At 61.9% G+C, this 45,463-nt stretch carries 51 protein-coding genes and 4 pseudogenes; 38 read left to right on the top strand and 17 right to left on the bottom strand.

The genetic code is table 11. From position 1 onward, the window contains the following. Window positions 1-197: double zinc ribbon domain-containing protein (locus CR103_RS17725; protein ID WP_370659461.1), on the bottom strand; the 197-nt coding region annotated here is incomplete at its 3' end. Window positions 198-322: 125 nt separating this feature from the next. On the opposite strand from CR103_RS17725, the gene CR103_RS17720 reads away from it, so the two are divergent. The 7 genes from CR103_RS17720 to CR103_RS17695 all read left to right on the top strand — a co-directional run bounded on the left by CR103_RS17720 (window position 323) and on the right by CR103_RS17695 (window position 6,379). Beyond that, window positions 323-1,207, top strand: a complete 885-nt coding sequence (locus CR103_RS17720) for a methyltransferase domain-containing protein (protein WP_099917262.1) — start codon at window positions 323-325, stop codon at window positions 1,205-1,207. Between the two features lie 427 nt (window positions 1,208-1,634). Beyond that, entirely contained in the window at window positions 1,635-2,819 is a 1,185-nt protein-coding gene (gene coxB, locus CR103_RS17715; protein ID WP_099917261.1) for a cytochrome c oxidase subunit II, read from the top strand. 14 nt (window positions 2,820-2,833) lie between these two features. Continuing rightward, complete coding sequence (gene ctaD / locus CR103_RS17710) at window positions 2,834-4,441, top strand: cytochrome c oxidase subunit I (RefSeq protein WP_099917260.1); 1,608 nt, start codon at window positions 2,834-2,836, stop codon at window positions 4,439-4,441. Between the two features lie 55 nt (window positions 4,442-4,496). After that, window positions 4,497-4,604, top strand: coding sequence for a cytochrome oxidase small assembly protein (locus CR103_RS23040; protein ID WP_218968495.1), 108 nt, complete (start codon window positions 4,497-4,499; stop codon window positions 4,602-4,604). A gap of 1 nt (window position 4,605) precedes the next feature. Then, complete coding sequence (locus tag CR103_RS17705; RefSeq protein ID WP_267874012.1) at window positions 4,606-5,160, top strand: cytochrome c oxidase assembly protein; 555 nt, start codon at window positions 4,606-4,608, stop codon at window positions 5,158-5,160. A gap of 19 nt (window positions 5,161-5,179) precedes the next feature. Continuing rightward, the gene (locus CR103_RS17700; protein WP_099917259.1) at window positions 5,180-5,398 is read left to right on the top strand and encodes a DUF2970 domain-containing protein; all 219 of its coding nucleotides are present in this window, start codon (window positions 5,180-5,182) and stop codon (window positions 5,396-5,398) included. Window positions 5,399-5,497: 99 nt separating this feature from the next. Next, window positions 5,498-6,379 carry a cytochrome c oxidase subunit 3 gene (locus tag CR103_RS17695; RefSeq protein WP_099917266.1) on the top strand — a complete coding sequence of 294 codons (882 nt, stop codon included), beginning with the start codon at window positions 5,498-5,500 and terminating at the stop codon, window positions 6,377-6,379. Window positions 6,380-6,475: 96 nt separating this feature from the next. Here the strand turns inward: CR103_RS17695 and CR103_RS17690 are convergent, their stop codons facing one another. Then, on the bottom strand, window positions 6,476-6,676 hold the full coding sequence (locus tag CR103_RS17690; RefSeq protein ID WP_099917258.1) for a twin transmembrane helix small protein: 201 nt from the start codon (window positions 6,674-6,676) through the stop codon (window positions 6,476-6,478). A gap of 36 nt (window positions 6,677-6,712) precedes the next feature. Between CR103_RS17690 and CR103_RS17685 the strand changes: the two genes are divergently transcribed. The 6 genes from CR103_RS17685 (at window position 6,713) to CR103_RS17660 (ending at window position 11,213) form a co-directional block, all read left to right on the top strand. After that, window positions 6,713-7,444 carry an SURF1 family protein gene (locus CR103_RS17685; RefSeq protein WP_099917257.1) on the top strand — a complete coding sequence of 244 codons (732 nt, stop codon included), beginning with the start codon at window positions 6,713-6,715 and terminating at the stop codon, window positions 7,442-7,444. Continuing rightward, entirely contained in the window at window positions 7,422-8,057 is a 636-nt protein-coding gene (locus CR103_RS17680) for an SCO family protein (protein WP_307719723.1), read from the top strand. Before CR103_RS17685 ends, CR103_RS17680 begins: the two co-directional genes overlap by 23 nt. A gap of 3 nt (window positions 8,058-8,060) precedes the next feature. Further along, window positions 8,061-9,230 (top strand): COX15/CtaA family protein, encoded by a 1,170-nt coding sequence (locus tag CR103_RS17675; protein ID WP_099917256.1) that lies wholly within the window; start codon window positions 8,061-8,063, stop codon window positions 9,228-9,230. Beyond that, window positions 9,227-10,129, top strand: coding sequence for a heme o synthase (gene cyoE / locus CR103_RS17670; protein WP_099917255.1), 903 nt, complete (start codon window positions 9,227-9,229; stop codon window positions 10,127-10,129). The genes CR103_RS17675 and cyoE overlap by 4 nt, the downstream gene beginning before the upstream one ends. A 5-nt stretch (window positions 10,130-10,134) precedes the next feature. Continuing rightward, window positions 10,135-10,740, top strand: a complete 606-nt coding sequence (locus tag CR103_RS17665) for an SCO family protein (protein ID WP_099917254.1) — start codon at window positions 10,135-10,137, stop codon at window positions 10,738-10,740. 206 nt (window positions 10,741-10,946) lie between these two features. Continuing rightward, on the top strand, window positions 10,947-11,213 hold the full coding sequence (locus CR103_RS17660) for a hypothetical protein (RefSeq protein ID WP_099917253.1): 267 nt from the start codon (window positions 10,947-10,949) through the stop codon (window positions 11,211-11,213). Here CR103_RS17660 and CR103_RS17655 read toward each other — a convergent pair. From CR103_RS17655 to CR103_RS17645, 3 genes are all read right to left on the bottom strand, one after another. After that, window positions 11,210-12,022, bottom strand: a complete 813-nt coding sequence (locus CR103_RS17655; protein ID WP_099917252.1) for a class I SAM-dependent methyltransferase — start codon at window positions 12,020-12,022, stop codon at window positions 11,210-11,212. The genes CR103_RS17660 and CR103_RS17655 overlap by 4 nt on opposite strands. Before the next feature lie 140 nt (window positions 12,023-12,162). After that, window positions 12,163-13,503, bottom strand: coding sequence for a hemolysin family protein (locus tag CR103_RS17650; protein WP_099917251.1), 1,341 nt, complete (start codon window positions 13,501-13,503; stop codon window positions 12,163-12,165). A 67-nt stretch (window positions 13,504-13,570) separates the two neighbouring features. After that, a complete protein-coding gene (locus CR103_RS17645; RefSeq protein WP_099917250.1) occupies window positions 13,571-14,479 on the bottom strand; it encodes a LysR family transcriptional regulator in 909 nt (302 codons plus the stop codon). Window positions 14,480-14,583: 104 nt separating this feature from the next. Between CR103_RS17645 and CR103_RS17640 the strand changes: the two genes are divergently transcribed. The 4 genes from CR103_RS17640 to CR103_RS17625 all read left to right on the top strand — a co-directional run bounded on the left by CR103_RS17640 (window position 14,584) and on the right by CR103_RS17625 (window position 17,787). Continuing rightward, window positions 14,584-15,633: a DUF475 domain-containing protein gene (locus CR103_RS17640; RefSeq protein ID WP_099917249.1), complete on the top strand. Its 1,050-nt coding sequence runs from the start codon at window positions 14,584-14,586 to the stop codon at window positions 15,631-15,633. Window positions 15,634-15,780: 147 nt separating this feature from the next. Further along, window positions 15,781-16,356, top strand: coding sequence for a TerD family protein (locus tag CR103_RS17635; RefSeq protein WP_099917248.1), 576 nt, complete (start codon window positions 15,781-15,783; stop codon window positions 16,354-16,356). 104 nt (window positions 16,357-16,460) lie between these two features. Then, window positions 16,461-17,156: a TIGR00266 family protein gene (locus CR103_RS17630; protein ID WP_099917247.1), complete on the top strand. Its 696-nt coding sequence runs from the start codon at window positions 16,461-16,463 to the stop codon at window positions 17,154-17,156. Window positions 17,157-17,205: 49 nt separating this feature from the next. Further along, window positions 17,206-17,787 (top strand): TerD family protein, encoded by a 582-nt coding sequence (locus CR103_RS17625; RefSeq protein WP_099917246.1) that lies wholly within the window; start codon window positions 17,206-17,208, stop codon window positions 17,785-17,787. A 214-nt stretch (window positions 17,788-18,001) separates the two neighbouring features. Here CR103_RS17625 and CR103_RS17620 read toward each other — a convergent pair whose 3' ends face one another. The 3 genes from CR103_RS17620 to CR103_RS17610 form a co-directional block, all read right to left on the bottom strand. Beyond that, on the bottom strand, window positions 18,002-19,504 hold the full coding sequence (locus CR103_RS17620) for a tripartite tricarboxylate transporter permease (RefSeq protein WP_099917245.1): 1,503 nt from the start codon (window positions 19,502-19,504) through the stop codon (window positions 18,002-18,004). An 11-nt stretch (window positions 19,505-19,515) separates the two neighbouring features. Then, window positions 19,516-20,079, bottom strand: a complete 564-nt coding sequence (locus tag CR103_RS17615) for a tripartite tricarboxylate transporter TctB family protein (protein WP_307719721.1) — start codon at window positions 20,077-20,079, stop codon at window positions 19,516-19,518. A gap of 109 nt (window positions 20,080-20,188) precedes the next feature. Continuing rightward, a complete protein-coding gene (locus CR103_RS17610; protein ID WP_099917244.1) occupies window positions 20,189-21,163 on the bottom strand; it encodes a tripartite tricarboxylate transporter substrate binding protein BugD in 975 nt (324 codons plus the stop codon). 308 nt (window positions 21,164-21,471) lie between these two features. On the opposite strand from CR103_RS17610, the pseudogene CR103_RS17605 reads away from it, so the two are divergent. The 4 genes and pseudogenes from CR103_RS17605 to CR103_RS17590 form a co-directional block, all read left to right on the top strand. Next, a pseudogene (locus tag CR103_RS17605) lies at window positions 21,472-21,777 on the top strand (transposase); the annotation flags it as partial. After that, a pseudogene (locus CR103_RS24200) lies at window positions 21,777-22,040 on the top strand (ISAs1 family transposase); the annotation flags it as partial. The pseudogenes CR103_RS17605 and CR103_RS24200, both read left to right, overlap by 1 nt. Further along, window positions 22,030-22,446: an ISAs1 family transposase gene (locus CR103_RS23570; RefSeq protein ID WP_370659460.1), complete on the top strand. Its 417-nt coding sequence runs from the start codon at window positions 22,030-22,032 to the stop codon at window positions 22,444-22,446. The pseudogene CR103_RS24200 and the gene CR103_RS23570, both read left to right, overlap by 11 nt. A 472-nt stretch (window positions 22,447-22,918) precedes the next feature. Beyond that, window positions 22,919-23,128: a hypothetical protein gene (locus tag CR103_RS17590; protein ID WP_099917242.1), complete on the top strand. Its 210-nt coding sequence runs from the start codon at window positions 22,919-22,921 to the stop codon at window positions 23,126-23,128. 161 nt (window positions 23,129-23,289) lie between these two features. On the opposite strand, the gene CR103_RS22845 is transcribed toward CR103_RS17590, so the two are convergent. Then, entirely contained in the window at window positions 23,290-23,445 is a 156-nt protein-coding gene (locus tag CR103_RS22845; RefSeq protein ID WP_180279447.1) for a DUF8583 domain-containing protein, read from the bottom strand. A 291-nt stretch (window positions 23,446-23,736) separates the two neighbouring features. Here CR103_RS22845 and CR103_RS17585 point away from each other — a divergent pair, with 291 nt between their 5' ends. The 4 genes from CR103_RS17585 to CR103_RS17570 all read left to right on the top strand — a co-directional run bounded on the left by CR103_RS17585 (window position 23,737) and on the right by CR103_RS17570 (window position 27,280). Next, complete coding sequence (locus tag CR103_RS17585) at window positions 23,737-25,218, top strand: SulP family inorganic anion transporter (RefSeq protein ID WP_099917241.1); 1,482 nt, start codon at window positions 23,737-23,739, stop codon at window positions 25,216-25,218. Between the two features lie 342 nt (window positions 25,219-25,560). Next, complete coding sequence (gene nhaA, locus CR103_RS17580; RefSeq protein WP_099917263.1) at window positions 25,561-26,796, top strand: Na+/H+ antiporter NhaA; 1,236 nt, start codon at window positions 25,561-25,563, stop codon at window positions 26,794-26,796. Between the two features lie 9 nt (window positions 26,797-26,805). Beyond that, the gene (locus CR103_RS17575; RefSeq protein ID WP_143752663.1) at window positions 26,806-27,003 is read left to right on the top strand and encodes a hypothetical protein; all 198 of its coding nucleotides are present in this window, start codon (window positions 26,806-26,808) and stop codon (window positions 27,001-27,003) included. A gap of 37 nt (window positions 27,004-27,040) precedes the next feature. Continuing rightward, window positions 27,041-27,280, top strand: coding sequence for a hypothetical protein (locus tag CR103_RS17570; protein ID WP_099917239.1), 240 nt, complete (start codon window positions 27,041-27,043; stop codon window positions 27,278-27,280). Here CR103_RS17570 and CR103_RS17565 read toward each other — a convergent pair. The 6 genes from CR103_RS17565 to CR103_RS17540 all read right to left on the bottom strand — a co-directional run bounded on the left by CR103_RS17565 (window position 27,277) and on the right by CR103_RS17540 (window position 32,823). Beyond that, the gene (locus CR103_RS17565) at window positions 27,277-27,684 is read right to left on the bottom strand and encodes a hypothetical protein (RefSeq protein ID WP_099917238.1); all 408 of its coding nucleotides are present in this window, start codon (window positions 27,682-27,684) and stop codon (window positions 27,277-27,279) included. The genes CR103_RS17570 and CR103_RS17565 overlap by 4 nt on opposite strands. A gap of 103 nt (window positions 27,685-27,787) precedes the next feature. Next, window positions 27,788-28,687, bottom strand: coding sequence for an RNA polymerase sigma factor RpoH (gene rpoH, locus CR103_RS17560; RefSeq protein WP_099917237.1), 900 nt, complete (start codon window positions 28,685-28,687; stop codon window positions 27,788-27,790). Between the two features lie 351 nt (window positions 28,688-29,038). After that, complete coding sequence (ftsX, locus tag CR103_RS17555) at window positions 29,039-29,959, bottom strand: permease-like cell division protein FtsX (protein WP_099917236.1); 921 nt, start codon at window positions 29,957-29,959, stop codon at window positions 29,039-29,041. Beyond that, the gene (locus tag CR103_RS17550) at window positions 29,956-30,630 is read right to left on the bottom strand and encodes a cell division ATP-binding protein FtsE (RefSeq protein WP_099917235.1); all 675 of its coding nucleotides are present in this window, start codon (window positions 30,628-30,630) and stop codon (window positions 29,956-29,958) included. Before CR103_RS17550 ends, ftsX begins: the two co-directional genes overlap by 4 nt. Before the next feature lie 5 nt (window positions 30,631-30,635). Then, a complete protein-coding gene (gene ftsY, locus CR103_RS17545; RefSeq protein WP_099917234.1) occupies window positions 30,636-31,772 on the bottom strand; it encodes a signal recognition particle-docking protein FtsY in 1,137 nt (378 codons plus the stop codon). A gap of 109 nt (window positions 31,773-31,881) precedes the next feature. Further along, entirely contained in the window at window positions 31,882-32,823 is a 942-nt protein-coding gene (locus CR103_RS17540) for a MerR family transcriptional regulator (RefSeq protein ID WP_099917233.1), read from the bottom strand. Between the two features lie 309 nt (window positions 32,824-33,132). Here CR103_RS17540 and CR103_RS17535 point away from each other — a divergent pair, with 309 nt between their 5' ends. The 9 genes from CR103_RS17535 (at window position 33,133) to CR103_RS22215 (ending at window position 40,390) form a co-directional block, all read left to right on the top strand. Then, window positions 33,133-34,437 carry an NAD(P)/FAD-dependent oxidoreductase gene (locus CR103_RS17535; protein ID WP_099917232.1) on the top strand — a complete coding sequence of 435 codons (1,305 nt, stop codon included), beginning with the start codon at window positions 33,133-33,135 and terminating at the stop codon, window positions 34,435-34,437. 25 nt (window positions 34,438-34,462) lie between these two features. Further along, window positions 34,463-35,221, top strand: a complete 759-nt coding sequence (locus tag CR103_RS17530; protein WP_229443556.1) for a DUF1365 domain-containing protein — start codon at window positions 34,463-34,465, stop codon at window positions 35,219-35,221. Next, window positions 35,218-36,504 (top strand): SAM-dependent methyltransferase, encoded by a 1,287-nt coding sequence (locus CR103_RS17525; protein WP_099917230.1) that lies wholly within the window; start codon window positions 35,218-35,220, stop codon window positions 36,502-36,504. Before CR103_RS17530 ends, CR103_RS17525 begins: the two co-directional genes overlap by 4 nt. Beyond that, window positions 36,501-37,085, top strand: coding sequence for a chalcone isomerase family protein (locus CR103_RS17520; protein ID WP_099917229.1), 585 nt, complete (start codon window positions 36,501-36,503; stop codon window positions 37,083-37,085). The genes CR103_RS17525 and CR103_RS17520 overlap by 4 nt, the downstream gene beginning before the upstream one ends. Beyond that, window positions 37,082-38,338, top strand: a complete 1,257-nt coding sequence (locus CR103_RS17515; RefSeq protein WP_099917228.1) for an MFS transporter — start codon at window positions 37,082-37,084, stop codon at window positions 38,336-38,338. Before CR103_RS17520 ends, CR103_RS17515 begins: the two co-directional genes overlap by 4 nt. A gap of 28 nt (window positions 38,339-38,366) precedes the next feature. Further along, the gene (locus tag CR103_RS17510) at window positions 38,367-38,906 is read left to right on the top strand and encodes a DUF3833 domain-containing protein (protein ID WP_099917227.1); all 540 of its coding nucleotides are present in this window, start codon (window positions 38,367-38,369) and stop codon (window positions 38,904-38,906) included. Continuing rightward, entirely contained in the window at window positions 38,903-39,670 is a 768-nt protein-coding gene (locus tag CR103_RS17505; protein WP_099917226.1) for an SDR family NAD(P)-dependent oxidoreductase, read from the top strand. Before CR103_RS17510 ends, CR103_RS17505 begins: the two co-directional genes overlap by 4 nt. Further along, window positions 39,667-40,113, top strand: coding sequence for a nuclear transport factor 2 family protein (locus CR103_RS17500; RefSeq protein WP_099917225.1), 447 nt, complete (start codon window positions 39,667-39,669; stop codon window positions 40,111-40,113). Before CR103_RS17505 ends, CR103_RS17500 begins: the two co-directional genes overlap by 4 nt. An 85-nt stretch (window positions 40,114-40,198) precedes the next feature. Then, complete coding sequence (locus CR103_RS22215) at window positions 40,199-40,390, top strand: hypothetical protein (RefSeq protein ID WP_143752662.1); 192 nt, start codon at window positions 40,199-40,201, stop codon at window positions 40,388-40,390. Between the two features lie 20 nt (window positions 40,391-40,410). Here the strand turns inward: CR103_RS22215 and CR103_RS17495 are convergent, their stop codons facing one another. Further along, window positions 40,411-42,111: a thiamine pyrophosphate-binding protein gene (locus CR103_RS17495; protein WP_099917224.1), complete on the bottom strand. Its 1,701-nt coding sequence runs from the start codon at window positions 42,109-42,111 to the stop codon at window positions 40,411-40,413. A gap of 269 nt (window positions 42,112-42,380) precedes the next feature. Here CR103_RS17495 and CR103_RS17490 point away from each other — a divergent pair, with 269 nt between their 5' ends. Genes CR103_RS17490 through CR103_RS17480 form a run of 3 tightly spaced genes read left to right on the top strand, consistent with a single transcriptional unit; the run spans window position 42,381 to window position 43,959 of the window. Continuing rightward, window positions 42,381-43,064 carry a CsgG/HfaB family protein gene (locus CR103_RS17490; RefSeq protein WP_099917223.1) on the top strand — a complete coding sequence of 228 codons (684 nt, stop codon included), beginning with the start codon at window positions 42,381-42,383 and terminating at the stop codon, window positions 43,062-43,064. Window positions 43,065-43,099: 35 nt separating this feature from the next. Then, window positions 43,100-43,408: a DUF4810 domain-containing protein gene (locus tag CR103_RS17485; RefSeq protein ID WP_229443554.1), complete on the top strand. Its 309-nt coding sequence runs from the start codon at window positions 43,100-43,102 to the stop codon at window positions 43,406-43,408. A gap of 17 nt (window positions 43,409-43,425) precedes the next feature. After that, a complete protein-coding gene (locus CR103_RS17480; protein WP_099917221.1) occupies window positions 43,426-43,959 on the top strand; it encodes a DUF799 domain-containing protein in 534 nt (177 codons plus the stop codon). On the opposite strand, the pseudogene CR103_RS17475 reads toward CR103_RS17480, so the two are convergent. Then, window positions 43,943-45,085: pseudogene (locus CR103_RS17475) on the bottom strand (IS4 family transposase); the annotation flags it as partial. The gene CR103_RS17480 and the pseudogene CR103_RS17475 sit on opposite strands and share 17 nt — an antisense overlap. Before the next feature lie 53 nt (window positions 45,086-45,138). Here CR103_RS17475 and CR103_RS17470 point away from each other — a divergent pair. Then, window positions 45,139-45,444: pseudogene (locus CR103_RS17470) on the top strand (IS6 family transposase); the annotation flags it as partial. Window positions 45,445-45,463 lie beyond the last annotated feature (19 nt).

The raw sequence follows: 45,463 nt of genomic DNA, 5'->3' as shown, positions 1-45,463 counted from the left end.
CAGGCGGCGCACTCGCGCCGCGCGTCAAGCGCGCCGACCGGGTTGGCGCAGCGCGGGCAGCGCGGCGTTGGCGTGACGAACTGGGCGTGGCAGGGCGCGCAGACGGCGCCGCCGCAGCGCGCGCCACAGAGCGCGCACAGGGATGGCAGCAGAAACTGCGGCCAGCGCTGCAGCATGCGGCGCAAACGGTGGGCCATCGGCTCGGCTCCAGACAAAGGTGGGACAACAAGGTATACTTCGCCATGTACACTTCTGCCATTATCTCATTTCATCGCGGCGCGCCATGGTTTCCCCTCAATCGACTGCCACCCCCAACGCCAGCATGAGCGCGCCGATCGGCCTGGCGCGGGTACGTCGGCTGTTCGCCCGGCCGCAGCTGGTTGCGCCATCGGACTTTTTGCGCCGCGAGATCGCCGGCCGCATGCGTGAGCGCCTCGGCCTGGTGCGGATGGCGCCGCAACGGGTGCTCGACGCTGGTTGTGGCGCCGGCGCCGACCTGCCGCTGCTGCAGAAAGCTTATCCGGCGGCCCAGGTGCTCGGGCTCGACGCCGCACAGGCAATGGCGGCCGCGGCCAGGCCGGCTTCGTCCGCCGGCAAATCGCTGTTGAATCGCTTGCTGCCGGCAAAAGCCGGCATCGACCTGCTGGCGGGCGACTTCGGCAGCCTGCCGTTCGGCCCGAACTCAATCGACCTGGTGTGGTCGAACCTGGCATTGCACTGGCACCCGCAGCCCGACCGCGTGTTTGCCGAATGGCGCCGGGTGCTGAGAGTCGACGGCTTGCTGATGTTCTCGAGCTTCGGGCCGGACTCGTTGCGCGAGCTGCGCACGGCATTTGCCGAAGTGGATGATCTGGCGCACGTGCTGCCGTTCGTCGACATGCACGATTTCGGCGACCAGCTGGTCGAGGCCGGGTTTTCGACCCCGGTGATGGATATGGAAGTCATTACCGTGACGTACGACACGGCGCAGGCGCTGCTGGCCGACGTGCGCGCGCTGGGTGGCAATCCGCTGGCCACGCGCGGCCGCGGCCTGATGGGGCGCGCCGCGTTCGACCGCCTGCAAGCCGCGCTCGAGCGCGGCCGCCGCGCCGACGGCAAGCTGGCGCTGACGTTCGAAGTGATTTACGGCCACGCGTTCCGGCCGGCGCCGCGTGTCACCGCGGCAGGCGAGGCGATCGTGCGGTTCCAGCCGCGCCGACCGGAATAAAAGCAGGGCATGCGGCGCGGGCGCTCTTGCGGACCGCCTGAGTTGATGAAAAAGAAACAAAATCTGTGGCGCGCGAGGGGGCAAACAGGGGCGAAATGGCGTGACGGGGAATACCCTTGATGCCCAGGCTACTCCTTGAGTATAATCAACAACGAATTTTGTCGACTGGATCATGCGCGCAATAGATACATGCAGCCAGGTATCTGACTATACATGGGGTCGACAGCAGTAAAAACAAGTCAGCGTTCATTTGTGTGCGCAGTTCACCTTTTGGCCGATGCCGCGGTTCAGCCGATGTCGACCGCATCTGGTGCGGCGAGGCTGCCTGGGCCCTTTTTGCGCAGGTGTTGGGAAGTGCGGCGGCGGTCGGAATCCGGCTCGCTGGCGATAAAAAAAGATCTTTATTTTTGGGTGGGTTGGGACAAACATGACATATGCAAAGCGACTTCAAGCCTTGATGCTCGGTCTGGCGATCACGGCCAGCATCCCGGCCATGGCTGCCCCCGAGGTGACGGGGCGTCCGGTTGAATACCAGTTGAATCTGCAACCGCCAGTGACGCGCATTGCGTCCGAAATCTACGATCTGCATACCTGGATGATGGTCGTCTGCGTGGTCATTTTCGTCGGCGTCTTCGGCGTGATGTTCTATTCGGTGTTCAAGCACCGCCGCTCGCTCGGCCACAAGCCGGCAACCTTCCACGAATCGACTGCGGTCGAGATCGCCTGGACCATCATTCCGTTCCTGATCGTCATCGCCATGGCGCTGCCGGCCACGAAGACCGTGGTGGCGATGAAAGACACCTCCAACGCCGACCTGACCATCAAGGCCACCGGCATGCAGTGGCGCTGGGGCTACGACTACCTGAAGGGCGAAGGCGAGGGCATCTCTTTCCTGTCGAGCCTGTCGACGCCGCGTTCCCAGATCGGTTCGCCCGGCGTGGCGCCGACCCAGCCGCGCGGCGAGAACTACCTGATCGAAGTCGACAATGAAGTCGTGGTGCCGGTCAACAAGAAGATCCGCATGGTCCTGACCGCCAACGATGTCATCCACGCCTGGATGATTCCCGCTTTCGGCGTCAAGCAAGATGCCATCCCCGGTTTCGTGCGCGACACCTGGTTCAAGTCGGAAAAAATCGGCACCTTCCGCGGCCAGTGCGCCGAGCTGTGCGGTAAAGAGCACGCGTTCATGCCGATCGTCGTCAAGGTCGTCTCCGACGCCGACTACACGGCCTGGGTCGCAGGCAAGAAAAAAGACATGGCGGCACTGGCCGACGATCCGGCCAAAGTGTGGACCATCGACGAACTGAAAACCAAGGGCGAAAAAGTCTACGCCACCAACTGCGCGGTCTGCCACCAGGCCAACGGCAAGGGCATCCCTAACGCGTTCGCCGCGCTGGACGGCTCGGCCGTGGTGAACGGCCCGAAAGCGGGCCAGATCAACGTCCTTCTGAACGGCCAAAATAGCGGCAAGTATCCTTCCCAAATGCCAATTTTTAAGCAATTGTCGGATTCAGATATTGCTGCGGTGATCACCTATACCCGCAACAACTGGTCGAACAAGGCCGCGGAAAACATCGTTCAACCAGCCGAAGTCCTGGCTGCACGTAAGTAATCGGGAGTAGAAGAATGAGCACAAACACTGTAGATCACGGCCACGATCACGCACACGATCACGCCCACGATCATGGCCACGGCCAACCGACCGGCATCGGCCGCTGGCTGTACGCCACCAACCACAAGGACATCGGTACCTTGTACCTGTGGTTCTCGATGATCATGCTGATGTCGGGCGGCGTGCTGGCGCTGATGATCCGCAGCGAGCTGTTCCAGCCTGGCCTGCAGTTCTTCCAGCCCGAGTTCTTCAACCAGCTCACCACCATGCACGGTTTGGTGATGGTGTTCGGCGCCATCATGCCGGCGTTCGTCGGCTTCGCCAACTGGATGATCCCGCTGCAGATCGGCTGCGCCGACATGGCGTTTGCCCGCATGAACAACTTCTCGTTCTGGCTGCTGCCACCGGCGGCGCTGCTGCTGGCGACGTCGTTCCTGGTGCCTGGCGGCGCGACCGCCGCCGGCTGGACGCTGTATGCGCCGCTGTCGACCCAGATGGGGCCGGGCATGGACATGGCGATTTTCGCCATGCACCTGATGGGCGCCTCGTCGATCATGGGCTCGATCAATATCGTCGTCACTATCCTCAACATGCGCGCTCCCGGCATGACGCTGATGAAAATGCCGATGTTCTGCTGGACCTGGCTGATCACCGCCTACCTGTTGATCGCCGTGATGCCGGTCCTCGCGGGCGCCATCACCATGACCCTGACTGACCGTCACTTCGGCACCTCGTTTTTCAACGCCGCCGGCGGCGGCGATCCGGTCATGTACCAGCACATCTTCTGGTTCTTCGGTCACCCCGAGGTCTACATCATGATCCTGCCGGCGTTCGGCATCGTTTCGCAGATTCTGCCGGCCTTCGCCCGCAAGCCGCTGTTCGGCTACGCGTCGATGGTCTACGCCACTGCCTCGATCGCGATCCTGTCGTTCATCGTCTGGGCCCACCACATGTTCACCACCGGCATGCCGGTGACGTCGCAGCTGTTCTTCATGTATGCCACCATGCTCATCGCGGTGCCGACCGGCGTCAAGGTGTTCAACTGGGTCGCCACGATGTGGAAGGGTTCGATGACGTTCGAAACCCCGATGCTGTTCGCCGTCGGCTTCATCTTCGTGTTCACCATGGGCGGCTTCACCGGCCTGATCCTGGCGGTAACGCCGATCGACATCCAGCTGCAGGATACCTATTACGTCGTGGCGCACTTCCACTACGTGCTGGTGGCAGGTTCCCTGTTCGCCCTGTTCGCCGGCTTCTACTACTGGTCGCCGAAGTGGACCGGTCACATGTACAACGAAGGCCGCGGCAAGTTTCACTTCTGGGCCTCGCTCATCACGTTCAACATTACGTTTTTCCCGATGCACTTCCTGGGCCTGGCCGGCATGCCGCGCCGCTACGCCGATTATCCGGCGCAGTTCACCGATTTCAACGCGCTGGCCACCATCGGCGCCTTCGGTTTCGGCCTGTCGCAGGCATACTTCTTGTTCTTCGTGATCTTGCCGACCATCCGCGGCGGTGCCAAAGCGGCGGCCAAGCCATGGGATGGCGCCGAAGGCCTGGAGTGGACCGTGCCGAGCCCGGCGCCGTTCCATACCTTCGAAGTCCCGCCGATCGTCAAGTAAGCGTATTTCACGAGGGCGGCGCGAGTCGCCTTCGAAACCAAGTTAAGTGGTAACCATGACTGAGCCAAAAAAGCCGAACAACCTGAAGACTGGGCTGGTGCTTGCCGGTATCGCGGTATTTTTCTTTGCGATGGTGTTTATCAAACGCATCTGGTTGAGCTGACGTGTCCAAAGATCCTACACGGCGCTTGCGCCTGAACCGGGCAATGCTCGGCAAGCTGGTGGTCGTAGCGGTGGTGATGTTTGGCTTCGGCTACGCACTGGTGCCGGTCTACAGGCAGATGTGCGAATTGCTCGGCATCAACGTACTGACGCAGCAAGATGGCACGGTGGAGCGGCCAGCCAACACGCAGGTCGACACCAGTCGCACCATTACGGTCGAGCTGGACGGCAATGCGCAGGGACCATGGCGGTTTCGCCCGACCACCCGCAGCATCGACGTCCATCCGGGCGAGCTGGCTACCGTGATGTACGAGGTGGTCAACACGCAAGACCGCACGGTGCAAGCGCAGGCCATACCGAGTTACGCGCCGCAGTCGGCGACGCCGCATTTCAAGAAGGTCGAGTGCTTCTGCTTCAAGCAGCAGACCTTGAGACCGCATGAGGCGCGGCAAATGCCGGTGGTGTTTTTCATCGACCCGGCCTTGCCGCGCGACGTCAAGACGGTCACGCTGTCGTACACGTTTTTTGAAATTGCCGGCACCCAGGCAATGAAGTAGCGGCTGGAAAAAAGGCGGCATGGATAAGGAAAGCAAAAAAGCGGGCTCACGCAATGCGTCGTTCTGGGCGACCATGAAAGCGGTATTCTGGTCGTTCTTCGGCATTCGCAAGCGCAGCGATTACGAGCATGATTCGGCCAACCTGAATCCGCTGCACCTGATCGTGGCCGCGCTGATCGGCGTGCTGTTGTTCATCGGCGTGCTGGTGATGCTGGTAAAAATCGCGATCGCGCAATAAAGTAAGAATCAGAACAAGAAGTAAAGCACCGCTGGCATAAAAGCCAAACCGCCGCACCACGAAACTGACCGAATACCAAGTTTGAATGAGGAGATGAAGATGAGTTCACCGCAAGCCACAGGCCACGCCGCATCGCACGCCGCACCGCATTATTTCGTGCCGGGTCCTTCCAAGTGGCCGTTGTTTGCCGGCATTTCCTTGCTGGTGACGATGATCGGCGCTTCAGGCTGGGTCAACGGTCAAAGCTGGGGCCCGATCATCAATATCGCCGGCATCCTGGCGACGATCCTGGTGCTGTATTTCTGGTTCGGCGACGCCATCGGCGAATCCGAAGCCGGCCAGTACAGCAAGAACATCGACCTGTCCTACCGCTGGTCGATGAGCTGGTTCATCTTTTCCGAAGTAATGTTTTTCGGCGCTTTTTTCGGCGCGCTGTTTTATGCCCGCGCAATCAGCTTGCCGTGGCTTGGCGACATCGACCACAAAATGATCTGGCCCGACTTTGCCGGTCAATGGGGCAACGCCGGCCCGGCCGGCACGGTCGATGCTTTTACCACCATGGGCCCGTTCCCGATCCCGACCATCAACACCGCCTTGCTGTTGTCTTCGGGCGTGACGCTGACCATCTCGCACCATGCGCTGCGTGCCGGCCACCGCGCCAAGACCGCCTTCTGGCTGGCCGCCACGATCGTGCTGGGCGCTGTCTTCATGGGCTTTCAGGCTTACGAGTACATGCATGCGTACAGCGAACTGAACTTGAAAATGACGTCCGGCATCTACGGCTCGACCTTCTTCATGCTGACCGGTTTTCACGGTTTTCACGTGACGCTTGGCACGATCATGCTGTCGGTGATCCTGTACCGTGTGCTGAAAGGCCACTTTACGGCCGACAACCATTTCGGTTTCGAAGGCGCCGCCTGGTACTGGCACTTCGTCGACGTCGTCTGGCTCGGCCTGTACGTTGTCATTTATTGGCTATAATTTGCGGATGTAACGGCGGCAGCGCATGCGCTGCAAGAAAAAGCCGCACGCGGGATAATCCCTCGTGCGGCTTTTTTCCTGAACGGTGTGGCCGAATCAACGCAGGCCGGTCGGCGCGATCCAGCCCATCTCGTAGGCTGCCAGCAGCAGCAGGAACAGGGTGATCGACAGGCCAACCCGCATCGCCAGCGCGTTGACGGTGCGGTTGCTCTTGCCCTTGTCGCGCATGAGGAAGAACAGGGCCGAGCCGAGGCTGCCTAGGATCAGGATAAAAGCGATGGCAACGAGGATTTTCATGGCGGGTTGGGCAGGTTTGACAAAGGATCCATTGTAATGCGTATCAGCTTCCGGTTTCGCGCGATCCCCTTTGTTGCCACCGTGCTGCTGGTGGCGGCCGGGGTGTCGCTCGGGCAATGGCAGGAACGCCGCGCGGCGCAGAAAACCGGCTTGCAAACCAAGCTGGCCGAACGCGCGGCCGAGGCGCCGTTGGTGCTGGCGCCGGCGCTGGTCACCGCCGGCGCCGCCCTCGAATATCGCCAGGTCCGGGCAACCGGGCAGTTTGTCGCCGGCTGGCCTTTGTTCTTGAACAACCGCCCGCAAAATGGCCGCGCCGGCTTTTATTTGCTGATGCCATTGAAAATCGCGGGATCCGACACCCATGTGCTGGTGTCGCGCGGCTGGCTGCCACGGCACACCGGCGACGCCACCCGCTTGCCTCACTTTGCGACGCCAGAAGGATTGGTGACGGTCGATGGCATTGTCAAGGCCAGCGCCGGCCACGTGATGCAGCTGGGAACACCCGAGCCGGTGCAGCCCGGCGCGATCGTGCAAAATATCGATCCGGCCCAGTTTGCGCAAGCGAGCGGGCTGAAACTGCAACCGTTTTTCATCGAACAAGGCGGCCCGGCGCCGGCCTTCGAAGGCCTGGTGCGCAACTGGCCGGCCCCCTCGCTCGGTGTCGAGAAACACCAGGGCTATGCGTTCCAATGGTATGCGCTGGCAGTCATGGCGTTCCTATTTTTTGTCATTACAGGATTTTCACGTGGAACAGACCAAACCGATTGAAGCCGCGCCGCAGCGACGCGGCCGCTGGAAACTGTTGATGGTGCTCGCGGTATGCGCGTCGCCGCTGATTTTTTCGTATCTCACCTACTATGTCATCAAGCCCCAGGGGCGCACCAATTTCGGCGCGATCATCGACGCGCGCGCCTACCCGATCCCGGCCTTGCAAGCGAGCACGCCAGACGGCAGGCCAGCCAGCCTCGACACCTTCAAGGGCAAGTGGGTCATGCTCAAGACCGGCCCGGCGGCCTGCGACAAGACCTGCATGGAGCAGATGTTCGCGATCCGCCAGGTGCGCTCGATGACGGGCAAGGAGATGGAGCGCATCGAGCGCGTCTGGCTCATCACCGATAGCGCTCCGCTCGAGACCACGCTGATGCGCGAGCTCGACGGCATGCGCATGCTGCGCGCGCCAAACGCGCTTGTCGCCAACTGGCTGCCCGTCGAGCCGGGGGCGAATCTGGACGACTCGATTTTCTTGATCGACCCGCTCGGCAACCTGATGATGCGGTTTCCTCCGGTGCCGGCAGGCGCCACCGAAGCGGAAAAAGTGCAGCACTACGCCAAGGTCAAGAAAGACCTCGGCAAGCTGCTCAAAGCATCGGCGATCGGCTAAGCGATGCAGCCGGCTACCCTTGCCCAACTGGGCGTCATCGGCCTGCTGGCGGCGAGCCTGCCGCTGGCAATGGTCTGGATCTCGGCCGACGCCAACAAATACCGCAAGCTGGTGTGGGCGGTGACGTTTTTGACGTTCGACCTGATCGTGTTCGGCGCCTTCACGCGCCTGACCGATTCGGGCCTGGGCTGCCCCGACTGGCCGGGCTGCTACGGCCTGGCCAATCCTTTCCTCGCGCACGAGCAAATCAGCGCGGCGCAAGCGGCCATGCCGGACGGCCCGGTCAGCGTCGTCAAGGCGTGGATCGAGATGATCCACCGTTACCTGGCGATGGGTATCGGCGTGCTGATCATGGCGTTGACAGCGCAGGCCTGGTTGCAATGGCGGCGCAACCGCGGCGCCGCCTTCGCGCCGGCATTGCCGACCGCGCTGCTGCTGTTCGTCTGCGTGCAGGGCGCGTTCGGCGCCTGGACTGTGACGCAGAAGCTGCAGCCGGTGATCGTCACCATTCACCTGCTGCTCGGCATGGGCCTACTCGCCTTGTTGACGTGGATGGGCGGGCGCGAAAATTTTTTAATCAAACCATACCAGGCCGGTGGCGATGTAGCCACGCTGCGGCGGGTGAGGGCGCTGGCCTTGGCGTCGGCCGTGCTGCTGATGGTGCAGATCGCGCTGGGCGGCTGGGTCAGCACCAATTACGCCACCCTGGCGTGCAGCGATTTTCCACTGTGTAACGGCCAGTTGGTGCCGGCGATGGACTTCGAGCACGGCTTCACTTTGTGGCGCGAACTCGGCAAGACCGCCGCCGGCCACTACCTGCCGTTCAGCGCGCTGACGGCGATCCATTGGGTGCACCGCAACTTCGCGCTGGTCGTCGCAGCCGGCCTCGGCTGGACAGCGTGGGCGGCGTGGCGCCAGCCGGCCTTGCGGCGCACCGCGCGCCTGGTCGCCATCGTGCTGGTGGCGCAGGCGGCCAGCGGCATCGCCACGGTGTTTTTCAGTTTTCCGCTCGCAATTGCCGTAATGCATAACGCCGGTGCCGCCCTGCTCGTGCTGTTGGTGACCATGTTAAACTACAAAACGAAGTATCAGCTCGAGACCAACCGCAGCCTCGCGCAAGCCCGGGCAAAGGTCGCTCCCTTGCAAGACCCACGCCCGATAAGCCCCTCATGACTAGTCAAACCGCACTACAAAAGCCGCGCAAGCAGGTCAACCGGATCGCCCAGTACTGGGCGCTGACCAAGCCGCGCGTCACCCAGCTGGCGGTGTTTTGCGCCGTGATCGGCATGTTCCTCGCAACCGACGACCTGCCGCCATGGCGCCTGGTGGTGGCCGCCACCATCGGTATCTGGCTGCTGGCCGGCGCCGCCTTCGCCGTCAATTGCCTGGTCGAGGCGGAGATCGATGCCCGCATGGCCCGCACCGCGCGCCGCGCCACCGCGATGGGCGAACTGAGCCGCCGTCAAACCCTGGTTTTCTCGGCCATCATCGGCGGCGCCGGCATGTGGGTGCTGTACGCGCTGGTCAATCCCTTGACCATGTGGCTCACCTTCGTGACGTTTGTCGGCTACGCCGTCGTCTACACGATGATCCTCAAACCCGCCACGCCGCAAAACATCGTCATCGGCGGCCTGTCCGGGGCGATGCCGCCGGCGCTGGGCTGGGCGGCGATCGCCAACGACGTGCCGATGCAGGCCTGGCTGCTGGTGCTGATCATTTTTGTCTGGACGCCGCCGCACTTCTGGGCGCTGGCGATGTACCGCCGCGACGACTACGCCAAGTCCGGCCTGCCGATGCTGCCGATCACGCACGGCATGCAGTTCACCGGCTTCCACGTCTGGCTGTATTCGATCGCGCTGGCCGCCACCACCATGCTGCCGTTCGCGGTGCACATGAGCGGCCTGATTTACCTCGTTTGCGCGGTGGCGCTCAACGTCGTCTTCCTGCGCCACGCCTGGCGCGTGCACCGCCACTACAGCGACCTGGTCGCGCGCAAGGCGTTCACCTGGTCGATTATCTACCTGTCGCTGCTGTTCGCCGCGTTGCTGGTTGACCATTACCTCCGATTCTAAAATAGATGAAAAAATTGTTTGGTGTTTCCGCCCTCGTTTTCGGCATGGCGCTGGGGTTGGCCGGGTGCGACAAGTTCGACAAGCTTACCGCCAGCACCCCCACCTTCCAGAACACCGACGTCACGGGCCTGCAGTACGCGCGGGATTTTGCCCTGTTCGACCATACCGGCAAGGAGCGTACCCTGGCCGACTTCAAGGGCAAGGTCGTGCTGGTCTTCTTCGGTTTTACCCAATGTCCGGACGTGTGCCCGAGCACGATGGCGGAACTGTCCGGCGTGCTCAAGGAGCTCGGACCGCTGGCCGACCAGGTGCAGGTGCTGTTCATCACGCTCGACCCGGAACGCGACACCCGAGAGTTGCTGGCGCAATACGTGCCAGCCTTCGACAAGCGCTTCCTCGGTTTGTACGGCGACGCCGCCGCCACCGCCAGGGTGGCCAAGGAATTCAAGGTGTTCTATGCCAAGGTGCCGGGCAAGGAAGCGGGCAGCTACTCGGTGGACCACACCGCCGGCAGCTATGTGTTCGACAAGAACGGTATGGTGCGCCTGTTCGTGCGCCACGGCCAGGGAGCGGCGCCGATCGTGCATGACCTCAGGGCGCTGCTGAACTGAGACTGATGGAATCGCGCTTCGGCGAGACCTGGGCGCGACTTGGCGCTGTGCAGATGCGCCTGGCCGCCTTTGTCGGTTTCTTGCTGTACCGCGACGAGGACGATTAGTTCCGACGGCTTGACGCGCCGACTACTGATCGAGATCAAACAAACCGACCTCGACAGGCCTATTCTTCCTTAACGAACACAACCGTTTTGGGGGCAACCGTGAACATCGAGCATTTCCAAATCATCGTCAATGCCATGCTGTCCTGGCAAGGCGAATCCCATGCGCCGAAAAAATCGCCGAGCCGGCCTGCGGCAGTGGCGGCGGCGCCCCGCGACGAGTTCGACGACGACGAGGATTACATCGACGAAGAACAGTTCGAGCCGGAGGAGTCGCTCAACCTTCAGCCCGAAGCGGAGCGCACCGCCATGGCCGACGCCGCGCTGTTTGACCCGGAACAGCCGGACCAGCTGGTCAGCACTGCCTAGTTGCGGCGCGCCGTCACCTCCAGGTACTCGGCTTCGACAAACGTCGAACCGTCCTTTGCCCTGTTGTTGGCGCTCCATAGCTGCGTCAATTCCTTGCGCAGCTTGTCCTGGTGCCACGCATCGAGGCCCTCAAACGCGCGCACGGCGGGGCCGTAGAACGCGAAGAAGAAATCCACCACCTCATCGGGTGCAAACGGGTAGTGCAGCCGATACATCCGGCGCGTCATGGCCAGCTTCGAGGTGCGCTTGCCGAGCCGCTCGCGCACGCATGCCTCGTCACCCCATTTCATTGGCGACGGCATCAGGGCCGGGGGTGGAAAATGCTTGGCGATAATCTTGAACATCTGGCCGACATGACCCTCCGGCGTCCAGTTCGCCATTGCGATGCGGGCGCCCGGGTGGCACACCCTCACCATCTCGGCGACGACCTGATCCGGCCGCGGCGCGAACATGGCGCCGATCAAGCTCACCACCAGGTCGAACGAAGCATCGGCGAACGGCAATTCTTCGGCATCGGCCTCTTCGAAGCAGACCGTCACGCCAGCGGCGAGGGCGCGGGCTCTAGCCTGTTCGATCAGGTTGGCGGCGATGTCGATGCCGGTCACGTCAGCGCCGGCCTTGGCCGCGGGAATAGCGATCTGGCCGGCGCCGCAGCCAAGGTCGAGCACGCGGGTGCCGGGCGCGATCGCCAGCCGTTCCAGGTAGTCCAGCGCGCCAGGTTCGAGATACTGGGCGAAGTGTCCATAGTCGCCCGACATCCAGGTTGCCTTCAGACGGCTCTTGAGCGCTACCATTTCCGGTGTGAGCATGACGGTTCTCCACGTTCACGGCCGCCGGCCGGAATGGCGGGCGTGGCCGCGCCAGACAGTATCGCAGGAATCGGCGCCGGTTCAAGCGGACCGGCCTGTGAGCTATCAGCGGCGCGCTAGTGGGGCTTGCAGCCGCGCCGTCAGTCGAATTCGTCGGTATCGGTTTCGCGCTGCAGTTGCGGAATCACCTTGAGCAGCACGATGCGCGGGCCGTTCATCTTCTTGACGACGATGTCGAAGCGTGGAAATTCGATGCGCTGACCCTGTTTCGGGATGTCGCCCAGCTTCACCATCAACAGGCCGCCGACCGACTCGACGTCGTCGAGGCCAAGTTCCTCGTTGTCGATGTCGATGCCGAGGATGCGTTCGAGCGAAAAGATCGGCAGGCTGGCCTTGCCGATCAACGTGCCGTCATTTTGCCGCAGCCAGTCGTTTTCGTTGAGGCGGAATTCGTCGCGGATTTCGCCGACCATTGCGCCGAGCAGGTTGTCGAGCGTGATGAAGCCAACCGCGCGCTTGCCTTTTTCGCCGATCAACGCGAAGTGGGGCGCGCCGTCGCGAAAGCGCCGGAACATTTCCTGCGCCGGAGTGCGGGCCGACATCGTCTCGACCGGGCGAAGGTACTGGGTCAGGTTGCTGATCGGGCGCCCGGCCTGTTGCGCTAAGAACAAGTCCTTCAGGTGGATGATGCCGAGCACGTCCTCGCCGTTAGCGTCGAAATACGGATAGCGGCTGAAGCGGTTGCGGCGCACCGTATCGAGATTTTCCTCGAGCGATTTGGTGGCGTGCAGCGCGATCACTTCGTTGATCGGGCGCATCAGGTCGGTCACTTGCATGTGGCTGAAGTCGAGCGACTGGGCCAGGATATGGCGCTCGTCGCGGGTGTGTTTTTCGCCCGGCTGGCTGGTGCGCAAAATGAGCTTGAGTTCTTCAGTCGAGTAATGGCTCTCGTGGCCGCCGTGCCCGTCGAGCCCGGCGATGCGCAGCACCATGTTGGCGCTTTTGTTGAGTACCCAGATGGCCGGGAACATCGCCCAATAAAAGCCGTAGAGCGGAATCGAACACCACAGGCCGACGATTTCAGGGTTGCGGATCGCCAGCGTCTTCGGCGCCAGTTCGCCGACGACGATGTGCAGGAACGAAATCACGCTGAAGGCGAAGACGAACGACACGCCACGCACCACCGACGGCGAATCGATGCCCACCAGGCCGAACAGCGGCTCGAGCAGGCTGGCAAACGCCGGCTCGCCGACCCAGCCGAGGCCGAGCGAGGCGAGCGTGATGCCGAGCTGGCAGGCCGACAGGTAAGCGTCGAGCTGGTTGTGCACCTTGGAAAGAATTCGTCCGCGCAAACCTTGCGTCCTGGCAATGGCGCGGATGCGCGTCTTGCGCAAAGTGACGATGCCGAATTCGGCCGCGACGAAAAAGCCGTTCAGCATCACAAGGACGAGGGCCAGCAGGACTAACAAGACGTTTTGCATAAAATTTAAAAAAGAGGACGAAAATTCGGGGGGTGCGGATGCGACAATTACAACGGCATTGTACCGGTCATACCGCGCTCAGCACGCCGTGATGCACGGCGGACAAAATGGCGTCGACCGCGGGATGGCGGATCTTGCGTTCGTTGGAGATTGCGTAGAACTGCTGGCGCATGTGCGGCACCGGGCCGACCAGCACGGCGCCGAACTGTTCGAGGATGTCGCTCGCCAGTGCGGCGGTCGTAAAGAACAAGCCGAGGCCGCGCCGCCCGAAGGTGTTGAGCAGGGCGTTGTCTTCGAATTCGCCGACGATGTCGGGCCGCACCCCATTTTGCTCGAACCATTCGTCGATCTGTCCACGCAAAGTATTATTGCGGGTTGGCAGTAAGAACGGCGCGCCGTTCAAACTGCGCGGAAAGCCGCCCTGGTAGACGGCGGCCAGCGTCTGCGCCCCGACCACCACGGTTTCGCTTTCTAACAGCTGGTGGCTGAACACGCGCAAGGTGGTGCCCGAACGCACGGCGCGGTCGGTCAGCACGACGTCGAGCTTGTGCAGCGCCAGGTCGCCCAGCAAGGCCTCGAACTGGTCCTCGTAGCACACCAGCCGCACCTGGCGCTCGAGGCGCATTGTCGCTTCGAGCAGGCGAAAGGCAGTCAGCTTCGGCAGCGAATCGGAAATGCCGACCGTTAGCCGGATCTTGGCGCCGTCGGCCTCGCCCAGTGCCTCCTGCATCTGCTCGCCAAGCAGGAAAATCTGGTCGGCGTAGGCCAGCGCGGTGCGTCCCGATTCGGTCAGCACCAGGCGCCGGCCCTGCTGCGAAAACAGCGCCTTGCCGATCGATTGCTCCAGCAGGCTGAGCTGGGTGCTGATGGTCTGCACCGCCACGCCGAGCCGCTCCGCGGCGCGCGTGACGCCGCCTTCCTTGGCCACCACCCAAAAGTAGTACAGGTGACGGAAATTCATGCCGTTATTTTTCATGGTCCTGTTTTTCAGAGGTATTTGTTCGATTATCTTCCCTTTTTCAATCTTCAGCCTGCCTTTACACTGCCTACCATCAAATAAAGCTCGAAGGGAAGACAAATATGAAGCATTTCAGGATTTCATTCATCGTCACGTTCATCTGCCTGGCCGCAGCTGGCTGGTGGGGATACTCGCATAACGGCTGGCCTGGCGCGCTGACGGCGTTCGGCGTTGCCGTCATTCTCGGCATCATGGAAGTGTCGCTGTCGTTCGACAACGCGGTAGTGAATGCGTCGGTCCTGAAAAATTGGGACGATTTCTGGCAGAAGCTGTTCCTCGGTGTCGGCATCATCATCGCCGTGTTCGGTATGCGCTTGCTGTTCCCGCTGGTAATCGTGGCGATGGCGGCCGACCTTGGCATGGCAGAAGTGTGGAATTTGGCGCTGACGGACCCGAAGCAGTATTCGGCCCACTTGACGGCCCACCATGCGGAAGTGGCGGCCTTCGGTGGCATGTTCCTGTTGCTCGTTTTCCTCAACTTCCTGCTCGATGACGAGAAGCAAATGCACTGGTTGGGCAACATCGAAAAGAAGATCGGTTCGCTCGGCAAGGTATCGTCGATCGCGGTGATGCTGGCGATCGTCGCCTTGATGGCCAGCCTGTCGCTGGTAGCCGAAGCGCAAAAGATGGTGGTGCTCATTTCCGGCTTGTGGGGCATTCTGGTCTACGTCGGCGTCGACGTCCTCAGTAGCCTGCTGGAGGGCGCGGAGGAAGAGGGCGGCAATGTCGGCGACATGGTCAAGCGCGGCGGTATCGGCGGTTTCCTGTACCTCGAGGTACTCGATGCTTCGTTCAGCTTCGACGGCGTGATCGGCGCTTTTGCCATCACCAACGACGTCGTGATCATCATGCTCGGCCTGGCGATCGGTGCGATGTTCGTGCGTTCGATGACGGTGTTCCTGGTCAAAAAAGGTACGCTCGACGAATTCGTCTACCTCGAACATGGTGCACACTACGCGATTGGTATTCTGGCGTTGATCATGCTTGGCAGTATGAAGTACCACATTCCGGAATTGTTCACCGGGCTGATTGGTGTTGCCTTCGTTGCCGCCTCAATCTGGTCGTCGGTCCGCCACAACAAACAACACCAGAAAATGCAAGTGGCTGCATAAAAAAAACGCTGCGCACCGATGGACACCGGTTCGCAGCGCGTGTCAAAGTATCAGGTGTTCATTGAAGCTAGTTGTGACTTGTAAGATGTAAATTGCAATTTTTTTTAAGCAACCATTAACTACCAAACCAACCAGGAGATCTACACCATGGCAATCAGTCTGCAAAAAGGCGGCAACGTCAACCTGAGCAAAGAAGCTCCCGGCATCACCAAGATGATTATCGGCCTCGGCTGGGATACCCGCGCTACCGATGGCGCCGCGTTCGACCTGGACGGCGCGATCTTCCTGCTGAACGCTTCCGGCAAAGTGCGCTCCGACGCCGACTTCGTGTTCTACAACAACCTGAAGTCGACCGACGGCTCGATCGTCCACTCCGGCGACAACACCACCGGCGCCGGCGCCGGCGATGACGAAACCGTAACCATCGAATTGGCCAATGTGCCGGCCGACGTCGACAAGGTCTCCATCTGCGTCACGATCCACGATGCTGAAACGCGCAAGCAGAATTTTGGCCAGGTATCGAAGGCCTTCGTGCGCTGCGTGAACGCGGATGGCAACACCGAAATCGCCCGCTACGACCTGTCCGAAGACGGCTCGACGGAAGCTGCGATGGTATTTGGCGAAGTCTATCGCGCCGGCACCGAGTGGAAGTTCCGCGCCATTGGCCAGGGCTTCAAGGGCGGCCTCGGGCCACTCGCCAAGAACTTCGGCGTCAACGTATAAGCTGTCGACGCAAGGCAGTTTGGTTTGCACCGTTTTAGTTCGTTTGCGGGCCGTGGCCACAGGCTGCGTGCCGCAATTTAGCTCAGCTGAAAGGAAGGCTCCGGATGCCAGTGTTTACAGTGACGGGGGACGTCGACCCATTCCTCCACGTCGCGCTCGCCAAAGGTGAAACCATCTATTGCGAGTCCGACGCGATGGTGATGATGGAAGCCACGCTCGACCTGAAAGGCAAGATGAAGGGCGGGCTCGGCAGCGCATTGATGCGCACCTTCGCCAACGGCGAATCGTTCTTCCAGCAACACATCGAGGCGGTGCGCGGCAACGGCGATTGCCTGCTGTCGCCGACCTTGCCCGGGGCGATGCAGATCGTCGATGTCGGCCCCAACAATTACATCATCAGCGATGGCGCTTTTGTTGCCGCTAGCGCCAAGGTCGACCTGAAGGTGCGCACCCAGAGTGTCGGCAACGCCCTGTTCGCCCAGAGCGGTGGCTTCTTCGTCACCGAGACGTCCGGCAGCGGGCAGGTGGTGGTGTCGGGCTTCGGCTCGATGTCGGCGCTCGATGTCGAACCCGGCAAGGACGCCATCATCGACAACGCGCATGTGGTGTGTTGGGACAGCACGCTGCGCTACGAAATATCGGTCACCACCGGCAACAGCGGCGGCTTCCTCGGCAACCTAGTCAACAGCCAGACCAGCGGTGAAGGCGTGGTACTGCGCTTTTCCGGCCGCGGCAAAGTCTATGTCTGCTCGCGCAACCGCGCGGCGTTCAAAGCGTGGGCCCAGCAGGGTGCGCGCTAATTTATCCTAATTTAGCCTAACTTATTCCAATTCATTCCAGGAGAGTCACATGTCAGTCAGTTTGCAAAAAGGCCAGAAAATCTCGCTCGACAAAGAAGCCGGCGGCGCGCTCACGCGCATCGTCATGGGCCTGGGCTGGGATGCCATCAAGAAAAAAGGCTTGTTCGGCTTCGGCTCCAAGTCCGAAAGCGTCGACCTCGACGCCTCATGCCTGATGTTCGACGAGGCCGGCAAGGCGGTCGATTTTGTCTGGTTCCGCCAGCTTAAAAGCCGCGACGGCAGCATCGTTCACACTGGTGACAACCGCACCGGAGCCGGCGACGGCGACGACGAGCAGATCGAGGTCGACCTGACGAAGGTGCCGGCGCAGATCAAGTCGCTCATCTTCACCGTCAACAGTTTTACCGGCCAGAACTTCTCGCAGGTTGAAAACGGCTACTGCCGCATCGTCAACGCCGCCGACCAGAAGGAAGTGGCGCGCTTCGACCTGTCGGTACAAGGCGCCCACACGGCCCAGATCATGGCCAAGCTGTACCGCCACAACGGCGAATGGAAAATGCACGCGATCGGCGAAAACGGCAGCGGCCGTACCTTCGACGACCTGATGCCGCAGATCACACCGCACTTGTAAAAACGTACGTCGTCGGTATGTGTCACGAGTAGTGTCCCGTTTTGCAGGTCCTTCACCGGACCTGCTTTTTTTTGCCATTTTACTTTAGCAACTCCGGCAACGCGTGTCGCCCCAAGGGGGGCAGTTCCCCCCCTTGGGGCGACATTCAGACACGAGCTGAGCTATAGAACGCCGATAGCCGCTGTCTGCGGATCATTGCGAACCATTCGCCCGGCTACGCTTCGTGAAATGCGGCTTCGCGTTTTTTGCGCAGAGCCGGCAACATCACCGCGACCATCGCCGCGACCGCCATTGCCAGCATGGTGGCGCTGATCGGACGCTGCACGAACACCAGTGGATCGCTGTGCGAGAGCAGCAGCGCGCGCCGCAGGTACTCTTCCATCATCGGGCCGATGATGAAGCCGAGCAGCATCGGCGCCGGTTCCGCTTCCAGCTTGGCGCAAATATAGCCAAACAGGCCAAACAAGGCCATCAGCCACACATCGAATTCGCTGTTGTTCAGACTAAAGACGCCGATGGCGCAGAACGTCAGGATCGCCGGATACAGGCGGTGGTAAGGCACCATGATCATCTTGACCCACACACCGATCATCGGCAGGTTCAGCACGACGAGAAAGAAGTTGCCGATCCACATGGATACAATCAGGCCCCAGAACAAGGCTGGCTGCTCGGTCATGACGGCCGGCCCCGGCTGAATGCCCTGGATGATCATCGCGCCGATCATCAAGGCCATCACGGGATTGGACGGAATGCCCAGCGTTAGCATCGGTATGAAGGACGTCTGCGCGCCAGCGTTGTTGGCCGCCTCTGGCGCCGCCACGCCTTCGATCGCGCCTTTGCCGAACTGCGCCGCGTTCTTCGATACTTTTTTCTCGATCGAGTATGCGGCAAACGAAGCGAGCATGGCGCCGCCGCCGGGCAGGATGCCCAGCGCCGAACCGAGCGCGGTGCCGCGCAACACGGGCGCGATGATGCGCTTGAAATCTTCCTTGCTCAGCATCATCCCCGACACTTTCTTCACCAACAGCTTGCGTGCGTCGTCGTGTTCCAGGTTGCGGATGATTTCGCCGATGCCGAACATGCCCATGGCGACGATGACGAAGTTGATGCCGTCGGCCAGTTGCGGCAGCTCGAAGGTATAGCGCGCCGCGCCGGAGTTGACGTCGGTGCCGACCAGACCGAGCAGCAAGCCCAGAATCACCATGCCGATTGCGTTGAGCAGCGAGCCGCTGGCCAGTACGACGGATGCGACCAGGCCGAGCACCATCAGCGAAAAATAATCGGCCGGGCCGAATTTGAGCGCCAGGTCGGCCAGCGGCGGCGCAAACAAGGCCAGCAGCAACGTGGCGACGGTGCCGGCAAAGAAGGAGCCCAGCGCCGCCGTGGCCAGCGCCTTGCCGGCCTGCCCATTGCGCGCCATCTGGTAGCCATCGATCGCCGTCACCACCGAGGATGACTCGCCCGGCAAGTTGACCAGGATGGCGGTAGTGGAGCCGCCGTACTGCGCGCCGTAATAAATGCCGGACAACATGATCAACGCTGAAATCGGCGGCAAGCCGAAAGTGGCCGGCAGCAGCATGGCAATGGTGGCGACCGGGCCCAGGCCGGGTAGTACGCCAACCGCTGTGCCGATAAAGACGCCGACCAAGCAATAAAACAGGTTGGTCAAGGTGAATGCGGTCTCGATACCGAGACCGAGGTTACTAAAAATTTCCATTTCGATCCTATTTAAAAGCTGAACCAGGGGCCAAAAATCGCTATGGGCAAGCCCAGCAGCTTGACAAACACCACCACGCTGAAGACGGCCATGCCGAGCGCAAGCAGCAGCGACGCACGCCAGGTAAATTGCGGGCTGGCATAAGAGCTGAGCAAGACCAGCAGTACTACGGCAGGCACCAGTCCGGCACCGCGCATCAGGATCCCGAACAGTATGATGGCCGACAAGATCAAGACGATTTCGCGTATGTGGAACTTGCCGATTGCATCACCCGGACGCACGCAGGAGCGGAAGACTGCAATCAAGCCGATCATGGCCAGCAAGCTGCCCAGGATGGTCGGAAAGTATGCCGGCCCCATGCGGCCCGCCGTCCCCATCGGGTAGTCTTGGCCAATATAGACCGCTGCCAGTCCGAACAATAAAAAGATGAAGCCTGTCCAAAAATCTTTTGGATGGCGTATGAAGGTGGGCACGTTGATTTTCCTTACAGGGTAGGTCCGCCAAGCCGGCGGCGCGTCACATGCAGCGCAGGCAGGCTTGTCGGTGTAGTGCTGGTCAAAGGCGTGGCGCTGCAATGGCGCAATGGTGCAATGGCGCGACGGCACAACAGAGCTTGGAGCTTAGCGCCGAGAGTCGAGAGCCGAACGGCAGACACGCTGCGTCGTTCGGCTCGGCCGGGGAACCTTATTCAGCGTAAACGCCGGCCTTGCTGATGATGGGTGCCCAACGCTCGATTTCCGTTTTCAGGTAGGTGCGCAAGGCTTCCGGCCGGGCACGGCTTTCGGCCACGGGCTCGGTGCCGAGGTCGGCGAAGCGCTGCTTGACCATAGGATCTTTCAACGCCACCTGCAAGGCCCCGGCCAGCGTATCGACGATCGCCTTCGGCGTGCCGCGCGGCGCATACACGCCGTGCCAGACGTTTATTTCAAACCCCGGCAAGCCAGCTTCGTTCAGGGTCGGCACGTCCGGCATGGATGCCAGGCGGGCCTTGGTGGTCACGCCGTATACCTTGATCTTGCCGCTTTTGATCTGGCTGGTGGTGTTGGTGGTCTGGTCGCACATGAAATCGACCTGGCCGCCCAGCAAATCATTCATGGCCGGGCCTGTGCCCTTGTACGGCACGGTCGTCAGGTCGGTGTCGATGGCGGTCATGAACAGCATGCCGCACAGGTGCGACGCCGAACCGAGGCCGGCATTTGCATAAGTGACCTTGGATTTGTTGGCTTTGACGTAGGCGAGCAACTCCTTGAAATCCTTGGCAGGGAAATCCTTGCGCGCCACCAGGGTCATCGGCACGTCTGTCACCAGGCCGATTGGCTCGAAGCTGTCGTTGGCGTTGTAGCTCAGCTTGCGATACAGGGCCGGCGCCGTCGCTTGGCCGATGTGGTGCAGGAGCAACGTGTAGCCGTCTGGCGCGGCCTTCGCCACGCGCGCAGCGCCAATCGTGCCGCCGGCGCCACCGACGTTTTCGACAATGATGGTCTGCTTAAGCTTGATCCCCATCGACTGTGCAACAAGGCGCGCTACCGTGTCGGTTGGACCGCCGGCGGCGAAAGGGACCACCATCGTGATGGTCTTGGTCGGAAAGTCCTGCGCCTGTGCCACAGCGCTGCCGAGCGACGCCAGCAAGACGGCGGAATGTAAAAATGTGAATTTCATGGGTGTGTCTCGCCTGAATTGTTATTAATGAAGTGCAAATTGACAAAAACACGCTGCAACATGTTTATGCCAATGTACTCATACCAAAATCGGACCCATTATGCCATTGGGGACAGCCATAATGCTAGGACGATTGCATAAAGCCTGGCCCTAAGTCTCTGATTCGATTCGTGAAATATTGCTTGTAAACTAAAAAAGAAAGGCGTTTACTCTCGATATTTAACAGGCTGTTGAAAAATTCCGCCGCCCTGTCAACTGGACGGCGGGGGTATACGTTGTACGAAGAGAACAACTTTTCACTTCGACCCATGCGCAAAACCGACGTCACCCGGCACGCCATGTTCAGCTACCGATCGCTGGAGGAGCGCATTCCTGAGACGCATCCGCTGCGCAGATTGCGCATTCTGGTCGACGGAATCTTGCAGAGCATGAGCGCCGAGTTTGCGCCGCTGTACTCGCGCCGTGGCAGGCCGTCGATTGCGCCGGAACGCTTGCTCAGGGCCAGCCTGATCCAGACGTTGTTCACGATCCGCTCCGAGCGCCAGCTGGTCCAGCACATTGAATACAACCTGCTCTATCGCTGGTTTGTCGGCATGAATATTGACGAAGCGGTATTGCCATCGATGGCAAGTGCGTACGTGGCTCGCATGATGGCAAGCAGAGTGCGATCCACCTTGTTTCGGCATGGAGCAGCGCGAGCGGTTTGACGGTGGGGCAGGTCCGGACAGCCGACAAGAGTAACGAGATCACGGCGATACCAGAATTGTTGGCGACGCTCGATATCAAAGGCGCCATCATCACGATCGACGCGATGGGGATGCCAGCACGACATCGCTGCCGAGATTGTCGCAAGCGGCGCCGACTATGTGCTGGGCGTGAAGGACAACCAGCCCGGTCTGAACGAGGCCGTCAAGCTGTGGTTCGATGCTGCCGATGGCGGTACGATGGATCGTCCATTCTGGGACGACATCCAGACCGAAAAAGATCACGGACGGATCGAAACCCGGCGCTGCCTGGTGACCAATGACGTTGCCTGGCTCGGTCAACAAAATCAGCATTGGGCAGGCCTCCAGAGCCTGATCATGATTGAGTCGACACGAGAAATCATCGGCAGAAACGGTACCGGCACAGCCAGTGTCGAACGCCGATACTACATCAGCAGCCTGCCCGCCAAAGCGGCATTGCTGGGCAAGACTGTACGGGCACACTGGGGCATCGAAAACTGCACGCTGGGTTCTGGACGTCGCATTCCGGGAGGACGATTGCCGCATCCGCGTGGGTGAAGCGGCGCAAAACTTTGCTATCTTGCGACGAATTGCTCTCAATCTACTGAAAAATGAGAAGACGACGAAGCTCGGGGTCGCCGGCAAGCGATTAAAGGCCGGGTGGAACAGCGACTATCTTGCTAAGGTCTTAGGCTTGGCAATCTGACCCTTCATGCAATCGCCATGGCCATAATGCGCGCCGTCGCTGGTACGCAGAGCATAACGCGGTCCCATTGATTGGGGTGAATTTGCTTACGTCGCGTCGCCAATAAGCCATGCCCCGCATGCTGCTGCATACTTTGCACCCGGTGTCAGCGCGGGTGTCGGCGCTGAGCCCCCGCGCGAACGCGCCGCCCGCGAGGCGCGCCAGCTCGAACTCGATCCCGCCACCGTTCTCGCCCTTTTCACTCACATCATGAAAGACGCACCATGAGCGTATCGGTCATCCAGGTTTCTTCGATCTCAAAAACGTTCGGCGACAAGCCGATCCTTGACCGTCCGCCCGGTTCGCAAGGATGGGCTTGAAGAGCCCGTGGAGTGGAGCCAACCTCAGTACGACAAGGCGGCCACCGCCAAGTTGATCGAGTTGTTCCGCACGTTTTCCCCGGTCAAGTTCATTCTTTTCAACGACGCCAACATTGCGTTCGTTAAACCGGCCGGCCGTCACGACGACCATTTCCACGTAGCTCTGATTGGGTAAGTATGCGCAAACTGATGTTGTTAATTTTCGTTGGCCTCTGTCAAATCCATTCCGGCGGCACTGCTTGCTCGAAACTCCCAACGATGACTCCCTCTACCAGTGCTGGATCGGGATTAATCTTCGTACTGGTGAGGACAACGTGCGGGCGTCCTGCCAGCCCTTTATTCCTCAATTTGAGGCAGCCCACACAGCGCGCGGTCTTCCGCGCGCGTGAACGTTTCGCCCATCATTTCCAGCTGGTGGTCCTTCGGCCGCTTCCAGACAGTCAGGAAAGTGCCTTGACTACGTTTATGCTGCAGTGCAAAATAGCAGGCCATGACCGTTCCTTTCCCTACCTCTGACACGATCTTACGCGCGATATACGCCACTCAGTGCGCTCGTCCGTGTATCGGCCAGGACGCACCCTTCTACCCGGGAGCAGGTTTGCCACGCGGTTATTTTTGCTCCGTTACTCCTCCGTAAGACGCTTTTTCATCGGCAGATAAATCGATGTCGCTTCCTGCGACGTCGTGCCTTTCAATCTTCGCTCCCAATCCGCTGCACGCGACTATTCGCGCAGTGTGCTTATCCATCAGTACCCGGCAACGCTCGCCCGAGAAGGTATATCTATGTCTCTACAAACTATTCGCCAGGACTGGTTTTCCAACGTCCGTAATGACCTGCTTGCAGGTCTCGTCGTCGCGCTTGCCCTCATTCCAGAGGCGATCGCTTTTTCCATCATCGCTGGCGTAGACCCGAAGGTGGGCCTGTATGCTTCGTTCTCCATCGCCACCCTGATCGCTTTCTTTGGCGGTCGTCCAGGCATGATCTCGGCTGCAACCGGAGCCATGGCTCTGGTCATGGTGACACTCGTAAAAACCCATGGTCTGGATTACCTGCTTGCCGCCACGATCCTTGCAGGGGTTCTGCAAGTCGCCGCGGGGTGGATAAAGCTCGGGCGACTGATGCGCTTTGTCTCACGCTCGGTTGTGACGGGTTTCGTCAACGCTCTGGCCATCCTGATCTTCCTGGCGCAGTTGCCTGAGCTGACCAACGTTAGCTGGCACGTGTATGCCGTCACGGCTGCAGGTCTGGCCATCATCTACGGCCTGCCCTATGTGACGCGCGCCGTGCCGTCCCCGTTGGTCGCGATTGTCGTGCTCACGGGTGTATCCATCGCAATGGGCCTGGACGTTCGCACTGTGGGCAACATGGGCCAGCTCCCAGATAGCCTGCCGTCCTTCCTGATACCGAATGTACCCTTCAATCTTGAGACCCTCCAGATCATCCTCCCTTACTCGGCAACGCTGATGGTGGTGGGCCTGCTCGAGTCGCTGATGACCGCCACCATCGTCGACGACCTCACCGACACCAAGAGTGACAAGAACCGCGAATGCGTAGGCCAGGGCGTTGCCAACATCGCCACCGGTTTTATCGGCGGTATGGCTGGGTGCGCGATGATCGGCCAGTCGGTCATCAACGTGAAGTCCGGTGGCCGCGGTCGCCTCTCAACCTTGACCGCAGGTGTCGTGCTCCTCACCCTGATCGTGTTCCTGGGTGAATGGGTCAGGCAAATCCCGATGGCAGCCCTTGTCGCAGTCATGATCATGGTGTCCATTGGCACCTTCAACTGGAGCTCGATCAGGCATTTGCGGGAGCACCCGGCCAGTTCGAGCATCGTGATGGTCGCCACTGTCGTCGTCACCGTGGCGACCCATGACCTGGCGAAAGGCGTGCTCACCGGCGTTTTGCTGTCTGGCGTTTTCTTTGCCCAAAAGGTCAGCCGACTTCTCAATGTCAGCTCGCGCACTGACGAGGTGGGACGTGCTTGCCGATACCAGGTGACGGGACAGGTCTTCTTCGCTTCCTCGGATCAGCTCGTCCACTCGTTCGACTACACCGAAAACCTCGACAGGGTGCACATTGACCTCACCCATGCGCACTTCTGGGACATCACCGCGATTAGCGCCCTGGATAAGGTCGTGTTCAAGTTCCGCAGGTTGGGCGCGCAAGTAGAGGTATATGGCCTCAACGAAGCCAGTGCCACCCTGGTAGACAGGTTTGGCATTCATGACAAGCACGACGGGCATGATGTGCTGGCAGGGCATTAAGATCCGGACGACGCCCCGGCGGCAACGCAGGGCTGCTGTTGGCGGATGCACTTCCGAGGACGTCAGCGTGAAGGACGTTGCCGTCGCACGCGTGTTGGACTGACGATAGGTCGGGTAAAATCCAATGAGGGTGATCATACCGACCAGGTATGACAGGACGCGCGATGGTCGGGCCGCCACGCGGCCAATTTACGCCTGTTGCCCATGCTATTTCATCGTTTTCTCTGCGCAGAGCATCGTATTCCAGCGACCGTTCTCTGCAGGCGAAACCCTGTGCCAGTTGATCGGATTAACAATGGGCAGCCCAGCCGCAAAACCAGGCAGGGCTTGCCGGAGAAGAAAATGCGCATCGAAAAACCACTCTCGACCACGTTCAAACAGTTTATCCATTCCGGCAAGGCCGGAGCAGTACTCCTGATCCTGTGCACGCTGGCTTCGCTGGTCATTGCCAACTCCGCCTGGGGGCCGGGCTATCTTGGATTTTGGCATCGATACGTCGCGGGCCTGAGCATCGAGCATTGGGTCAACGACGCCCTAATGGCAATCTTTTTCCTGCTCATCGGCCTGGAACTCGAACGCGAGCTGTATAACGGCGAGCTATCCGATATCAGGAATGCCATGCTACCGATCATGGCCGCCGCGGGTGGCATCGCCGTTCCCGCGCTGATTCACTTTATGCTCAACGGCGGCACGAACACCCAAGCCGGCATTGGCATCCCGATGGCCACTGACATCGCGTTCGCGCTTGGCGTGCTGAGCCTGCTTGGCAGCCGGGTGCCGGCGTCCCTCAAGATTTTCCTGACGGCCCTTGCCGTCATGGACGACCTGGGTGCGATTGTCGTCATCGCCGTGTTTTACACGGCGGAACTGTCTTTCCTGTACCTGCTGGCGGCGCTCGGCGTCTTCGCAGTCCTGATCGCGATGAACCGCGTGCTGCGCATCATGGCGCTGCTGCCGTACCTGCTGGGTGGCGCATTGATGTGGTTCCTGATGCTCAAATCCGGCGTGCACGCGACCATTGCCGGCGTGCTGCTGGCCTTTGCCATTCCTTACTCAGCCAAGCAGGATGCCGTCGAGTCTCCCTCGCACCGGCTGGAAAATGCGCTGCATACGCCGGTCGCCTTCCTCATCCTGCCGGTGTTCGCCCTGGCCAACACGGGTATCGTCATCGGCACCGGCTGGGCCGAAGAACTTCTGTCGGCCAACAGCCTCGGCATCCTGCTCGGACTAGTTGTCGGCAAGCCTGTCGGCATCTTTCTGTTTAGCTTCGCAGCGGTCGCGCTCGGGATATGTCGCCTGCCGCTCGACCTCGCATGGCGGCACGTGCTGGGCGCCGGCCTGCTCGGCGGCATCGGCTTCACGATGTCGATTTTTATCACCAACCTGGCCTATATCGGGCAAGCCGGCGTGATCACTTCTTCGAAAATGGCGATCCTGCTGGCGTCCCTCACGGCCGGCCTGATCGGCTTCTGCTGGCTGAAGTTCATGGGAGCACCGCTGGCATCCGACCCTGATCCGGACACCATGGATTTTGACGACGAACCAACTGGGGTGAATCCACCTCGCCTGGGCCGTTAAAAGAAAATGGTGTGGTGGACGCTGTGGTTCGGCAGTATCGTTGCCCAATGCAATCCGATTGCCATGCACCTGGCGCCGCACATGCGGGTGCGCGCACGGCGCGTGATCATCGTCGTGTGGGCCGCGATCACCCTCATGATGACGCTGGCGGTCGGCGTGCCGATCGGTTACCCCGGCAGGTCGCCGTGTTCACCGGCCTCGCGCTGATAGCGTTTTCGGCGACGTTCAGTGTCTGGTCAATCGTGTGCTGGCGCGCCGTTTTCTGCGTCACTTCGCGGCGGCGTGGTGGCTGTTGTCGGCGTCGACGCTGGCGGCGCTGCCGCTGGCCGACTTCGCGCGCCGACGCAAACAAACTTCGTGGCTCGCAGTGCTGCAGTTCGGTTTGGGCGCGATTGCGCAGATCCCTGTCATTTACGCCATCGACGGCCAAGGCTGGCGCTTGATGGCGGCGGCGCCGGCTTTCCCGGCAGGCCGGTTCAGTTAGCCAGGCTCGGTGACGGTTATTTCGAGCACGACGGCGTGCTCGGCGACCGGCCTTTCGTGCACGGCGGCAAACGAGATGCCGAAGGTGACGCCTGGCAGCGTCTTCGAGGTGAAGGTATCGCCGGCGTAATCGAGCGCGAAACTTTCGATGCCGGCCCGGCTGGAGAGGATAAAGTGGTAGCTGACCTTGCCGGCCCAGATGCACATCGCCCCTTTCGGGCAGCGGCTGTCGGAAAACCTGTCGTAGCGCACCGACGCGCTCGGGGTCAGGGCGGCCGACTGGTGTTCGGCCAGCGGGTAACTGCCGGAGCGCAACGGCATCTCGGTGGCGGTGCCGGCGCAGCCGGCCAGGCTGTAAGCAACCGACGCGCACAGCACGCGGGCCCACATGGCAAGACGCTTCATGGTTCAGGTTCCCGCAGGAGGCAATGCCAGCATGGTAACCCACAAATTGCGCTCCAATGTAAAAGGCGCCCGCGGGCGCCTTTTTGACAATTCACCGGCGCGCTTACACAAAAGCGCTGAGCGAACCCTTCATCTTCTTCAGCGCGGCCGCTTCGATCTGGCGGATGCGCTCGGCCGATACGCCGAACTCTTCGGCCAGCGTATGCAGCGTGGCGCCCGAGCCGTCGTCATTGGCCAGCCAGCGTGCCTCGACGATGCGGCGCGAACGCGGATCGAGCTTGGACAGCGCCGACTCGAGGCCTTCCGACTGCAAGCGCGTGACCTGCTCGGCTTCGAGCACCTTGGTTGGTTCCGACAAGTCCGACGACAGATAGGCGATCGGCGAAAACTTGTCGTCCTCGTCGTCGGTCGGCGCTTCGAGCGCGATGTCGCGGCCCGACAGCCGGGTTTCCATCTCGATCACTTCCTCGCGCTTGACGTCGAGCAGCTTGGCCAGCGCATCGATCTGGGTCGGCGTCATCGCGTCCAGGCCGACCTTGTTGCTGCGCAGATTGAAAAACAGTTTGCGCTGCGCCTTGGTGGTGGCAACCTTCACCAGCCGCCAGTTTTTCAGGACGTACTCATGCATTTCGGCCTTGATCCAGTGCATTGCGTACGACACCAGCCGCACGCCCTGATTTGGATCGAAGCGCTTGACCGCTTTCATCAGGCCGATGTTGCCTTCCTGGATCAGGTCGGCGTGCGGCAGTCCATAGCCAAGGTAGCCGCGGGCGATCGACACCACCAGGCGCAGGTGCGACAGCACCAGTTCCTGGGCGGCGCCAAGGTCGTTATGTTCTTGCAAGCGCTTCGCCAGCGAGATTTCTTCCTCGTGCGTCAGCATCGGCAGGCGGTTCACGGCCGAAATATAGGCATCGATATTGCCCAGATTGCCAGTAAAACCCACGCCCAGTGCACGATTGTTGGTCGGGACCAGTGCGGAGAGTGCCGGAATCGTCGTCATGTATAGCCTCGTAATGTGATCGGTACAGCATTGTTTGTTACCGGACGCTGGCGGTGGTCTTGTCTTCCCAGCCATGCAATAATAGTTTAGCACTCTCCGGGTTAGAGTGCCAATCGCCTGAAACTATGACCTTGATAGACTGTAAGGTTGCCCTAAAGATCATTTTTTGGGGCAACCTACACTGTAGGGGACAGTCGCTGTCAACTATTGATATTTATCAATCCGGGCGCGCAGTGCGGGGAAAGTAATCGCCACTATGACAATCCAATGGACCGTACGATAACGCCAGTTGACGCCGGTCTTCTGTTCGTTTACGCACGGTCAAGTGGAATCAGACCCGAGGCGACCTATTTAGTTCAATCGCGCCAGGTGGCGCTGCACCGACAGCAGGGCGCCGGCCAGGCCGAGAGCGGCACTGATGGCGAGCAGGGCGAGCATGCCGGCGGGACCGAGCGGGTTCAGCTGGAACTGGCTGGCGTACAGGCTGGCGAATTCGGCAATCGACACGTTCAGCGGACCCAAAGCCAGCGTCACCGCGCCAAGCGCCACGATGCCGGCGCACAAGCCAAGCAGCGCACCAGTGTAATAAAACGGCCGGTGAATGAAGCCGTCGGTTGCGCCGATCAGCTTGGAGACGGCGATTTCGTCGCGCTGGGTCAGCACTTGCAGGCGGATGGTATTGAACACGACGGCGATCACCACCATGCCGAGCGTCACCGCCAGCAGCAGCAGCGCCAGGCGCAGCACGCCGAGCAGGGCGGCGAGGCGCTTGACCCAGGCCGAGTCGACCTGCACCGTGTCGACGCCAGGCAGCGCGCGCAACTGTGCGGCCAGCGCGTCGACCTTGGCGGCATCTTGCGCGCTGCTAAAGCCGTCGAGCTTCATCATATAGCCGTCCGGCAGCGGATTTTCTCCCAGCGTGCCGAGCACTTCGGCCAGGCCGTTCTTTGCCTTGAGCGTCTCGAGTGCCTGTTCGCGCGCCACAAAAACGACTTTTCCGTTGCTACCGCGCAGTATGTCGCGCAGCGCCGGCGCTAGCGCCAGCGCCTGTTCGCGCGTCGTCGCCGGTGTGACGAACAGGCTGATCTCCGGATCGACCGACAACTGCTCCGACATCGGCCTGACGTTGTCGAGCAAGGTCAAGCCGGCGAACGGCAGCGCCAGCGCGATCGCCACCACCACCACGTTGAACAGGAAGCTACCGGGCGACTTGCCGAGGTTGCCGAGCGCGGCGCCGATGGCGAAGCGGTGTTGCCGCATCCAGCGCTTCATGGTGCCACCTGCGCTGGCTGTACCAGCTGACCGTGATCGAGGTGGATCACGCGCGCGTCCACTTCCCGCTCCAGCATCAGCTCGTCATGGGTGGAAATCATGCACGTCACGCCGACCGAGTGGAAGGCGCGCAAGGCGTCGAGCACCTTGTCGGCGCTGGCCCGGTCGAGGTTGGCGGTCGGCTCGTCGGCCAGGATGATCTGCGGCCGGTTGACGATGGCGCGGGCGATCGCCACCCGCTGCTGCTCGCCGCCGGACAGTTCGAGCGGCAGCGCGCGCGCCCGGTCGAGCAGGCCGACCTTGTCGAGCGCGGCGCGGGCGCGCCGCTCGGCCTCGGCCCTGGCGGCGCCGGTCACCAGCAAGGGCAGCATGGTGTTGGCCAGGATGCTGCGGTCGTTCAGCAGTTTCTGCTGCTGGAAAATCAGGCCCAGGTTGCGGCGCAAGAACGGTACCCCGGCCTTGCCCAGCTTGCCGATGTCCTGGCCATTGACCAGCACCGCGCCGCCGGTCGGGCGCTCGATGGCGGCAATCATCTTCAGCAAAGTCGACTTGCCGGCGCCGGACGGGCCGGCCAGGTACACCAGCTCGCCCTTGGCGACATTGAAGGACACGTCGCGCAGGGCGACGGCATGGGCGCAGTACTGCTTCGAGACGGACTGGAATTCGATCATGGGGCTTATCCGAGCAGCGCTTCGACGAACTCGTCGGCGCTAAATGGCTGCAAGTCTTCGATTTTTTCGCCAACGCCGATGAAATACACCGGCACCGGGCGGCTGCGCGCGATCGCCGCCAGCACGCCGCCTTTTGCGGTGCCGTCGAGCTTGGTGATGACCAGGCCGGTCAGGCCCAACGCGTCGTCGAACGCCTTCACTTGCGCCAGCGCGTTCTGGCCGGTATTGCCGTCGATCACCAGCAGGATTTCGTGCGGGGCGCCGTCCATGCCCTTGCCGATCACGCGTTTGATCTTTTTCAGCTCTTCCATCAAGTGCAGCTGGGTCGGCAGGCGGCCGGCGGTGTCGACCATGACGACATTCATGGCGCGCGCCTTGCCGGACTGCACCGCGTCGAACGCGACCGCGGCCGGATCGCCCGATTCCTGGGAAATAACGTTGACGTTATTGCGCTGGCCCCACACCATCAGTTGCTCGCGGGCGGCGGCGCGGAAGGTGTCGCCGGCGGCCAGCAGCACCGACTGTTCGTGCTGCTGCATGTGCTTGGCGAGCTTGCCGATGGTGGTGGTCTTGCCGGCGCCGTTGACGCCGGCGATCATCATCACCAGCGGCGTGTGGCGGCCCAGTTCGAGCGGCTTTTCGAGCGGGCGCAGCAGGTCGGTCATCAGCAGTCTCAACGCGGCCTTGACGGCGGATGCGTCCAGCAACTTGTCTTCCTTGACCTTGCGGCGCAGGCCGTCGAGCAGGAACTGGGTGGCGTCTACGCCGGCGTCGGCCATCAGCAGCGCCGACTCGAGTTCCTCGTACAGGTCTTCGTCGATCTTGGCGCCGACGAACAGCAGCGACAGGTTGGTGGAAGTTTTCGACAGCCCGGCCTTCAGGCGCGCCATCCACGACGACCTGCGTTCGGCCTCGAGTACCGGGCGCTCGGCGGTTTCGGCGATTTTGGCGATTGGCAGGCTGACGGCGGCAGGTGCGGCCGGTACCGGCACCGGCGCCACTGTCGGCGCAACGAATGTCGAGGTAGTGCCATAACGGCGCGACGCGGCAGGCGTGGGAGGCGGTGCGGGTGCCGGCGCCGCAGCAGGGGCGGCCGGGGCGGTCTCGGGAACCGGCGGTTTCTTCTTGAAAAAACTGAACATTGGCGTGTGGGGGCGGGCGCTGCATGCACATGCCCGGGGGTGCCGGGCACGACGAATCGATTGGCCAGTATTTTACCAGAGCAGGGCGGTCAGCCGCCGTCAGGCATGTTCAGACGGCAAGAGTGGCGTGCTGGGCGCGCCAGCGCGCCACCGCCGTGGGAATCGTGGTGAGGTCGAGTACGGTCCCCGGGGCCAGGTGACGGCGCGCCATTTCGACGCCGGCACCGCCGGCCCACACCTCGGCCTGGTCGCCGAGCCGGCTGCGCAGTTCGTTGACGTTGTCGATTATCGAGCGCGCCGAAGTAACGCCCGAGAACGACAGCGCGACGATGTCGGCGCGCTGGGACCGCGCGGCGTCGACGATATCGCCGAGCGGGGTCTGCACGCCGAGCGAGACGCAATGCGCCCGTTCGAGCGAGAGCAGGGCTTCCGCCATCAGCAGGCCGAGCCCGTGGCGTTCCTGCGGCACCGTGGTCAAGAGCACGCGCGGCGTGGCCTGCGCATGGCCGGATTGCTGGGTGGCGGCAAAAATGGCGTTGCGCATCAAACCTTGCAGCATTTCCGAAAACAAGTGCTCCTCGAAGACGGCGACCTCGCCGCGCGCCCAGGCCAGGCCGACGGCGCCGGTCAAAGGCGCGATCAGCTCGACGACGCCACGTTGCAACCCCATCGACAGCATCGCCTGCGACACGCGCTGGCGCAATTCGGCCACCTTGTGGGCCCGCAGCAGGTCGATGCAGGCGCAGATTTCCGCATCGTCCAGGCCGCGCGCCGCGACCGCCTTGCCCGGCTTGGCGCCCAGTTCGGCCAACTCGTCGATGTCCAGCCCTATGATCTTGCCCGGCCGATAACCCTGGTCGAGCAGCCGCTTGACCAGCGACAGGCGGACCAGCTGTTCGGGCGGATACAGGCGCTCGCCGTTGGCGTCGCGCTGGGGCTGGGGAAAGCCGTAGCGGCGTTCCCACACGCGCAGCGTTTCCTTGGCAACGCCGACGTCGCGCTCGACATCGCTGATGCTGGAAAGGACGACAGGCCTAGGGGGAGTGGTCATGGCAAGCTCGATCGCAGTTTCTGGTTCTTGTTCAGGACATCGCCGCGTTGAAGCGGCAGTTGGTATTTTACCTCGACTATGAGCAGCTACGACAAATTTGCCCGATGTTGCAAACGCATATCGACACTGCCCGGCGCAGTTGAAAAATAAAAATGGTTCCTGCATTGAATCCGATTTGGGCTGAACAACGTATAAAAAGGATGCAAGAACTCTGTCCATGACAAACGTTTGACAAGAATGATTATTTCACGGATTATCATTGCGAAGTATGGTTTGTCCACGACAAATTAAAATACAAAAGGCGGCGGCATGAAAATAGCAGTGGTAGGAGCCGGTATTGCCGGGTTGTCATGCGCGTACCGCCTGGCGCAGGCGCGGCAAGACGTGACGTTGTTCGAAGCAGGCAGCTATTTCGGCGGTCATAGCAACACCGTCGACATCGCGCTCGACGGCTTCAAGTTCGGCGTCGACACCGGCTTCCTGGTTTTTAACGAGCGCACCTACCCGAACCTGGTGAAGCTGTTCGATGAACTCGGGGTCGAGTCGGCGCCGAGCGAGATGTCGTTTTCGGTCAAGCTGCCGCGCTCAAGCGGGCGCACGCTCGAATGGGCCGGCGCCAACCTCGACACCGTGTTCGCTCAGCGCGCCAACCTGCTCGATCCGCGCTTTTTACGCATGGTGGCGGATATCCTGCGCTTCAACCGCCAAGCCAGCGCAATGGCGAAAGACAGCGCAGTGGCGCACATCGGCGCGATCCCCGCTGTCACGCTCGGCGCCTGGCTCGACCAGCAAGGCTACAGCACCCAGTTCCGCCACTGGTACCTGCTGCCGATGGCCGCCTGCATCTGGTCCTGCCCGTCCGACCAGATGCTCGCTTTCCCTTTGTCGACCTTCGTGCGCTTTTGCCACAACCACGGCCTGCTGCAGGTGAGCGACCGGCCGCAGTGGCGCACCGTAAAGGGCGGCGCGCGCAATTACGTCGACAAGATGCTGGCCGCGATCCCATCGCGCCGCTTGTCGGCCCCGGTACGCTCGGTGTTGCGCGGGACCGGCGCCGCGCGCCCGGTGCGCATCGAGAGCGCCGCCGGCGTCGAACACTTCGACCATGTCGTCATGGCCTGCCACAGCGACCAGGCGCTGGCGCTGCTGGGCGACGCCAGCGGCGGCGAGCGAGGGGTGCTGTCGGCCATCCGCTACCAGCCGAACCGCGCGGTGTTGCACACCGATTCCACCTGCCTGCCGGAGCGCCGCAAGGCATGGTCGGCCTGGAACTACCAGAGCAGCGCTGCCGCCAAGCCCGAAGTCTGCGTGCACTATCTGCTAAACATGCTGCAGCCGCTGCCATGCACCGCGCCGGTGATCGTCTCGCTCAATCCGATCGACGCGCCCGACCCGGCCCGCGTGCTGGCCCAATTCGACTACGCTCACCCGGTGTTCGATGCCGCGGCCACCGCCGCCCAGGAGCGCCTGGTACAGATCCAGGGCGAGCAGAATACCTGGTTCGCCGGCGCCTGGACCGGCTACGGCTTCCACGAGGACGGCCTGAAATCGGGACTGGCGGTGGCGGCGTCGCTGACCGCCCTGGCAATGGAGCGCCAGCATTCAGCCGCCTGAGCGCGGCGCGGTTGCGCACGCCCAGTTGTGCTTCGGCCAGGTGCGCCACAAGCGCCTGCGCCCGGTCGTCAACGCCTTCGAGTACCGCGCCTACTACCTGCGCCTGCCGGTGCGTGCGCCGCGAGCCGGCTGTGCGCTGTTCTCGTACAACCGCTTCAACCTGCTGTCGTTCCATGATGCCGACCATGGCGACGGCACCACCCCGCTGGCGGAATGGATCGACGCGCTGCTGCGGCGCGAAGGCGTGTTCGATGCCGATGGCGAGATCTGGCTGCAGGCCATGCCGCGCGTGCTCGGCTACGTGTTCAACCCCGTCTCGTTCTGGTTCTGCCACCGCGCCGACGGCGCGCTGCGCGCGGTGCTGTGCGACGTGCGCAACACCTTCGGCGAACGCCATTTCTACCTTCTGGACAACGGCGCCGAGATCGCCAACGGCAGCGAAATGGAAGCGCGCAAGGTGTTCCACGTATCGCCATTTTTCGCCGTCGAGGGCCGCTACCGCTTCCGTTTCATGCGCGCGATGCGCCCGTTGCGCGGACAAATGGCCGAAAACACGCTGGCCTGCATCGACTACCAGGACGCCGACGGCCTGCTGCTGCAAACGAGCCTGTCGGGCATCGGCGTGCCAATCACCAGTGCCGGTGTTGGCGCCGCCTTTTTCAAATATCCGTTGATGACCTTCGGCGTCGTCGTCCGCATCCATTTCCAGGCGCTGCGGCTGTTCCTCAAGCGGTTGCCGTTCCATCCGAAACCAGTCCCACCACATCAAAAAGTAACCCGATGAACTCCGACTCCATAACTTCGCTCGTGCCGGCCCGCGCGGCAAATTCCAGCGCGAATGCCGCCACTCCCGCCAGTCCCGCAGGTTCGGCGCCGCCGGCCGCCAGGATCATCCTCAAGCTGCTGGCGAACCTGAAGCACGGTGCGCTGGCGCTGACCACTCCCGACGGCGTGTGCCGCCATTTCGGCGCCGCCTCGGCGCCGGCCGGATTGCAACCGAAGCCGGCACTGACACTGGAGCTGCGCAACTGGAACCTGTTTTCCGCCGCCATGCGCTCGGGCGACATCGGCTTTGCCGAGTCGTACATCGGCGGCGACTGGAGTACGTCCGACTTGCCCGGCCTGATCGAACTGCTGGCGCACAACCGCGCCCAAATCGAGTCGCTGGTGTACGGCAGCTGGCTGGGCAGCCTGTTCTACCGTATCAAGCATCTGCTCAACCGCAACAGCAAGGCCGGCAGCCGCAAGAACATCCACGCCCACTACGACATCGGCAACCCGTTTTATCAGTTGTGGCTCGATCCGTCGATGACGTATTCGAGCGCCTTATTTACCGAGTCGGCCGGCGGCAACCTGGCATTGGCGCAGGCGGCAAAATTTCGCCGCATCCTCGGCCAGCTCGACCTAGCGCCGGGCGCGCGGGTGCTCGAAATCGGCTGCGGCTGGGGCGGCTTTGCCGAGATCGCCGCGCGCGAAGCGGGCGCCTTCGTCACCGGACTGACGCTGTCGACCGAACAGCTGGCGTACGCGCAAAAACGCATCGACGGCGCTGGCCTGGCCGATCAGGTCGATCTGCAGCTGTGCGACTACCGCGACAGCAGCGGCCAGTACGACGCCATCGCTTCGATCGAGATGTTCGAAGCGGTTGGCGAAAGCTACTGGCCGAGCTATTTTCAGTGCATTGCGCGCAGCCTGAAGCCAGGCAGGCGCGCCTGCGTGCAGACCATCGTCATCGCCGACGAACTGTTCGAGCGTTACCGCAAGGGCACCGACTTCATCCAGCAGTTCATTTTCCCCGGCGGGATGCTGCCGTCGCCTTCCAGGTTCGTCCGCCTCGCAGCCGAGCACGGCCTGGAAGTGGTCGATCAATTCGGCTTCGGCATCGACTACGCCGACACCCTGGTGGCGTGGCGAAAGGCCTTCCACGCGCAGCTCGGCGCGGTGCGCGCCCAGGGTTTTGACGAGCGCTTCATCCTTACCTGGGAGTTCTACCTGTGCTACTGCGAGGCCGCCTTCAGGGCCCGCAATACCGACGTCATGCATTTCACGCTGGTGAAGCGGGCATGATGGCGCGCCGCGTTTTGGCTCTTCCGGCCTTGCTGGCGCTGGCGCTGGCCGCCACGCTGGCGCACGCGGCGCCGGCCCACATCGAGCAGGACGTGCCGAAGGCGCGGCTGGCCGGCAGCGGCGCGTTCAGCTATTTTGCGGTGAACATCTATTCCGCCCAGCTGTGGGTCGGGCCGCAGGGCTATGGATCGAGCACGCCGTTCGCGCTCGACCTGCGGTACGCGCGCAAGCTCAATGGCAAAAAGATCGCCGAGGCGAGTGCCGAGCAGATGGAAAAAATCGGCGCCGGCAGTCCGGGCCAACGCCAGGCATGGCTGCAGAAAATGACGGCGATTTTCCCCGATGTGCGGGAAGGTTCCCATATCACCGGTGTGTTCGTGCCAAGCCAGGGCACGCGCTTCTACCTCGACGGCAAGCCGATGGCGACCGTCATTGACGACGACTTCGCCCGCGCCTTCTTCGGCATCTGGCTCGATCCGAAGACCACCGCGCCGGCGCTGCGCGTGGCGCTGCTCAAAGACGCCGGGGCACGAGGGACGGGGCCAAGCGAGAGTGAACAACCCATGGCCGGGCCGCCATGAAGCCGCTCGGGCTGCCCAACCTGCTGTGCTACGGCTTTTTCGGGCTGCCGCTCGCCATGGTTGCGCTGCCCATCTACGTCTACCTGCCGCAGTTCTATGCCGAGCGCGCCGGCCTGCCGCTGGCCTCGATCGGCGTCGCGCTGCTGGTAGCGCGCATCGCCGCCGCCTTCATCGACCCGCTGCTGGGCTGGTGGATCGAACGCGGACGCGGCGCCTACGTCCGCTACATCGCGCTCGCGTTGCCGCTGCTGCTGGCCGGTTTCCTCGGGCTGTTCCATCCACCGGCGATGGCCGGCGGCGCCACGCTGGCCTGGTTCGGCGCCACCTTGATGCTGGTGTACTTCGGTTTCAGCCTGGCCACCATCGCGCACCAGAGCTGGGGCGCGGCGTTGACCGGCGCACAGTCGGATCGGGCGCGCGTGACGGGCGTGCGCGAGGCCTGCGGCCTGGCCGGCGTGGTGCTGGCCGCCGCCGTCACCACGCTGGCCGGCTACGACGGCCTGTCGCTGGCGTTTTGCGCCGCGCTGGCGGTGGGCGCCGCACTGCTGGCCAAAGCCGTGCGGCCCGCCACCGCCGTCCAGCGCGCGCCCGTGCTGCACTGGCGCGCGCTGGCCGCGCCGTTCGCCGAGCCGCGCTTTCGCGCGCTGTTTGCGGTGCTGCTGGTCAATGGTGTCGCGTCGGCGATTCCCGCCACGCTGTTCCTGTTTTTTGCCGGCGACCGTCTGCGGCTGGCCCCGCTTTCCGGTATGTTCCTGATCCTGTACTTCTGCGCGGCGGCGCTGTCGATGCCGTTGTGGATTGCGCTGGCGCGGCGCTTCGGCGAAGCGCGCGCCTGGGCCGGCGCGATGCTCGCGTCAAGCCTGGTGTTCGTCTGGGCCTTTGGCCTGGGGCCCGGCGCGGCGCTGCCGTTCGGCGCGATCTGCATCCTGTCGGGACTGGCGCTGGGCGCCGACCTGGCACTGCCGCCGGCGCTGCTGGCCGGCGTGATCGCGAGAAACGGCCAGGGTTCGGGTCAACGGTCGGGGCAAACGGGGGGCAGGGAAGCGGCCTATTTCGGCGTGTGGAACTGGGGCGTGCAAATGACACTGGCGCTGGCGGCCGGCATCGCGTTGCCGCTGCTGGGGTGGTTCGGCTACGTGCCCGGTCAGCAGGCCGGCACCGGTGCGCTGGCCGGCGCCTACGCGCTGCTGCCGTGTGCCATGAAACTGGTGGCGGCCGCAATGCTGTGGCGCGCGCCGCTGCGAGATTGCTAAATTGATTGACTAATTTAAAAGGAAGCTCATGAACCTCAAACACTTGGCCGGCGCGGCCGTACTTGCCACCTTTGCCACCATGCTGGCCGCCTGCTCGGGACCGCGGCCGGAACAGTATGCAGCCGCGCAGCCGCGGCTCGACATCCAGACTTATTTTAACGGTACCCTCGACGCCCACGGCATGTTCCAGGACCGCTCGGGCGAAGTCGTCAAGCGCTTCGTGGTGGTGATGCGCTGCCGCTGGCAGGGCGACACCGGCACCCTCGACGAAGATTTTACCTATTCCGACGGCACCAGGCAGAAGCGGGTGTGGACCTTGACCAAGACCGGCCCCGGCACCTTTACTGCGACGGCGCCGGACGTGATCGGCGTCGCGCACGGCGTCGTCTCGGGCAACGCGTTGCGCTGGAAGTACGTGCTGGCGCAGCCGGTCGGCGACAAGGTCTACAACGTCGACATGGAAGACTGGATGTTCCTGATCGACGACAAGGTGATGCTGAACCGCACCGCGATGAGCAAATTCGGCATCAACCTCGGCAGCGTCACGCTGTCGTTTAGCAAACGATGAATCCGCGCATCGACGACTGGACCGGCAAGCGGGTGTGGCTGATCGGCGCTTCCAGCGGTATTGGCGCCGCTTGCGCCGGCCAGTTGCTGCGGCTCGGCGCCCGCGTCGCGCTGTCGGCCCGCAACGCCGAGGCGATTCAAAATGCGGCCAAGGTTGATCCACACGCGCTGGCCGCGCCGCTCGACATCACAGACCACGCCAGCGTGCTGCGCGCGCGCGACCAGATCAATGCCGCGTGGGGCGGCGTCGACCTGGTGCTGGTGCTGGCCGGCGGCTACAACGAGATGCGGGCCGACAGCTTCGACCTGGCGCAAGCCAACGCGATGATCGACCTGAACCTGCGCGGCGTGTTCAACTGCCTGGATGCGGTGCTGCCGCTGCTGCTCGCGCAAGGCTTTGGTGGCATCGGCATCGTCGCCTCGGTGGCGGGATACGGCGGCTTGCCGAAGGCGCTGGTGTACGGCCCGACCAAGGCGGCGCTGATCAACCTGACCGAGTCGCTGTACCTCGACCTGCACCCGCGCGGCATCGCGGTCTACCAGATCAATCCCGGCTTTGTCGACACGCCGCTCACGAAGCAGAACGATTTTCACATGCCGGCGTTGATGAGCGCGGACCAAGCCGCCGCCGCCATGGTCGACGGCATCCGGCGCGGCCAGTTCCATATCCATTTTCCAAAGCGCTTTACCAACAGCCTGCGGCTGGCGCGGCTGCTGCCGTACCGCTGGTATTTCTGGCTGATCCACCGGGTGACTGGCTTATGATCGACGCACTCCACACGTACGAAACCGAACTCGAACGCCTGGTGCAGTTCTACGAAAACCTCAGCGAGGCGTCGCTGGCGCAGCTGCCGGCCATCTATGCAGCCGATGCGCAGTTCAAGGATCCGTTCAACGAGGTGCGCGGGATCGACGCCATCGTCGCCATCTTCGCTCACATGTTCGAGCAGGTGCATGAGCCGCGTTTTGTCGTCGGCACCCGCGTGCTGCAGGGCGCCGACGCCTTCCTGGTGTGGCAGTTCACGTTTCGCATGAAGCGCTTTGCCGATGGGCGCCAGTGCATCCGCGGCGCCACCCACCTGCGCTTCGACGCCGCCGGGGCGGTTCAGTTGCACCGGGATTATTGGGATGCCGCCGAAGAGTTATACGAGAAGTTGCCCCTGATTGGAGCGGTCATTCGCTGGCTCAAGCGCGCCGCGAACAAGTAGGCGCGCACGTTTGATGCAGATCAGTTGAAAACCCCTTGCTGCTGCTATAACTGTTTTCGGGCTTTGCATCGGCCAGGGGGCAATCATGAAGATATCAGGATATCTCAGGCGCATGATTTGGAGCGACAAGGTGGTGGTGCGCGGCGCCCGCACCTTGCGCTCCTTGCTGTGCGCCTTGTTCATTGCCCTCATTGCGTTGTTTTTTACCAGCCCGGTGGGCCAGGTCAGCGTGCACGACAAGCCGTTGCCGCTGCCGCCCGAACTCGGTCTCGAGTAGCCGGCGGTGTCCTCCAGCTGCTATCGATCTTTCTCTTTTTGCGCCATCGCCCGGATCGTTGTCAACGTCGCGTTCGGCGTGATCAGGTTGCCGTCATAGCGCAGCTCGATGACCGCCGGCAATTGGCGCGTCCTGGTGTGCTCGAGCGCGCGCACCAGAGCCGGGCCGAATTGCGCGGTCGTCTCGACCACTTCGCCGTGCGCGCCGTACGCTTGCGCCAGCGCCGCGAAATCGGGATTGTGCAAACTGGTGCCCGATACCCGTCCCGGATAACCGCGCTCCTGGTGCATGCGGATGGTGCCGAACATGCTGTTGTTGAAGACGATGATGACTACCCCGGCCCCGTACTGCACGGCGGTGGCCAGTTCCTGGCCGTTCATCATGTACTCGCCGTCGCCGGCAAAGGTGATGACGGTGCGCTGCGGGTCGATGATCTTGGCGGCGATCCCGGCCGGTACGCCATAGCCCATTGCGCCGCTGGTGGGCGCGAGCTGGGTGCGCATGCCGCCGTAGCGGTAGAAGCGGTGCGCCCACGTCGCGTAATTGCCGGCGCCGTTGGTGATGATGGCGTCTTTCGGCACCGCCGCCATCAGCTGCTGCACCAGTTGCCACAGGTCGAGAGGGGCGCCGCCATCGGTGAAAATCGGCGGCTGCTGCTGGTACTCTGCCAATTCGGCCTTCGCCTCGGCCGCGCTGTGGCGCCATGATTCGCTATTGACCGGCGCCATCGCCGCCAGCATCGCCGCCGCCTGCGGCGCGCCGCTGTTGATCATCAGGTCGGCCTGGTAGACGCTGCCCAGTTCCTCCGCGGCGGGATGGATGTGCACGAGCGACTGCAGCGGCACCGGCGACGCCAGCAGCGAATAGCCGCTCGTCGTCATCTCGCCCAGGCGCGGGCCGAACGCGATCAACAGGTCGCAATCGCGTACCCGCGCGGCCAGCTTCGGATTGATGCCGATGCCGACGTCGCCGATGTAATTCGGATGAAAGTTGTCGAGCAGGTCCTGGAAGCGGAAGGCGCACGCCACCGGCAGCGCATTCGCCTCGGCAAAGCGCTGCACGTCGGCGCAGGCCTGGGCGGTCCAGGTGCCGCCGCCGAGCAGCAGCAGCGGGCGGCTGGCTTGCGCCAGCATGGCGCGCAGCGTGTCGACTTGAAAGCTTGACGGCGACGCCTGCACCGCATGATAGCGCCGGGTGTCGGCCACCGCGGCCATCGACACCAGCATGTCTTCCGGCAGCGCCAGCACCACCGGGCCGGGACGGCCGCTGGTGGCGACCTGGAAGGCGCGCGCGATGTATTCGGGGATGCGCTCGGCGCGGTCGATCTGCGCCACCCACTTGGCCATCTGGCCGTACATGCGGCGGTAATCGATCTCCTGGAACGCCTCGCGGTCGGCGAAGTCGAGCCCGACCTGGCCGATGAACAGGATCATCGGCGTCGAATCCTGGAACGCGGTGTGCACGCCAATGGCGGCGTTGGTGGCGCCCGGCCCGCGCGTGACGAAGCAGATCCCCGGCCGGCCCGTCATCTTGCCGTACGCTTCGGCCATGAAGGCGGCGCCGCCTTCCTGGCGGTTGACGATGAAACGGATGCTCGAGTCGTGCAGCGCGTCGAGCACGTCGAGGTAGCTCTCGCCGGGCACGCCAAAGGCGAGGTCGACGCCGTGGATCTTGAGTGCGTCGACCAGGATCTGGCCGCCGCTGCGGGATGGGTGGGTCATGGCTGCTGCCTCTGCTGGGAAAAGTCGGGAAAATCGCGTTGATTCATTCTAAGCGAGCCATTTCCCACCGGCTTTTGAAATGGCGACACCAAATTTAGAAATCGAACCTTTTCAATTCGAAATAATTCGATCTGAAAAGATGTTGCTGTATTTTTTAGACTGGACAAAATATCATCATTGCAAAATTGCAACTTAACTCGTTGTATATTTTGTTTGCGCGTTCATGTATCGCATAAAATTTAAACCAAATAACTATAAGGAAAACAGATATGTTTCGTGTAAATATGGTGTGCGTTGCAATTGGTCTAACGGTTCTTGGTGGGTGCGCGACTGAATCGTCACGCACGTTGACAGTGGCAAAGGTTGATTCGGCAAACGCGCCGTATCGGGGCGCACGGACTCTGGTATCGGTCGGCAAATTTGACAATCGTTCGCCATTTATGCGCGGAATCTTTACAGATGGCGAGGATCGGTTGGGCGCCCAGGCTAAGTCGACGCTTGTCGCTCACCTTCAGCAATCCCATCGATTTAACGTCCTTGATCGCGACAACCTTACAGAAGGCAAACAGGAAGCGCAATACCAGGCCCGTCAGCAGGCCATTCGCGGCGCGGATTACCTGGTTACGGGTGCTATTTCTGAATTTGGTCGGAAAGATGTCGGCGATCGTCAGTTATTTGGCCTGCTCGGCCGCGGCAAGTCGCAAAGCGCTTACGCAAAAGTGACGCTCAATATCGTCAATAGCCTGACTTCTGAGGTGGTCTACTCCGCTCAAGGTGCCGGTGAGTATGAATTATCGAATCGGGAGGTCATCGGTTTCGGCAGCACTGCCGGGTATGACGCGACGCTCAATGGAAAAGTGCTCGATCTGGCTATGCGTGAAGCGGTCAACAATCTGGTCTCGGGGCTGGACGCCGGTCAGGGGCAAACCCAGACGCAGGGAGCCCCGAAATGAGGTGCTCACCTTGGGCAGGCCGACTGATTGGCGGCTTGATCATTGGTAGTTTGGTTGGCTGCGCCCATGCCCCAGCCCCCATGTATCAATGGGATGCTTACCAGCGAAATGTGTACCAATTCTTGAAGCACGAAGATGCGAACCCTGGCGAGCAGATTCGTCTGATGCAAGCACAGATCGAGCGAGCGAAAATCGCTGGAACTCGCCTGCCACCAGGATTCCGCGCCCACATTGCAATGCTGCACTTGCAGTTAGGTCAATACGAAGACGCACAGCAGCAATTTAAAGCCGAAAAAGCCGCATTTCCCGAATCCTCACATTACATGGAATTTCTTATGAAGTAGATGAACGAGAAAAAATCATGACACAGCAAACGTTGATCGCTTCAGGAAAATGCAGCTTAGATTTTCCAGTCAAAGTGCGTAACAAATCGGTGGCGCTGCTCCCAATAATTGCTTTGTTGACCGTCTGCGCGACGCCAAGGGCGCCCTATGACTACACGGCATTCAAGCGAAGCCGTCCAGCTTCTTTCCTGATCCTTCCCCCACTCAACGAAACACCTGAAGTCAAGGCTACGATCGGAGTAATGGCATCGACTGCGCTTCCCTTGGCAGAGGCGGGATATTACGTCATGCCGGTCAGCCTCGTAGATGAGACTTTTAAACAAAATGGGCTGACGGTACCGGAAGATATCCATAATGTCGCAACGGATAAACTGGACAACATTTTCGGCGCGGATGCCGCCGTCTATCCCAAGGTAAAGAAATATGGAACAACTTATTTCGTGCTTGGCAGTCAAACCGTGGTCACTATCGAAGGCAAGATCGTGGACTTGCGAAACGGGCGAGTGATTTGGGCGGGAGCTTCAACACACCTCGTTATACACAAGTGTTAAGCGCGCCAATTTCCCGTAACGCGCGTATCGTTTCCACGGCCACGTGAACATCTTTCAATCCAAGCCAGACCGTCTTGACGCCGGGCTCGCCACCGCTCTTGCGGGCGGGGAAACCGCCGATGCAGGCGACCTGGCGCAGAACGTCGTTCAAGCGCGGCTTGTCCGGCGGTGTTTTCTTGCGCAGCAGATAGGCCGCTTGAATTTCATCTGGATCAAAGAACAGTTCCGCATCCAGATCCGGACAGGTCCGGCCCAAACGCATCAAGCGCGCTATGCGCCACGCCACCACCATGAACAACGCCAAGGCCCGTTCAAGCTGCACTATCGAGCCCAGTTGCAGCGCCTCGACACGGCAGGCGTTCTTGAGCACGTCGAACAGCATTTCGATTTCCCAGCGTGCGCGGTACCAGTCGATCAGCTCGACGACCGCCTCGGGCGTGGCGGCTTCGCGGTTGGTCAGCAAGCGCCGCTCGATCGGCTTGACGCCATCGGGCGCGCCGATCTCGCGCGCGATCACGCACGTGGCGAGGACGTTCGTGCCTTTACCCGCAGGCAGAGTCACCGTGCGTGCCCACAGTTGCTGACGCACCGTGCGCGCCTTCACGCCGTGCCGCGCCGCCATCGCGAACGTCAGCTCGCCGATCGGCGCGTCCGCGCCCGTGTGCTGCCACAGCTTCTCGCCGTCGGGCAGGCAGCGGTTGTGCTTGGCGCGCACCAGCCAGTCGGCTGGCGTGGCCAGTTCTTGGGCGCGCATCATCAAGGGCACCAGATCGGCCTCGCGGTCGGCCACATACACCAAGCGCGTGCCGGGCAGTTGCGCCGCCATCTCCGCGATCCGCTCGTAGCCCTCGATCCAGCGCACACTTTCCTTCGGTCCGCCGCGCGCGCCGGACTTGTCCTTCTTTTCGCGCGCCCACATCCACGCGTCGATAATGCCCAGCGGTTCGCGCGCGGGCGTGACCGCGTAGGTCGGATGCAGGTACATGCCGCGCTGGGCCTTGTAGCTCAACGGGCCGAGGCCAAACGCGCCTTGGCCGTTGAAGTCCAGTTCGGTCGTGTCCTGCAGGCACAGCACCACCGGCAATGTCGCCATGCGTTGCTGCGTCGGTTCTGTCGCGTTAGCCAGACCATGGTTGCTGATCAGGTAGACTATGACGCCCGGATATTGGATGAATCGAGATGCTCAACTTCAAAGGGATGCGCTTCCCGATCGACGTGATCCTGGTTTGCATCCGCTGGTACGTGGCTTACCCGTTGAGCTACCGGCACCTCGAAGAGATGATGCAAGAGCGCGGTGTGTCGGTCGATCATTCGTCGATCAACCGTTGGGCAATCCGCTTCTTGCCGCTTGTCGAGAAGATGGCCCGCAAACACAAGCGCCCGGTTGGCACCAGCTGGCGCATGGATGAAACCTACATCAAGGTCAAGGGCATCTGGAAATACCTCTATCGCGCTGTCGACAAGCAGGGAAAGACCGTCGACTTCTGCTGACCGCAAAGCGCGA

This window comes from Massilia psychrophila (genome assembly GCF_002760665.1).
In the GTDB taxonomy this organism is placed as follows: Bacteria; Pseudomonadota; Gammaproteobacteria; order Burkholderiales; family Burkholderiaceae_D; genus JAFCUW01.
Note: the sequence above shows the minus strand (reverse complement) of the source record. Positions and strands in the feature narration are given on the sequence as shown.

What these genes read in the sequence shown, in the direction of transcription:
- CR103_RS17490 (WP_099917223.1), top strand. Translation starts at nt 42,381, where the DNA reads ATGTTTCGTGTAAATATGGTGTGCGTTGCAATTGGTCTAACGGTTCTT.
- CR103_RS17505 (WP_099917226.1), top strand. Translation starts at nt 38,903, where the DNA reads ATGAATCCGCGCATCGACGACTGGACCGGCAAGCGGGTGTGGCTGATC.
- CR103_RS17640 (WP_099917249.1), top strand. Translation starts at nt 14,584, where the DNA reads ATGAAGCATTTCAGGATTTCATTCATCGTCACGTTCATCTGCCTGGCC.
- ftsY (WP_099917234.1), bottom strand. Translation starts at nt 31,772, where the DNA reads ATGTTCAGTTTTTTCAAGAAGAAACCGCCGGTTCCCGAGACCGCCCCG.
- rpoH (WP_099917237.1), bottom strand. Translation starts at nt 28,687, where the DNA reads ATGACGACGATTCCGGCACTCTCCGCACTGGTCCCGACCAACAATCGT.
- ftsX (WP_099917236.1), bottom strand. Translation starts at nt 29,959, where the DNA reads ATGAAGCGCTGGATGCGGCAACACCGCTTCGCCATCGGCGCCGCGCTC.
- CR103_RS17500 (WP_099917225.1), top strand. Translation starts at nt 39,667, where the DNA reads ATGATCGACGCACTCCACACGTACGAAACCGAACTCGAACGCCTGGTG.
- CR103_RS17510 (WP_099917227.1), top strand. Translation starts at nt 38,367, where the DNA reads ATGAACCTCAAACACTTGGCCGGCGCGGCCGTACTTGCCACCTTTGCC.
- CR103_RS17630 (WP_099917247.1), top strand. Translation starts at nt 16,461, where the DNA reads ATGCCAGTGTTTACAGTGACGGGGGACGTCGACCCATTCCTCCACGTC.
- CR103_RS17535 (WP_099917232.1), top strand. Translation starts at nt 33,133, where the DNA reads ATGAAAATAGCAGTGGTAGGAGCCGGTATTGCCGGGTTGTCATGCGCG.
- CR103_RS17625 (WP_099917246.1), top strand. Translation starts at nt 17,206, where the DNA reads ATGTCAGTCAGTTTGCAAAAAGGCCAGAAAATCTCGCTCGACAAAGAA.
- CR103_RS17525 (WP_099917230.1), top strand. Translation starts at nt 35,218, where the DNA reads ATGAACTCCGACTCCATAACTTCGCTCGTGCCGGCCCGCGCGGCAAAT.
- CR103_RS17480 (WP_099917221.1), top strand. Translation starts at nt 43,426, where the DNA reads ATGACACAGCAAACGTTGATCGCTTCAGGAAAATGCAGCTTAGATTTT.
- CR103_RS17610 (WP_099917244.1), bottom strand. Translation starts at nt 21,163, where the DNA reads ATGAAATTCACATTTTTACATTCCGCCGTCTTGCTGGCGTCGCTCGGC.
- CR103_RS17495 (WP_099917224.1), bottom strand. Translation starts at nt 42,111, where the DNA reads ATGACCCACCCATCCCGCAGCGGCGGCCAGATCCTGGTCGACGCACTC.
- CR103_RS17650 (WP_099917251.1), bottom strand. Translation starts at nt 13,503, where the DNA reads ATGCAAAACGTCTTGTTAGTCCTGCTGGCCCTCGTCCTTGTGATGCTG.
- CR103_RS17585 (WP_099917241.1), top strand. Translation starts at nt 23,737, where the DNA reads ATGTCTCTACAAACTATTCGCCAGGACTGGTTTTCCAACGTCCGTAAT.
- CR103_RS17700 (WP_099917259.1), top strand. Translation starts at nt 5,180, where the DNA reads ATGGATAAGGAAAGCAAAAAAGCGGGCTCACGCAATGCGTCGTTCTGG.
- CR103_RS17520 (WP_099917229.1), top strand. Translation starts at nt 36,501, where the DNA reads ATGATGGCGCGCCGCGTTTTGGCTCTTCCGGCCTTGCTGGCGCTGGCG.
- coxB (WP_099917261.1), top strand. Translation starts at nt 1,635, where the DNA reads ATGACATATGCAAAGCGACTTCAAGCCTTGATGCTCGGTCTGGCGATC.
- nhaA (WP_099917263.1), top strand. Translation starts at nt 25,561, where the DNA reads ATGCGCATCGAAAAACCACTCTCGACCACGTTCAAACAGTTTATCCAT.
- CR103_RS17565 (WP_099917238.1), bottom strand. Translation starts at nt 27,684, where the DNA reads ATGAAGCGTCTTGCCATGTGGGCCCGCGTGCTGTGCGCGTCGGTTGCT.
- CR103_RS17665 (WP_099917254.1), top strand. Translation starts at nt 10,135, where the DNA reads ATGAAAAAATTGTTTGGTGTTTCCGCCCTCGTTTTCGGCATGGCGCTG.
- CR103_RS17515 (WP_099917228.1), top strand. Translation starts at nt 37,082, where the DNA reads ATGAAGCCGCTCGGGCTGCCCAACCTGCTGTGCTACGGCTTTTTCGGG.
- CR103_RS17690 (WP_099917258.1), bottom strand. Translation starts at nt 6,676, where the DNA reads ATGAAAATCCTCGTTGCCATCGCTTTTATCCTGATCCTAGGCAGCCTC.
- CR103_RS17675 (WP_099917256.1), top strand. Translation starts at nt 8,061, where the DNA reads ATGCAGCCGGCTACCCTTGCCCAACTGGGCGTCATCGGCCTGCTGGCG.
- CR103_RS17655 (WP_099917252.1), bottom strand. Translation starts at nt 12,022, where the DNA reads ATGCTCACACCGGAAATGGTAGCGCTCAAGAGCCGTCTGAAGGCAACC.
- CR103_RS17685 (WP_099917257.1), top strand. Translation starts at nt 6,713, where the DNA reads ATGCGTATCAGCTTCCGGTTTCGCGCGATCCCCTTTGTTGCCACCGTG.
- CR103_RS17540 (WP_099917233.1), bottom strand. Translation starts at nt 32,823, where the DNA reads ATGACCACTCCCCCTAGGCCTGTCGTCCTTTCCAGCATCAGCGATGTC.
- CR103_RS17635 (WP_099917248.1), top strand. Translation starts at nt 15,781, where the DNA reads ATGGCAATCAGTCTGCAAAAAGGCGGCAACGTCAACCTGAGCAAAGAA.
- CR103_RS22845 (WP_180279447.1), bottom strand. Translation starts at nt 23,445, where the DNA reads ATGGCCTGCTATTTTGCACTGCAGCATAAACGTAGTCAAGGCACTTTC.
- ctaD (WP_099917260.1), top strand. Translation starts at nt 2,834, where the DNA reads ATGAGCACAAACACTGTAGATCACGGCCACGATCACGCACACGATCAC.
- CR103_RS17720 (WP_099917262.1), top strand. Translation starts at nt 323, where the DNA reads ATGAGCGCGCCGATCGGCCTGGCGCGGGTACGTCGGCTGTTCGCCCGG.
- CR103_RS17620 (WP_099917245.1), bottom strand. Translation starts at nt 19,504, where the DNA reads ATGGAAATTTTTAGTAACCTCGGTCTCGGTATCGAGACCGCATTCACC.
- CR103_RS17550 (WP_099917235.1), bottom strand. Translation starts at nt 30,630, where the DNA reads ATGATCGAATTCCAGTCCGTCTCGAAGCAGTACTGCGCCCATGCCGTC.
- cyoE (WP_099917255.1), top strand. Translation starts at nt 9,227, where the DNA reads ATGACTAGTCAAACCGCACTACAAAAGCCGCGCAAGCAGGTCAACCGG.
- CR103_RS22215 (WP_143752662.1), top strand. Translation starts at nt 40,199, where the DNA reads ATGAAGATATCAGGATATCTCAGGCGCATGATTTGGAGCGACAAGGTG.
- CR103_RS17695 (WP_099917266.1), top strand. Translation starts at nt 5,498, where the DNA reads ATGAGTTCACCGCAAGCCACAGGCCACGCCGCATCGCACGCCGCACCG.
- CR103_RS17645 (WP_099917250.1), bottom strand. Translation starts at nt 14,479, where the DNA reads ATGAAAAATAACGGCATGAATTTCCGTCACCTGTACTACTTTTGGGTG.
- CR103_RS23040 (WP_218968495.1), top strand. Translation starts at nt 4,497, where the DNA reads ATGACTGAGCCAAAAAAGCCGAACAACCTGAAGACTGGGCTGGTGCTT.